We start from the raw sequence: 57,373 nt of genomic DNA, 5'->3' as shown, positions 1-57,373 counted from the left end.
CCGGCGGCTATGCCAATCCGCGGGTGGATGAGCTGTTCCTCGCGGCGCGCAGTGCCGCGGATGCGACGGAGCGGCAACGCGCCTTCACCGACGCCCAGAAGATCCTGGTCGAGGAGGTGCCGCAGATCTGGCTGACGGAGCTCGCCTTCCCGACCATCCACGACAAGAAGCTGAACAACGTCATCACCACCGGCGTCGGCGTGCATACAAGCTTCGACGATGTCTTCCTGGCCGGGTGACGATCGGCTTCCCAGCGATCCATGATCGGAAGGTACAGAACGTGATCACGACGGGCACCGGGGTGCACAAGAGCTTCGATGACGTGTTCATCGCCTGACCGATGGATCTGACGCGGTTGCCCGGCTTCCTGGCCGCCCGCCTGGCGAAGGCGGCGGTGGTCATCCTCGCCATTGTGGTCTGCAATTTCTTGTTGATCCACGCGGCACCCGGCGATCCCGCAAGCGTCATCGCCGGCCAGTCCGGCGCGGCGGACGAACGCTTCCTGGCCCAGCTCCGGGAGCAGTTTGGCCTCGACAGGCCGCTGCATGTGCAGCTCTGGATCTATCTCAAGGGCGTGCTGACCCTCGACCTCGGCTTCAGCCACCGCCAGCAGCTTCCGGTCTGGACGCTGATCCAGGCGCGGCTGCCGGCGACATTGCTGCTGACCGGCACGGCCTTCGTCTTCGCCATCGTGACCGGCGTCACGCTCGGCGCGCTGGCCGCGCGCCGCGTCGGGCGCTGGGCCGACAGCCTGATCACTGTGATCGCGCTCACCTTCTACGCGACGCCGCTGTTCTGGATCGGGCTGATGCTGGTGCTGGTCTTCAGCGTCTGGCTGGAATGGCTGCCTTCCTTCGGCATGTCCTCCGTCGGTGTCGAGCTGCACGGCATGGCGGTTGTTCTCGACGTCGCGCAGCACCTGCTGCTGCCGGCGCTGACGCTCGGCCTCTTCTACCTCGCCGTCTATGCGCGGCTGACCCGGGCGACGATGCTGGAGGTCGCCGACCAGGATTTCGTGAAGACGGCGCGCGCCAAGGGCGTACCGGAAGGGCGGGTGCTGCGGGCGCATGTGCTGCGCAACGCCATGTTGCCGGTCATCACCTTCGCCGGGATCCAGGCCGGCCAGCTCGTCGGCGGCGCGATCCTGGTGGAGACCGTCTTCGCCTGGCCTGGCATCGGGCGGCTCGCCTTCGATGCCCTGCTGGCACGGGACTATGCGGTGCTGCTTGGCGTCTTCTTCTGCACAAGCGTGATGGTGGTGGCATTCAACCTGGTGACGGATCTGCTCTATGCCGTGGTCGATCCGCGCGTGGAGGCGGTGGGATGATGGATTTCTGGCGGCGCTTCCGCCGCAACCGCGGCGCGGTGGTGGGGCTCTGCATCCTCGTGCTGGTACTGCTGCTCTCCGCCACGGCATCGCTGCTGTTTCCGGACAGCCCCTGGGACATGGCGGCCGCCCCCTTCATGCCACCCGGGGAGATGGGGATGCTGCTCGGCTCAGACAGCCTTGGGCGCGATGTCGCGGCGGGGATCGCGCATGGGGCGCGAATCTCGCTGCTGGTCGGCGCCGTCTCCACCGCTGCAGCGCTCTTGATTGGCGTCACCCTGGGCGCCATCGCGGGCTATGCGGGCGGCATCGTGGACGACGCCCTGATGCGCTTCACGGAGTTCTTCCAGACCATTCCCTCTTTCGTCTTCGCGATCCTGCTGGTCGCGATCTTCTCGCCCTCGATCGGCTCCATCGTCTTCGCCATCGCGGTGGTGTCCTGGCCGCCGGTGGCGCGCGTGGTGCGGGCGGAGGTCCTCTCGCTCCGGTCACGCGAATTCGTGCAGGCCGCTGAGGTCCTGGGCAAGGCGCCGCTCGCCATCCTACTGACCGATGTCCTGCCCAATGCGCTGTCACCGATCATCGTGCTGTCCTCCCTGATGGTCGCGACCGCGATCCTGACCGAGAGCGCCCTCTCCTTCCTCGGCCTCGGCGATCCCAACCTGATGACCTGGGGTTTCCTGATTGGCGCCGGACGCTCCGTGATCCGCATCGCCTGGTGGATGAGCGTCTTTCCCGGCCTCGCGATCTTCCTGACCGTGCTGGCGCTGAACCTGGTGGGCGAAGGCCTGTCCGACGCGCTGAACCCCCGCCTCGCGCGGCGGCGCGCCTGATGGCGGGAGGCGCGGCATGAGCCTGCTGTCGATCGAGGGCCTGACCGTTGCCCTGCCCCCCGGCGGTGACCGTCCCCACGCCATCGCGGATATCAGCCTGTCGGTCGATCCGGGCGAGATCCTCTGCGTCGTCGGGGAAAGCGGGTCGGGCAAGTCGATCACCGCCAATGCCATGATGGGGTTGCTGCCGAAGTCCCTGCCGGTGACCTCCGGCCGCATCCGGTTCGAAGGCACGGATCTTCTCGCCCTGGAGCCGGAAGCGATGCGCCGCCTGCGCGGGGCGCGCATCGCGATGATCTTCCAGGAACCGATGACGGCGCTGAATCCGGTCATGCGGGTGGGCGATCAGATCGCCGAAGCGCTCAGGGTCCATGGTGCAGGCCGGGATGCTGCGCGGCGCGTGCCGGAATTGCTGGCCGCGGTGAACCTTCCGGATCCGGAGGCCCTGGCGCGGAGCTATCCCTTCCGGCTGTCCGGCGGGCAGCGCCAGCGCGTGATGATCGCCATGGCGCTGGCGCTCGAGCCCGCCCTGCTGATCGCCGACGAACCGACCACCGCGCTCGACGTCACGACGCAGATGCAGATCCTGCGGCTGATCAAGGAGATCCAGTCGCGCCGCGGGACAGGCGTGATGTTCGTCACCCACGACTTCGGCGTGGTGGCGGAGATCGCCGACCGTGTCGCGGTGATGCAGCACGGCCGCATCGTGGAGACCGGACCGGCGAAGGAGGTGCTGAACCATCCGCAGCACCCCTATACAAGGGCGCTGATCGCGGCCGTTCCCGGCTTCCCGAGCGGCGAGCAGGCCACTGCCGCATCCGACGCCCGGGGTCCGATGGCGAAGGATGCGGTGCTGGTGACGCGCGGCGTCGAGAAGACCTATCGCCGCGGTGGCGGCTGGTTCGGCAAGCCCGTCACGCTGCGCGCCGTCCATGACGCGGACTTCACCCTGACGCGCGGGGAAACCCTGGGGCTGGTCGGCGAGAGCGGCAGCGGCAAGTCCACCCTCGCGCGCTGCATCGTGCGGCTCGTCGAGCCGGAGAAGGGCGAGATCGCCTTCCACGGCACCGATCTGCGGCCGCTCACCCGCATCGCCTGGAAGCCCTTCCGCCGGCGCATCCAGATGGTTTTCCAGGATCCCTTCGCCTCGCTCAATCCGCGCCGCACGGTGGGCGACATCATCACCGAAGGCCCGATGACGCACGGCGTGTCCCGCAGCGAGGCACTGGATCGCGCGCGGGACCTGCTGCGCCTGGTGCAGCTCGATCCCGGGGCGATGGGGCGCTACCCGCATGAGTTCAGCGGCGGCCAGCGCCAGCGCATCGGCATCGCGCGCGCGCTCGCCATGCGGCCGGAATTGCTGATCGCCGATGAGCCGGTCAGTGCGCTCGATGTCTCGGTGCAGGCGCAGGTGCTCGATCTGCTGGCCGATATCCGCAAGCGGCTGGGCCTGACCATGCTCTTCATCACTCATGACCTGCGTGTCGCGGCGCAGATCTGCGACCGCATCGCGGTGATGCAGCGCGGCGCCATCGTGGAACTCGGGAGCACCGCACAGGTCTTCGGCACACCGCAGCACGCCTATACCAAGCAACTGCTGGAGAGCATCCCGGGCCGGGGCTGGACCCCGCCTGATCTCAGCGGCACGGTCGCCGCCTGAAGCGGCACCGCCTCGCCACTGTCAGGCCGATGCCGTCACGCGGTTGTTGGCGGCGAATTCGCGCACGGCCCAGTCGAGAAATACCCGGACCCGCGGCGTGAGCTGCCGGTTGCGCGGGTAGAGCAGCGAGACCGGTGCCGGCGCCGGCGGGCAATCCGGCAGCAGATGGACGAGTGTGCCGCGCGCGAGATCCGCTTCCGCATGGAAGCGTGGCACCTGCGCGATGCCGAGCCCGAGGCGCGCGGATGGCAGGTAGCTCTCCGGCCCCGTCACCGACAGGGTGGCCGGCAGCGTGACCATGCGGGACACGCCGCCTTCGATGAATTCGAGCGGCCGCAGGATGCCGGTCGTCGATGAGCGCAGGCCGATCATGCGATGCCCATCCAACGCCGCGGGATCGGTTGGCATGCCGAAACGGTCGAGATAGGCCGGCGCCGCGCAAGTGAGCCGCTCCAGCAGCGCCACGCGACGCGCCACCATGTCGCTGTCCGGCAGGCTGCCATAGCGCAGCACGCAGTCGACGCCTTCGCGCACCACATCGATCCAGCGGTCGCCCTCGCTCATGATGAGCTCGATCTCCGGATAAGCGGCGAAGAAGCCAGGCAGGCCGGGCAGCAGGAAATGCCGCGCCAGCGTGCCCTGCACCTCGACGCGCAGCGGCCCCTTGGGCTTGGTGCCGGCGAAGGCGCCCTCGGCCTCCTCCAGATCGGCGAGCAGCACCAGGCAACGGCGGTAATAGGCCTCGCCATCCAGGGTGGGGCTGACATGCCGGGTCGTCCGCTGCAGCAGCCGGACGCCGAGCCGCGCTTCGAGCTGCTGCACGGCGTCGGTCACGGTGGACCGGGGCAGGCCGGCGTCCTGGGCGGCGAGGGTGAAGCTCCGCCGTTCCACCACACGCGTGAACACCCGCATTGCGTCGAGGCGATCCATCTTATTGTTCTAAATTACCGGATAGATCTCCCGAATCTTAGATGATTATCCGCTGAACAGAAAGGGTCATTCTCCACCCACCAGCCGAGGTGATCGGCACGAACGAAGGAGATCGACCCATGACCAGCGAAACCAGCAAGGTGGCCATCGTCACCGGCGCCTCCCGCGGCATCGGCGCCGCGATCGCCGAGCGCCTGGCCTGCGACGGCTTCACGGTTGTCGTCAACTATGCCGGCAGCCAGGCCCCCACCGAGGCGCTGGTGCGCAAGATCGAAGCCGCCGGCGGCCATGCCCTCGCCGCCCAGGCCGATGTCGCCGATGCCGAGGCCGTCGCCCGCATGTTCGACGCGGCCGAGGCCGCTTTCGGTGGCGTCGACGTTCTCGTGAACAATGCCGGCATCATGAAGCTGGCAACGCTCGCCGACAGCGACGATGCGCTCTTCGACAGCCAGATCGCGACCAACCTGAAAGGCAGCTTCAACACGCTTCGCCAGGCATCGCGGCGGCTGCGCAACGGCGGCCGCATCGTCAACTTCTCGACCAGCGTCGTCGGCACCAGGCTCGAGACCTATGGCGTCTATGCCGCGACCAAGGCGGCGGTCGAGGTCATGACCGGGATCCTGGCGAAGGAACTGCGCGGCCGCGCCATTACGGTGAACGCCGTGGCCCCGGGACCGGTCGGGACCGACCTGTTCCTGACCGGCAAGTCGCCGGAGGTGATCGAGCGGATGGCGAAGATGAACCCGCTGGAGCGGCTCGGCACGCCCGCGGACATCGCGGCCGTGGTCGCCTTCCTCGTCGGCCCGGATGGCGGCTGGGTCAACGGCCAGGTGCTGCGCGCCAATGGCGGCATGGTCTGAGCCTCGAACCCCCGTCCAGAAACACGCCTTTCGGAGATCGTGTCATGCAACAGGTCATCGTCGTCACCGGCGCCTCCAGCGGCTTCGGGGCGCTGACTGCCCGCGCCCTCGCGGATGCCGGCCATATCGTCTACGCCGGCATGCGCGAGACCGCCGGCCGCAACGCCCCGCAGGTCGCCAAGGCCGCCGCATACGCGGCCGAGCACAAGGCCGACCTGCGGACAGTCGAGCTCGATGTCGCGAGCGATGCCTCGGTCGAGGCCGGCATCGCTGCGATCATCGCCGAGGCCGGGCGGCTCGACGTCGTCATGCACAATGCCGGGCACATGTCCTTCGGCCCGGCAGAGGCCTTCACGCCGGAGCAGTTCGCGGCGCTCTACGACATCAACGTGCTGAGCACCCAGCGCGTGAACCGGGCGGCGCTGCCGCAGCTCCGCAGGCAGGGCCGCGGCCTGCTGGTCTGGGTATCGTCGAGCAGCGCGCGTGGCGGCACGCCGCCTTACCTGTCGCCCTATTTCGCGGCGAAGGCGGCGATGGACAGCCTCGCGGTCTCCTATGCCGGCGAGCTGACGCGCTGGGGCATCGAGACCTCGATCATCGTGCCGGGCGCCTTCACCAAGGGCACCAACCACTTCGCCCATTCCGGCACGCCGGCCGATCAGGCGCGGGCGGCCGAGTATGACGCGGGTCCTTATGCCGGGCTCGCGGAGCGGGCCCTCAAGGGCCTCGCGGCGCTGGAGCCCAGAGACGCCGATGCCGCCGAGGTGGCCCGGGCGATCGTGCAGGTCGTGGACATGCCCTTCGGCAAGCGCCCTTTCCGCGTCCATGTCGATCCGTCGCAGGACGGCGCCGAGATCGTGAACGGCGTCGCGGATCGGGTGCGCGCGGAGCTGCTCCGCCGCATCGGTCTCGAGGACATCCTGATGCCACGCATCAACGGCTGACCAAGGGACCCGAGCGCGCCGTCCGGCAGTGCCTTCCGCCATCGGCGCCGCCGGACGCTGGCTTAACGGCTCAGTAACGCGACAGGGATATGCATGGACGAGGCAAAAGATCCTCGTCAACCCCGGAGCAAAAGATGTCCAGCGCGGTCGCCCTCTCCCAGGTGTTTGAAGCTGGCCCTTGGATCCTGATGGCGATCAGCGTGGTCGCGCTCCTTGCGAGCGGGGCCAAGAACTAGGCCGTACGCGCCGCTGCCCTCCTGCTGGCCGCGCTCCAGAGACTTGCCCTCACGCATCCGCTTCCGGCGCTGTCTGCCCGGCGATTTCCGTCTTTGCTGCCTGGTGCCGCAAAGCGCTGGCGAGATTCGGCCGGTTCCTCCGGTTGGCCGCCCGGGACCCGGGTTTTGATCGATGACGAGGGCCCGCTCCATCAGTCCTCCGTGATGGCGCGGACGGCCGCTTTACGGATCATTTCGGAACCTAGAATACAACCGGCACGACTTCGCCTTGGAAATCAGACCGGGACCACCGGTCTGTCGCGCCCGCTCCGGACACGGTGATCGCGGGCGGGCCGGGACGCGGCGCGGGCTTTCGACATCCAAAGGACGGTTCCGGAACCCTCGCCATGCCAGACAACCCTTCAGCCCGCTGCGACCCCACCGGACAGCTGCCGGCGGACCGTCGATCCCTGCTGGCGGCCTGTGCCGGAGCGGCCGCGTTTACCCTTGGCGCCCGCCCTCGGCCGGCGCAGGCGCAGAGCGACGCAGCCGGCGCATCCCTGGCGCCGTCCTGGCGGGCCTACCGCGCACGCTTCCTCACCCCGGATGGCCGGGTGATCGACACCGGCAATCAGAACGTCTCGCATTCGGAGGGCCAGGGCTTCGGCATGATCTTTGCCGCACGGAGCGGCGATCGGGAGGCTTTCGAGCGCATCTGGAACTGGACCCGTCGTAGCCTTCGGCGTCCGCGCGACACGCTGCATGCCTGGCGCTATCGTCCTATGGCGCAGCCGCCCGTCGACGACTTGAACAACGCCACCGACGGCGATCTCTATATCGCCTGGGCACTGGCCATCGCGGCGGAACGCTGGAGCGTGGTGGTCTGGCGGCAGCAGGCGGCAAGCATCGCGCGTGAGATCCTGCGCAACTGCGTGCGGGATCTCCGCGGGCGGACGCTCCTGCTGCCGGGCGCGGATGGCTTCGATCACGCGGATCGAATCGTGATCAACCCGTCCTACTACGTCTTCCCGGCGCTTCGGCAATTGGCCGCCATCGCGCCCGACCCCTTGTGGCAGAGGCTGGAGGCGGACGGCCTGGCACTGCTGCGCGAGGCACGCTTCGGCCGCTGGGGGCTGACGCCGGATTGGCTGGAGCTGCCGAAATCCGCCGGCGAGGCCCGGATTGCTGCCGGCTGGCCACCACGCTTCTCTTTCGACGCGGTGCGCACGCCCCTGCTGCTTGCCTGGGCCGGCCAAGTCACCGCGCCTTCCGTGAGTGCAAGCCTGCGCTTCTGGCTCGACGGCACCCATGCGCGCGTCCCCGCCTGGGCCGATCTGCAGACCAATGCCGTGGCGGATTTCGCCGCGTCGAACGGCGTCATCGCGATCATGCGCCTACTGACGGCCGCGACCGGTGCGGCGCGGTCCGGGCTCGTCCTGCCGGCCCCGAGCAGGGAGGATGATTATTACGCATCCTCCCTGATTTTGCTCAGCCACGCGGCCGCAGCCGATCTCAATATGTGATCCCTGCAGCGCTTTTTGCGCCCAGGGTGTCCGATACCGTACTACCTCGTTCACGAGAGAGTCCGATCCAGGGATGTTGATTAAGTATTCCTGCTAGCTTTCGGTTCCGATTCGCCCGCGAACGACAGGGGACAGCGACAAGCCGGTGATACAGAAGAATTCCGACCTGGATGTCCGTCGCCTCGCGGTGCGGATGGGTGCCGCGCTGCCAGCCTACCGCTCCTTCCGGAACCGCCCGGCATGGACCCCGATGGCGCCCGCGGCAGAGCTGCCGGAAGCACCGACGCCATCCCCGCCGGCCGATGGAGAGCCGACCGCCGCCGCGCCGGTGGCTGCCGGCATGGCAAGTTTGCAAGCCCTGCTGACGGCCCCGACCTCGAACGCGCCGCCGCAACCGCCGTCGACCCCGAGCGCGCCGCCGCCCGGCGGCTTTCCGCTGATCGACGCCGCACTGGCGGCACGGCCGGCGATGCCGCCTGCGGGCGGGCCCGCCTTCGCAGCACTACGCGACCGCCTGACGGGCGCATCGCAACCGGTCGGACAGTGACGCTGTGCCAGTAATCTGCCTCGCCTCGCCGAAGGGTGGCGTCGGGAAGACGACGATGTCCGCAAATCTCGCGCATGCCCTGCAGCGCGCCGGCCGACGCGTGCTGGCCATCGATCTCGATCCGCAGAACGCCTTGCGGCTGCATTTTGGCGTCCCCCTTGAGGATACCGGCGGCTTCATGGCCAGACTGACGGCCGGCGTCGATCCGGGAGGCGCGCTGCGCGAGACCGCGTCCGGGGTTGCGCTGCTGCCGCATGGCGCGCTCGATATGGCGAGCAGCCTGGCTCTCGCTGTCGCCATAGAGCGGAATCCCGAGCAGATCACCGCGCCGCTGCGGCGGCTGATGGCCGATCCTGGGCTCGTCATCATCATCGATACACCACCCGGCCCGTCGCATGCGCTTGCGGCGGTGATCCCGCTGGTCGACACCTTCGTCGCCGTCCTGCTCGCCGATGCCGCCAGCACCGCCTTGCTTCCCCAGGTCGAGACCGGTGCCTTCCTCGGCCAGGGCACGCTTGCCTCGCTCTTCGCCTCGCGTCTCAGGATCATCATCAATCAGGTGGACCAGGCTTCCCGCCTCAGCTTCACCGCGGCGGAGGCGGTCGCACGGCATCTCGGGCCGAAGCTGCTCGGTGCCGTCGCGCGCGACGAAGCAATGAGCGAGGCGCTGGCCTACCAGCGACTGCTGCTCGACTTCGCGCCCGCCAGCCGGGCAGCCACGGATCTCGGCGCCATTGCCCAGGCTTTGGTCGCGCTGCTGCCGACACCCGTCGCCGCCTCTCAGCCAGCGGCCGGACCGCCGCCCCTGCTGGATCCGTCGCGCTGGGGACAGCGATCATGGTGACTGCCCTGCGGGTGCCGCTGCACGCTCGCCTGCTCATCCTGCTGGCCATACTGGCCGGCGCGACCCTGCTATATGCCTTCGTGACCACATCCGTGACGGCCACCGAGCAGGCCTGGATCGGGGCCGGCACCGTTCTGGCCTTCGTGCTGCTGAACAGGATCAAGGGCCGCCGGATCTCAGTGCTTCTGGCGGTTCTATCAGTCGCAGTCACGGCCCGCTATCTCACCTGGCGGCTGTTCGACACCATTGAATACGAAGGCTTCTGGCAGGGCTTCTTCATGACCGGCCTGGTGCTTGCCGAGATCTACGCGGGCATCGCGTTGCTGCTCGGCTATTTCCAGACGCTCTGGCCATTGCCGCGCCGGTCCGTGCCACTGCCGAAGGACCCGGCCGACTGGCCCAAGGTCGACATCTACATCCCGACCTACAATGAGAGCCTCGATGTGGTGAAGCCGACGGTGCTCGCTGCGCTCTCGCTCGACTGGCCGCCAGAAAAGCTCTCGGTCTACATCCTGGATGACGGCCGCCGCGCCGAATTCCGCGCCTTCGCCCAGGCCTGCGGCGCAGGCTACATCATCCGGCCGGACAACAAGGGCGCCAAGGCCGGCAACATCAATCACGCCACCCGCCTCACCGATGGCGAATTCATCGCGATCTTCGACTGCGACCATGTGCCGACGCGCGCCTTCCTGCAGTTCGGCATGGGCTGGCTGGTACGCGACCCGAAGCTCGCGATGGTGCAGACGCCGCATCATTTCTACTCGCCCGATCCCTTCGAGCGGAATCTCTCGGCCGGCCTCGATGTGCCGAACGAAGGGCTGATGTTCTACGGCGCCGTGCAGCCCGGCAACGATCTCTGGAATGCGACCTTCTTCTGCGGCTCCTGCGCGATCATCCGGCGCACGGCACTCATCGGCGCCGGCGGCGTACCGACCGAGACGGTGACGGAGGACTGCCACCTGTCGCTGCGCATGCAGCGGCAGGGATGGAGCACGGCCTATCTCAGGATGCCGCTCGCCGCCGGCCTCGCGACAGAGCGGCTGATCATGCATATCGGGCAGCGCATGCGCTGGGCCCGCGGCATGCTGCAGATCGCCCGCACCGAGAATCCGCTCTTCGTCTCCGGCCTCAGTCTGCCGCAGCGGCTCTGCTACTTCTCGGCGATGTTCTACTACGGCTTCGCGATCCCGCGCGTGGTGTTCCTGACCTCACCGCTCGCTTTCCTGCTGCTCGGGCATTCGGTCATCGCGGCCTCGCCGCTCGCGATCATCGCCTACGCGATGCCGCATATGATCCACGCAGTCGCGACCGCGAGCCGGATCTCCGGCAGCGTTCGGCATTCCTTCTGGAGCGAGATCTACGAGGTCGTGCTCGCGCTCTGGCTGGTGCCCATCACCATCGCCACCCTTTGGAACCCGAGGAAGGGCAAGTTCAACGTGACTGACAAGGGCGGCGTGCTGCAGGAAGGCTATTACGACTGGCAGGCCGTCTGGCCGAGCGTGGTGCTCGCCTCTTTCCTGCTCCTCGGCGTCGCGAGCGGGGTGCGCGGGCTCCTGGTCAATCCGGCCGGCAGCCTGGAGTTCCAGGCCTATGCGCTGAATGGCGCCTGGGCGCTGCTCTGTCTGGTGCCGGTGCTGGCCGGCATCGCGGTGGGACGAGAGCGGCGGCAGCGACGCAGCCGCGCCCGCCTCAACACCGCGATCCCCGCCACGATCATCCTGCCGAACGGGGAGAGGCTGCCGGGCGTGACGCGCGACCTCTCGCTCGGCGGCCTCGCGATCATGCTGGACGAGGCAGCCGGCCTCAATCCCATGACGCCGGTCAGGGTCGAGCTGGATGCGGGGTCGGAGTGGGTGTCGATCCCAGCCATGCTGCTCGACAATGACGGCCTCGAGGGGCATCTGCGCTTCGAGCCGGCGGACCTCGCGGACGAGGCCGAGATCGTGCGCGCGGTCATGGGCCGCGCCGATGCCTGGGTGGATTGGGACGAGCATCGGCACGACAAGCCGCTACGCTCCCTCGGTGAGGTGGTCCGCGGCGTCGGCGCCGTTTTCACCGGGGTCAGTCTGCGGGCATTGCGCGGGCGCCCGACCGGACAGCGCCGGCAGACGGTCGCGCAACCTGGCCGGCTGCCCAGCCGTACCGAGGTCATCCGTCCGCGTGCCACGACCCTCGGCATCCTCGCCGCCCTGCTGCTCGTCGGCGCCGCCGAGGCGCAGCCTCAGCCACGCCAGCAGCCCCCGCAGCAGCTCCGCCTTCAGTTGCCGCCGGCGCAGATGCCGGAACCGGATGTGCCGCTCCCCCAATTGCCCACCGCACCGGCGGTGGCCCCAGCCGCCGAAGCGCCGCCGCCACCCACCGGCAGCACCCGGGAACTCACCTTCACGCTGCGACAGGGTGGCGGGCTGCGCGGGCCGATGCAGCTTCGCGGCACCTCAGACCTGCAGGGCGTCGTCTTCGGCACCCGCGCGGACGAGGTCGTCACCAATGCCCGGCTGGTCGTGAGCGGTGCCACCTCCCCCGCCCTCATTCCCGAGCTCAGCCAGGTCGTGGTGACGCTCAACGACCAGTTCGTTGGCGTGGTGCAGCCGCAGCGCAACCGCCCCGCTTTCGGGCCGACCGAGTTCCCGCTCAATCCATTGGCCTTCTCCGACGTCAACCGGCTGAATTTTCGGTTCACCGGCCGCTATGCGCCGGAGTGCAACGACAGCCTGTCGGGACTGCTCTGGGCGACGGTCAGCGACCTGTCCACGATCCATCTCACCCTCGCGCGGCTGCCGATCCCGCCTGACCTGGCGCGACTGCCGGAGCCGTTCTTCGATCCTCGGCAGCTCCGCCTGCCTCTGACGCTGCCCTTCGTCGTGCAGGAATCCTCGCCGCCCGAGTTGCTGCGCGCCGCAGCCATCGCCGCATCCTGGTTCGCCGTGCGCGCCGGCTACCGCGGCGCCTCCTTCCCGGTTGCCGCCGGCGCGCCGCCGACCGGCCACGGGGTGGTGATCGCCACCAGCCAGACCGGCGTACCGGGCCTGGACCTGCCTCGCTTCAGCGGTCCGACCATCGCACTGATCCCCAATCCCAATGCCCCGGAGGGGCAGTTGCTGGTGATCGGCGGCCGCACTCCGGCCGAAGCGGGGCGCGCGGCGACCGCGCTGGCGGTCGGCCAGGCGGCCCTGACCGGCACCATCGTCGAGGTCGAAGCCGCGGAACCGGCGACGCGGGCGCCCTACGACGCACCGCGCTGGCTGCGCGCCGATCGGGCGATGCGCTTCGGCGAACTGGTCGACCCGAGCGATCTCCAGGCCTATGGCTATGCGCCTGGCACCATTGCGGTGCCGCTGCGCACCGCGCCCGATCTCTATACCGGGCGCAGCGGCCAATTGCCGGTCTCGCTCAGCTACCGCTCGCCGCCGGCATCGCTGCTGGATCTCGCGGCGGCGCGCCTCGATGTCGGGGTCTCGGACAGCTACGTGCGTTCGGTGACGCTCAGGGACCAGGACTTCACCTGGCCCTTCGATATCGTCGCGCGCTGGGCCGGGATCCAGCCGCGCGCTTCGCATGCGAGCGTCGGCATCCCGCCCTACCTGCTGTCCGGCGACAACGAGCTGCAGCTCCGCTTCGACATGCGCCCCTTGGCGCGCGGCGACTGCACGGCGGTGCCGGGCGATATCCGGGCCGCGATCGATCCGGAGAGCACCATCGACATCTCCGGCGCGCACCGCTTCACGCAACTGCCGAACCTCGGCTTCTTCGTGACCTCAGGCTTCCCCTTCACCCGCATGGCCGATCTCTCCGGGACTGCGGCGGTGCTGCCGGACCGCCCAACATCGGCGGAGGTCGCGGCCTTCCTGTCGGTGACCGGGCGCATGGCCGCACAGGTCGGCCTACCGGCAACCGGCCTCACCGTGATCCGCCCCGGCCAGGTGCAGACCACGCACGACAAGGACCTGCTGGTCTTCGGTGCCCTCAGCCGGCAGCCGGCCATCGCCGCGCTGATGAGCGATGGGCCGATCCGGATGGAGGCCAACCGGCTCACGGTCGCGATGCCGGACATGCTGGGCCAGTTCCGCCAGCTCTTCCTGCCGGCCACGCGCCGTGGCCAGCGCAGCCGCGCCTCGACCTTGCTCGCCGCATCGCCGGAGCAGGTGGGGACGATAATCGGGCTCGAGCATCCGGCTGCGCCCGGGCGCTCGGTCGTCATCATCTCCGGCGCCACACCCGGCGGCGTGGAGGCGATGGCGGCGGCGATGCGGAACCCGGCGCTCGGCGCGCGCATCCAGGGCGACCTCGCGGTGCTGAACGACAACCTGGTCGAGAGCTTCCAGGCCGGCGACACCTATACCGTCGGCAGCCTGCCCTTCTGGCTCTGGCCGCAATACTTGCTGGCCGGCCGCTGGGAGTTGCTGCTGCTCACGGCGCTTGGTGCGGCTTTGGTGCTGGCGCCGCCGATCCACTGGGCACTGCGGCGGCGAACTGCGCGCCGACTGCGCGGGAGAGCGTCATGAAGCCGAGCCTTCGCCTGCTCTGCGGCGTCGCGCTGCTTGTCTGCGGCGAAGCCGCTGCCCAAGGGGCGGGCCCAGCCGCCGATGGGGCGATCGCGGCGCTGCTCGCACAGGGCGATTACTGGCGGCAGCAGAACCGCCCCGAGCTGGCCCTGCCGCGGTATCAGCGCGTGCTGAGCGTGGATCCCAACAATGCCGCGGCGCTGGCGGGCGCCGCGCAGGTGCAGCTCGCGCTCGGCGACACCGCGGCGGCCGAGACCCTTACCTCCCGTTTGCGGCAGGTGACGACGCGGGATGATCCCCGGCTCACCGGCCTGGAAAGCGCAGCCCGCGCGACGGGTATCCGGCCGGAAGCGCTGGCCGAAGCCCGACGCCTCGCGCAAACCGGGCGGGGCCGCGAAGCGATCAGCCAGTACCGAACGCTGTTCGGCGGCGGCACGCCGCCGGACGAACTCGCCGTCGAATTTTATAGCACCCTCGCCGGCACCGAGGATGGCTACCGCGCCGGGGTCGCGGGCCTCGCGGGCGTCGCGCGTCGCACGCCCTCCGATGCCCGCGCCCAGCTCGCCTACGCCCAGGCGCTGACCTGGCAATCCGCGACGCGCGCCCAGGGGATCGAGCGGCTGCAGGCGCTCGCCCGGCTGCCGCAGGGCGCCGCGGCGGCACAGCAGGCCTGGCGGCAGGCGGTGCTCTGGTCCGGCCCGACCGAGGACGCGGTGCCGCAGCTCCAGGCCTATCTGGCGCAATACCCGGATGATGCCGCGGTGCGCAGCCGACTGGCCGAGGCGCAGGATCCGACGCGCCGCCTCGCCATGCAGGCCGGCGAGCAGCGGCAGCGCGGCTTCGCGCTGCTGGAGGCGAACCAGACCCGGGACGCGGCCCGCCAGTTCGAGGATGCGCTGGCCCGCAACCCATCGGATCCGGACGCGCTCGGCGGGCTCGGCATCGTGCGCCTGCGGGAAGGGCGGGCGGCCGAAGCCCAGGACCTGCTGCGCCGCGCGATCGCCGCCGCGCCGGAGCGCGCCGGGCAATGGCAGCAGGCGCTGGACGGCGCCGGCTATGGGCTCGACCTCGCCGAGGGCCGAAGGCTCGCCCAGCGCGGTGACACCGCCGGCGCCGAGGCCGTGTTCCGCCGCGCCGCCGCGCGCCAGGTGTCGGACCCCGCCGATGCGCAGATCGCGCTCGGCGACATGCTGCTCCGCCGCGGTGATGGCCGCGGCGCGGAGGAGGCCTATCGCGCCGTGCTGTCCCGGCGCCCCGATGCGCGCGAGGCCCTGGCCGGCCTGGCGCGCGCGCTGCGGCGCCAGGACCGCGTTGCGGAGGCCAGTGATATCGAGCGCCGGCTGCCACGCGGTGGCGAGGAACCGGGCAGCGCCAGCGCTAGCATCCGGCGACGGGCCGCGGCGGCATCCGATCCGGCGACCGCCACCGCCCTGCTGCGCAGCGCGGTCGCGGCAAACCCCAGCGATCCCTGGGCGCGGCTCGATCTGGCGCGCCTGCTCGCGCGCCAGGGCGAGGGTCTCGAAGGCCGCGCCATCGTCGAGGATCTGGCGCTGCGCGGCGGCGGCGCCGATGCCGCCTTTGCCGCGGCGCTCTTCGCCGAAAGCGAGGACCGGCTGGCCGACGCGGCCGCCTGGCTCGACCGCGTGCCGTTGCGCGGCCGCAGCCCGGAAATGGCGGCCCTCGCGGCCCGCGCCCGCGCCGCGGCGGAGGTGGAGGCCGCAGTGTCGGCCACCGCCGCGGGCCGCATGTTCGAAGGCCGCCAGCGCCTGCTCGCCATCGCCACCCGGCCGGACCCGACCGGCGCGCTGGTGGCGGCGGTCATCCGTGGCTTCGGCCGCCTGAACGACGTCCGCGGCGCCGAGGAAGCCGCGCGCATCGCCTCCCTCCCCGGCCGCGCGCAGACGCCCTCCGCGCGCCTGGTCATCGCAAGCGCGATGGTGGGTGCCGGCCTGGAACAGCAGGCCATCGCCATGGCGCGCGAGCTGGCCGGCGATCCGCGGCTCTCCGCCGATGAGCGCCGGCAGGTGGCGGCCTTGCAGACCAGCGCCGCGATCCGCACCGCCGATCGCTTGAACGAGCAGGGCAACCAGGCGGCGGCCTTCGAAGCGCTGCGCCCGGTGCTGACGCGCGACCCGATGGACCCAGCAGCCAATGCCGCACTGGCGCGCCTCTACCAGGGGGCTCAGCGCCCGCGCGAAGCGGCGGAGGTGGCGGAGACGCTGCTGGCGCGCGATCCGCGCAACCTCGATGCGCGGGGCACCGCGGTCGATGCCGCGATCGCGTCCCGCGATCTTCGCCGGGCCGAGGCGCTGATCGCGGAAGCCCGCGCCCTGGCGCCTTCCGATGCGCGCGTCTCGATCATGGATGCGCGCGTCGCGCGCGCCGCGGGCGATCCGCGCCGCGCGATGCGCAGCCTCGAGCTCGCCTCCGAGCAGCGCCGCTCCGCGACCGGCGGCGGGCTCGGCACACCGGTCAGGACGGCCGCCGTGTCCGATAACCCGTTCCGTTCCGGCTCGACCTTCGCGGCGTCGACCGTGGCGCCCTCCGATCCGCTCGCGGCCGAGATCGCGCGCGAGGCGCAGCGGCTGCGCGACGAGACGGCCTCGCAGATCGCCTTCGCACCGGGTGTGCGGACGCGGAGCGGCAGCAGCGGCCTCGACCGTCTGACCGAGATCGGGGCGAGCGCGGAAGCGCGCCTGCCGGCAGCAGGCGGTGCGGTGACGGTGCGCGCCACGCCGGTGACCATCGATGCCGGCGCCATCGACCGCGACGTGAACACCAACCGGCGCTATGGCACCAATGCGCTCGCCGGGACCACCGGCGGACCGGCGCCGCGCGACCCTTCGGCGAGCGGCGTCGGTTTCCAGCTTGTGTATCGCCGGGACAATTTCTCGGCCGACGTGGCGTCCTCGCCGGTCGGCTTCCGCAACACGACCATCCTCGGCGGCGTCGAAGTGGCGCCGGCGCTCGGGCCGAATCTCCGCCTGCGGGTGACCGGCGAGCGGCGATCGGTGACCGACAGCGTGCTGTCCTGGGCGGGCATGGAAGATCGACGGACCGGCACCCGCTGGGGCAATGTCACGCGCAGCGGCGGCCATGCGCAGCTCGAGCTCAGCGCCGGCGATGCGACCTTCTATGCCGGCGGCGGCTATTCGATCTTCGATGGCGACAATGTGCGCGACAACACGCGTTATGAGGTCGGCGCCGGCATGGCCTATCGCATCATCAACCGGCCGGAGGAGGAGCTGACCACCGGCTTCAACGTCACGCATTTCGGCTATCAGCGGAACCTGCGCTACTTCACGCTCGGTCATGGCGGCTATTTCAGCCCGCAGAGCTACACCGCCCTGACGGTGCCGATCGACTGGCGGGTGCGCCAGGGCGATCTGTCCTGGCGGCTCGGCGCCAGCATCGGCTTCGCGTCCTTCCGCGAGGATTCCGCGCCCTATTTCCCGAACGATGCCGGGCTGCAGGCGACGCTGGAAGGCCGAGCGGCCGGCGATCCGACGCTGCGCACCCGCTATGACGGGCAAAGCCAGAGCGGCGTCGTGGTCGGCCTGCGCGGCGACCTGGAATACCGGATCACCCAGCAGCTCCGGCTCGGCGGCTTGCTGAGCTTCGACCGCTCGGCCGACTACAACGAGGCGCGCGGCCTGCTCTACGCGCGCTACACCCTGGATTGAGCAGACTGAGAAGGCCCGAGATAATGTCAGCGGATCGGTCGATTGACCGATCCGAGGCCGCGAATGCGGCCCGCGCGTAGTCGCGCGAAGCCAAGCCGGCGGATGCCGGCGCCCGGCGTTTGAGGGGGCCTTGATCGGCTATTGATCAAGGCCACTAGCATAGGCCTGGGAGGATCAGCGCGGCGCCGGCCGCGCGGGCGCACTCCGGGAAGGGATCCGGTGGCAGCCGGTCGGTGACGATCGCCGCGATCCGGTCGAAGCCGTAGAGCGCGTAGCGATCGCCGCGGCCGAATTTCGACGCATCCGCCACCACTGCCAGGCGTCGCGCGCGGCGGCGCACGACCTCCGCCAGATCGAGATGGCCGGCGCTCGGCCCCATCACCCCATCCTCGGCATCGATGGCGCTGGCGCCGATGAGGGCCAGGTCGAAGCGCCGCGCCTCCAGGAAGCGCAGCGCCTCTGGCCCTTCGACCGTGCGCGTCGCCGGATCGAGGCGGCCACCGGCGAGATGCACCTCATGCCGATCACCCGTGGCCAGAAGCTGCGCGATGTCCGGCATGGTGGTCACGAAGCCGACCGAAGCCGGCAGCTCGCGCAGCCGCGCGGCGACCGCCAGCATGGTCGAGCCGCCGCCGAGGAAGACCAGCCCGCCGGGCGGCACCAGCCCGGGCACCAGCGCCGCCGCGCGGTCCTTCGCCTGCCGGTCGCGGTCGGCGCGGCGCAGCACCGGCGGCAGGTCCGGCGGCGTCGTGGCGATCGCCCCGCCGTGCTGCCGCTGGAGATGCCCCGCGCGCGCCAGCGCCGCGAGATCACGACGGATGGTCTTGGCCGAGCAGCCGAACTCGGCCGCGAGAGAGGAGACCTCGACCTCGCCGGCAGCGGCCAGGCGCTCGAGGATGCGTTGCCGGCGGCGGCCATCGAACATGGGCGCAGCCTGCTGTTCGGATGCGCCCGAATCAAAGGACAGTTCCGGGAAATCTGGCCTCTATCGGTCAGATTCGAACGCAATCAGTCACACCGGCATCGGGCAACGGTCACTGGGACGTCATGGCCCGCCCCTATGGTCCGGTGCCGACCTTATCGAGGAGACTTGCCATGGCGCTCCCTACCCCCACGCGCCGCCACCTGATCGGCGGTGCCGCCCTGTCCGTCGCCGCGGCGCAGTTCCCCGGTCGCGCCGCGGCCCAGGCGGCGGCATCCCGCCGCCTCACGATCGGCATGTCGGGCTTTCCGCAATCGCTGGAGCCGGTGCTGTCCAATCAGACCGCGACCCGCCGCGTGGTGCCGCAGATCTTCGACACGCTGATCGCCTTCGATCATACGCGCGGCATGGCACTGCGCCCGTCGCTCGCCACCCGCTGGGAGCGGCTGGATGCGCGCCGCCTGCGCCTCGCGCTACGTGAAGGCGTCGTGTTCCACGACGGCAGCCCTTTCACTGCCGAGGATGTCGCTTTCACCTTCAGCCCGGACCATCTGCTCGGGCCGGGCCGCGAAGGCCGCGTCGTCTCCATGCAGACGCTGGAGCGGATCGAACGGGCGGAGGTGGTCGGCCCGCACGAGGTCATCATCCACGCCAAGGGCGACGATGCGCTGCTGGAGCAGCGGTTGGCCGCCTGGGCCTCCGAGATCGTCAGCCGCCGCGCTTTCGAGGCGGCGGGCTCCTGGGAGCGCTGGATGGCGGCGCCGGTCGGCACCGGCCCCTATCGCCTGGTCGAGCAGCGGCTGGACCGCAATGTGTCGCTGGTCGCGCATGGGGCCTATTGGGGCGGCCGCCCGCCGCATGACGCGATCGAGTTCCGCATCATCCCCGAGCTTGCTTCCCGCGTGAACGCGCTGCTTGCCGGCGAGGTGGACCTCATCACCGACCTGGCGCCCGACCAGTTCGCCGATATCGAGCGGCGGCCGGAGCTGCAGGTCACCGGCGGCCCGGTGCAGAACATCCGCTACCTGATGCTCGACACCAACGACCCGGTGCTGCGCGATGCCCGCATCCGCCGTGCCCTCAGCCTCGCCCTCGACCGCCGGCTGCTGATCGAAGCGCTGTGGCAGAACCGGCTGCCGGTGCCGAACGGCTTCCAATTGCCGAGCTACGGCGCCGCCCATGTCGCGGAGTTCCCGGCACTCGATCATGATCCGGAGCAGGCGCGGGCGCTGCTGCGCGCTGCCGGCTATGCCGGGCAGCCGATCACCTACAAGCTGCTGGCCAACTACTATCCGAACCAGGTCTCGGGCGCGCAGGCGATGATCGAGATGTGGCGCGCGGCCGGGCTCAATGTCCGCATCGAGATGCAGGAGAATTTCTCCCAGATCTACCGCAAGCCGATCCACGCGATCTTCGACAGCTCCTCCACCGCCATCATGCCGGACCCGCTCGGCCATGCCTGGCGCGAGTTCGGGCCCGCCGGCACCGCGCCGCAGATGACCGGCACCTGGAGCAACACTGAGTACTTCGCGCTCGGCGCCCGGCTGCAGGACGCGACCGACGCGGCGGAACGCCGACGCATCCATCGCCGCATGCTGGAGATCATCACGGTGGAGGATCCGTCCTGTGTGGTGCTGCACACCTCCGGCCAGTTCTACGGGAAGCGGCGATCGCTGCGCTGGGCGCCGGGGCAGACGCTCGACCTCGATTTCGGCCCCTTCAACCCGGCCCTGGCGCAGGGTTGAACGGATGACCGCCGTGACTGTCGCAACGCGGCGCGACCGTGGCTGGCGCCCGGCGCCATCCTCCGTCATGGATGGCCGCGCCACGCCCTGGGGAGACCGGATGTGACCCGCACTGCCGACCGCATCGTGATGGTGGTGTTCGATGGGCTCAGGCCCGATGTCGTGACGCCGGACCGCATGCCGACGCTCTCTGCCTTCCTCGGCGAGGCGCGGCGCTTCACTCGCGCATCCTCGGTCTTTCCCTCCATCACCCGCGTCTGCGCCAGCTCGATCGGCACCGGCGCGCCGCCAGCGGTGCACGGCATCGTGCAGAATGCCTTCCCCGACCGCGCGGTGCGCGGCGACCGGCTGGTCGACACCGCCAATCCGGACGATCTGCGCGACGCCGTCGCGACGCATGGCCCGGGCTTCGTCGCAGCGCCGCGCTTCGCCGATGCGCTGGCGGCCGCCGGCAGGCGGCTCGCTATCGTGCACACCGGTTCCGCCGGCGGTGCCTTCCTGCTCGACCCGCGCGCCCGGGCCAATGGGTCCTGGGTCTTCTCGGTGCATGGCCGCGCCGCGACCGAGACGCCTGCCGCCTGGGACAGCGCCGTGGCACGGCTCGGCGCGCCGCCGGCGAAGAGCCTGCCGCAGGCTGGCATGATGGAGTACGGCGCGCGGGTGCTGACCGAGGTCGCCTTCCCCGAAGCGCAGCCCGATGTCGCGGTGCTCTGGCTGAACGAGCCGGACACCAGCTTCCACTATCTCGGCCTCGACGGGCCCGGCACCCGCGCCGCGCTGGCCGCGTCCGATGCCGCCTTCGCGCGCGTGCTGGACGCGGTGCGCTCGGCGCCGGATGGCGGAGCCCGCACCGCCGTCATCGCTGCCTCCGATCATGGCCATATCGCGGTGACCGAGCGGCTGCCGCTGGCCGAGCATCTCGCGGAGCTCGGCTTCGGCGCCGCGCTCGATGCGCTGCATGACGACCTCACGATCTATCCCGGCACTGCCTGCTGCTTCTGGCAACGCGAGCCCGATCCCGCACGGCTGCGCCGGCTGGCCGAAGCGGTGCGGGAGCAGCCCTGGTGCGGCCCGCTCTTCACCCTGGGCGGCAATGGCGTGGAGGGCACGACGCCGGGAGCATTCGACCTCGCGCTCCTCGGCACCGCGCATCCGCGGGCGCCGGCGCTGGTGGTGCAGCTTCGCTCCAGCGGGGCGACCGATCCCTACGGGCTGCCGGGCGTCTCGCTGATCGCCGGCAAGGACCTGCCGCTCGGCGGCGGCATGCATGGCGGCCTCAACCGCGCGGAGATGGTGAACCTGATCGCATTCCGTCTGCCCGACGAGACGGATGGGGAGACGGAGGACCGTCCGGTCAGCCTGATCGACCTGGCACCGACGATTCTCGGGTTGCTGGGCCTGCCGCCGTTGCCCAGCATGGTCGGCCGGGACATGCTGGGCCCGCCGGCGGCGCGGCCCGAACGGCTGTTGGAAACTGGCGCCGGCAGCTACCGCCAGATGCTGCACCTGTTCGGCGAAGGACCAGGTGCGGTGCTGCACCGCGCCTGGTGCCCCGCGTGACCCGTCGCTGAGCGTCGATTGGCGCTGTGTTTCCCGCCTTCGCGGGCCGGCTTGTTGCGCAACGCGACCAGGCAGCGGTAGGCGTCGGGCCTTCCGGACTGCTCCGGGGACACCCGCTTCCGTGACGGCCGCTCTTGCCTGCCCCACGGATGCCGTCTATCTGCGCAGATGTAGCGTGACCCGGAGCCCTCTACGGCCTTCTGCGGTATGGATCGCAGGTCAGCGTTTCGCCCGAACCAAAGCTCTCGTGACCATGAGCCTGAATATTGATCCCCGCGCATCGGCGGTGGACCCTGCGGCGACGCCCTCCGCCGAAGCGACCATCTGGCAGCATGCCGCGTTCTGCGAGATCGCCCTGCCTATTCGCGCCCCGAGGGGTGCCTGGCAGCGCGAGGTCGCGACCGTCGCCATCCAGATCGAGCCCGGCGCCACCGGCCACGCATTGCCGAGCGGGCCGCTCCTGCGACTCGCCATCCTGCATATCTGCGACCGGGCCTTCCGCACCGGCAGCGCCGTCGTCGATCTCGGCGAGAGCGACGCCGTGCTCGCGGCGCAGCTCGGCGTGGACGCCCGCGAGCTTGCGGAGCAGGTGGCGCGCATGCTGGCCGCGAAGATCACGGTGACGCTGGATGGCGGTCCCGCACTCACGATCTTCGACGCGCGGAGCAGGCCGCGCGCCGCCGGATCCGCCTGGCGGCCGAGCATCCGCCTCAATGGCGGCTTCTTCGCGAGCCTGGCCGACCATGTGGTGCCGCTCGAGCGTCGCATCGTGGAGCTGCTGCGGGATCAGCCGGCGGCGCTCGATGCCTATGCGTGGATCCGGCAGACCCTCCGGCGCCAGGCCGCAGGGCCGATCATCACGACATCCTGGGATGAGCTGCTGAAGCGATTCGGCACCAGTTCGCAGGACATGGCCGGATTCAGGCAGGGCTTCGAAGCGGCTCTGCGAGCGGTCTTCGATGCGGATCTCTCGATCTCGCTCGCGGTGGACGATGACGGCGTCAGCGTCGAGCACGCTGCGGCGCGGACCGAGGAAGCCCCTGCCGCCGGCGATCCGGATGCTGCGCCCCCGGCATCGAAGGCAGCGGAACCCGTGCCACCAGCCGTACCGGCTCCACCACCGCCATCCCCCAAGCCGGCCGCCGAGGCAGCCCCGCCGGCCGCCACCGCCGCGATCCCGAGCGCCGAGCCGAAGGCGCCGGAACCCGCCCAGCAAGCTGCAACCAGCCCGCCCCCGAACGGCGGCACGGCGCAGGATACGATCAGCCTGCGATCCCACATGACCGGCCTTACGCAGGTGATCTGGCTGCGGCGCGGGCACGGCCCGGACAGCCCGTTGGTCGGCGTTACCCCCGGCACGCGCTTCGATGCCGACAGGCTGACGGTGCTCGCCGTGGAGCCGATGGTCATGCAGATCAGCGGCGGGCTGAACAAGCAGGATTTCGACCTGGTTTCCGCCTGGGTGATGGTCAACCGGGACCTGATCGACGGTTTCTGGGAAGGCCTGATCACCTCCTTCGAGGAGGTCGGCAGGCGGGTCAGAAAGGTCCCTGCCCTGAGCGCGCGGTCGTAGCCGTCGCTGGAGCATGATGCGCTCGCCAGCGCTCACGCATCACATCACGCTCTATAGCTGCGATTCGATCGGCAGCCAGCGCAGCACCCGTGCCAGCGCCTGGCGCTTGACGGAGGCGTCGGGTTCGGTGGGGCCATACCGCACCGTCACGCCATCATCCCAGGCCAGCCGTCCTGCCGGGGTCAGCCGGACCCGCCAACTCCGCGCGCCACCGGTCAGCCGCCGGTGGTGCCAGCGGATGAGGCGCGCCAATGCCGGGTGCCGTACCAGCACGCCCATTTCCGTGTTGAGGTTCGCCGAGCGCGGATCGAGATTGAAGGAACCGACGAAGACCGGCCCGTCATCCACCACGATCGCCTTGGTGTGCAGGCTGGCGCCGCGCGAGCCGAAGACGCCGGCGGTCTTCTCTTCGCTGCGCTTCAGCTCGAAGATCTCGATACCGGCTGCGATCAGGCGTTCGCGATAGCGCGCATAGCCGCCATGAACAGCGACCACGTCCGTCGCCGCGAGGGAATTGGTGATGACCGCGATCCGTACCCCCGCCCGCGCCATGTCGACCAATCGGGCGGTGCCGGCTTCGCCCGGGACGAAATAGGGGGAGATCAGCAGCGCTTCCCGCCGCGCATTGGCGAGCAGGTCGGTCAACTCCGACATCACGGCGCTGCCGGCGCGCCCACGGGCCTTTTCGGGTGCATCGGAGAGGATGCGGATCGCCTCGTCCTCGACCGCCAGCCCATGCCGGTCCTCCGCCTGGACATCGCGGAGCCGGTCCAGGAAAGGCTGGGCCTCCGGCGATGCCGCCACGGCATCGAGAGCGGCGCGAAGGCGCTTCAGCGCACGCGCGTTGGACCGGATGCGGAGACGCTTGATCGATAGCGCCAGGCGGCTGCGCCAGTAGCTGTCAAAAACGCCGGTCGCCTCGGCCGCCGACCTGCCTTCGACGATCAGGTCTAGGTCGCGGAAATTGAAATCGCCGGAGGCATCGAAATAGCGGTCGCCAATGTTGCGCCCGCCGCAGATCACGAGCTGGCCGTCGGCGATCCAGGCCTTGTTGTGCATCCGTCGATTCAGGTGCCAATTGCCGAACAGCATCTCCACCAGCAGCCCGAGCCGTCCCCAGCGCCGCCAGCGCGCCGCATTGAAGCGCCGGAGCTGCATTCGCGGATGCGCACCGAGGGCGGTAAGATCGGATTCCCGCCCCAGCGCGTACATGTCATCGAGCAAGAGGCGCACGCGGACGCCGCGATCCGCCGCATGCAGCACCTCCCGCGCCAGGAGCTGGCCGGTCAGGTCGCTCTCCCACATGTAGTATTGCAGATCGAGGCTGCGGCGTGCCGCTCGCGCCGCGGCGGCCCGGGCAGCGAAGGCCTCATGCCCGTCGGAGAGCAGCGCGACGCGGCTGGAGGCCGCCGCCACCGGCAACGGCGCGGAACCCGGCTTCGGCAGGGTTCCGGCGTTGCTCATGCAGCCGTTGCCAGGGCCGCCTGGACCGCTTCATGCGCCGCCGCCAGATCGATCCGTGCGCGCAGCGGCAGATGGTCCGAAGCGACGCGCGCCAGGGCGCTGTCATGTACCTCGAGCTGCGAGACAAGGCCGCGCGGGTGGCCGAGGATCTGGTCCAGCGCCAGGAAGGGCAGGCGCGAGGGAAAGCTCGGCAGCGGCTGTCCGAAGGGCCCGAACAGCGGCTCCAGCACCGAGAGAGAGGAGCCGGCGCCGGTGCGCCACTCGTTGAGATCGCCGAGCAGCAGGGTCGGCATCGCCTCACCCTCCGCGATCGCCGTCAGGATGGCGGCCGCCTGCAGGATGCGGTGGCGGCGGAGCAGCCCGAGATGCGCCGCCACGACCCTGAGCGGACCGGTCGGAAATGAGAGTTCCACGATCAACGCGCCGCGCGGCTCCGCGCCGGGCAGGGTCAGGCGCCGGACATGGGTCGCGTGGGCACCGCGCACCAGCAGCGCATTGCCCCGCCAGCCATGCCCGCCGGGCGTCGACGATACCGGGACCAGGTGCAGCCCGGCCCGCCGTTCGACGGTGCCGAGATCCAGCAGCCCGGTCCGGCGGCCGAAGCGGCGATCGGCTTCCTGCAAGGCCAGGACATCGGCATCGAGCTCGGCAATGACGGCGGCGACGCGGCCGGGGTCGAAACGCTTATCGACGCCGATGCATTTGTGAACGTTGTAGGAGGCGGCGACGAGCCCTTCCGCCTTGCCCACGACACGCATCGCCGGCGACATCCCCTTGCGCGCCAGCGCCCCTTCGAGCAGCCGCAGCGCCCCGCGAACCTCGTCCGGAAAGCGCGCCCGACGGCCGGGGGATGGCTGGTCGGCTTTGGCCGCAGGCTGGTCGGATCTGGCTTGGAAGTGCCGGAGCATGGTCGGTCCCGATGAATGGCTTTCTGAACCCCAGCCGCAGACATAAGGCGCGACCGGGAGCCATCCAAGCTAACGTTCAAGCCTTGCCCATTCGACAAGGGTGCCATCCAGCAGATCCGCATCCGGGCCGCAACAGGTCGCGTAGCCCGAAGTCATCGTAACAAATCGGCGCGCTCCGATCGAGGGGCGGGGATCGCCCGCCGCCCGAAAGGGCCAGCGCCTACCAGCGATAGCTGAGCGTGGCGAGTACGGTGCGCGGCGCGCCGTAGCGGCAGCCGCCGGAATCGCCCGCGCAGGTGAAGTACTTCTCCCCGAACAGGTTATGGGCGTTGATCGTGATCGAGGTGCCGCGCAGGCTCGGTGCCAGATGATCGAGATCGTAGCGCACCATGGCGTCGGCCAGCACATAGCTCGGCGTGTCGCGGGAAAAGCCGGGGACGTTGGCCGCGCCCACGAAGCGCACGCCGCCGCCGATCTTCAGCCCCGGAAGGCCGATGCCGTCGAGCCGGACATCGCCCCAGAGCGCCGCGGTGTTGTAGGGCACCAGGGGCACGCGCTGGCCACGCTGCGCCGCGACGGTGGTCTCCGTCGTGCGCGCATCGGTATAGGAGTAGGAAGCGACGAAGCCGAAGGGGCCGATATCGCCCCGCGCCTCCAGCTCGAAGCCGCGTGAGCGCACCTCGCCAGCCTGGACCTGGTAGTTCGGATCGACGAGATCGGTAACCAGGGCGTCCTGCTGGGTGAGCTGATAGGCGGCGGCGGAAAACAGCAGGCTGGTTCCCGGCGGCTGGTAGCGCAGCCCCACCTCGTACTGCGTGCCGCGCGTCGGGCTGAAGGCGCCGCCGTTCCGGTCCGAGCCGATATTGGGCGCGAAGGACTGGCTGAAGCTGACATAGGGCGCGAAGCCGCTGTCGAAGAGATAGACGAGCCCGACGCGGCTGGTGAAGGCGCTGTCGTCCTGGCTGCTGCGCTGGCCGGTGCGGAAGATCTCCGTCTCGCGGCTCGACCAGTCGTAGCGGCCGCCGAGGGTCAGCACCAGGCGATCGAAGAGCCGGATCTGGTCCTGCGCATAGATCCCGACCTGATCGCCATTCACCCGGCTGCCGCGATCGGCCGCGCGGTTGACGATCGGCAGCCGGCCATAGACCGGGTTGTTGACGTTGATCGGATAGGCGGTGCCGGTGGTGTAGCGGTGCGAGTTGTAACGCGCGGTGAAATAGTCGACGCCGGCCAGCAAGGTGTGGGATGCCGGGCCGGTATCGAAGCGCAGCTCCAGCGAATTGTCGGCGACCAAGCCGGTGGAGCTCTCCTCCCGCTGGCTGAGGCCGCGCGAGAGGGTGCCGTTGGGTGCGAGCGACAGGAAGGTCAGGTAGTCCCAGCGACCGGTGGAGGTGAAATAGCGCGCGCTGCTGCGGAAGGCGACGCGATCGCTGAAGGCGTGTTCCAGCAGGTAGCCGGCGGTATAGGCGTCGACCTGGAAGCGGTCGAAGCCCGGCTCGCCGCTGAAGAAGTCACGCGGCACGGTGCCGCTGTTGAGTGCGGCGAAGGGCATCGGCGCGCTGAACTGCGTCTCGGTGCGCTGATAGCTCGCGAGCAGGGTGAGCGAGGTGTCCTGGGTCGGCCGCCAGGTGATGGCCGGCGCGATGTAGCGGCGGTTGTCCTCAGTGTGATCGATCCAGCTATCCGCATCGCGCCAGAGGCCGGTGAGGCGATAGGTCACCGTGCCGTCCTCGGTCAGCCGGTCGCCGAAATCGCCGGAAATGAAGCGGCGGTTGTAGCTGCCATAGCCGATGTTCAGCTCGTGCAGCGGCTCGTCGGTCGGCCGCTTGCTGACGGTGTTGACCAGCCCGCCCGGGGTGAGCTGGCCGTAGAGCACGGAGGCGGCGCCGCGCACCACCTCGACCCGTTCCAGGCCGTAGGGTTCCTGGACCGTGCCGTAGACATTGGGCCCGAGGCGCATGCCATCACGCAGGATGCCGCTATAGCCGTCGGCGACGTTGAAGCCGCGGATCATGAGATCATCCGCCATGCGGCTATAGGTCGATGCCTGCGCCGCCAGGCCCGGAGTATAGGCCAGTGCTTCCGTCACGCTGCTGCTGTCGGTCGCGCGGATCTGGTCGGCGGTGACGATCGAGACCGATTGCGGCGTTTCCAGCAGCGGCGTGTCGGTGCGGGTACCGGCGGCGCCGATCATGGCGGCGTAGCCCCTGACCGGGCTCCAGCTCCGGAGCCGTCCGGCGGTGACGTTGACCTCCGGCACCGCCAGGGCGCCGGACGGCGCGGGAGGACGGGTCAGCATCACGGTGCCGTCGCCCGTGACATGCCAAGTGACCCCGGTGCCGGCGAGCAGCCGGTGCAGCGCCTCCTCCGTGGTGAAGGTCCCGGAGACGGGCTGGGAGGACAGCCCCGCCACCACCCCGGCCTCGGCCGTGACCTGCAGCCCGGACTGGCGGCCATAGGCGTTCAGCGCGCTCGCCAGCGGTTGAGCCGGGATCTCGAAGGCACGCCCTGTCGGGCGGGTCGCGGCGGGCGCCGACCCTGGCCGCTGTGCGGCCGCAGGCAGGGACAGGGTGATGGCTGTGAGGGCCGTGCCGGCCAGCAGCCAGCCCGGCCGGCGGTGGAAGATACCCGTCATGTCGGAAGCGATGTCCTCGGGATGCCTGGGTGAAGCGAATGCGAGTCATTCGCGGTATGTCCCCAAGGACGCGGATCGCCCCGGCATTTTTCACGCCGAAGCGAGGCCATGATCAAAAAATCATGAATTCCCGGTCATAATGTACAGCAGTGGGGTCACTTCCCGCACCTGGCCGCCATGGGGCTGCACCAGGGCGCGGAGCGCGCGGCCGATATCGCGCAGGTCGTAGAGGCCGGTAACGCGCCGGGCGGCCAGCCTTTCATCCCGCAGCAGCACCCAGCCGGCATGGTAGCGGCGCAGCACCTCCACCACCTCGGCCACCGTCGTGTCCTGGACGAAGAGCACGCCATCCCGCCATCCCGCGACTTCGGCCGGCGGCAGCCATCCCCGTGTGGCCGCCCCGCCGCCGAGCGCCACGCGCATCCGCTCGCCGGCGGCGAGGTCGGCCTCCAGCGGCGGCGTCGCGCGATCGTAGACCAATCGTACGCGGCCGTGCTGCACCGCGACCTCCAACTGGTCGCCCGCCAGCCGCAGGTCGAAGGCGGTGCCGATCACCCGCACATCCAGCCCCTCGGCCGACGCGGTGAAGGGGCGATCGGGGGCAGGCGCCACCTCGAAGAAGGCCTCGCCCGCCAGCAAGACCACGCGGCGGGCCGCGGCGGTGTAGTGGGTCGCGATGGCGCTGCGCGGGGCCAGGTGGATGACAGTGCCATCCGCGAGCGTCACGCGGCGGCTCTCGCCGGTGCCGGTGGCCTCATCGGCGCGCAGCCGCAGCACCGCATCCGGCAGCACCGCAACCGCCAGGCAAGCCGCCGCGGTGCCGAAGGCCAGGCCCGCCAGCAAGCGGCGCCGCGGCGCTGCACGGCCATCCTGCCGTCGCGGTGCCGGGGCCGCCGGCAGGCCCCCACCAGCGGCGGTGCCGGCCGACCACTGCGCGACATGCGCCGGCGGCACCTCACCGACCAGCGCCCAGGCGCGCATGGCCCGGGCCCAGGCGCGGCCATGTGCGGCGTCACGCCCGGCCCAGCTCTCGCAGGCCGCTGCCAGGGCGGCGTCTCCCGGCGACGCCTGAAGCCGCACCAACCAGTCCATTGCCTCTTCCAGCAGAGGATCGGATGGATGCTCGATACTCATGCCGCCCCGCTTCCCACCCCATGCATCGCCGCGATGCCGGCACCATCCGGTCCGCGTCTCCCCATGACGCGGCAGGCCGGTTTCCTTTTCATGTCGCTCACGGCTGCCCCTCATCCTGATCGAGGGCGATGGCGACGCGCAGCAGGGCATCGCGCGCGAGGCGGTGGGCCGTCGGCACGGAGACGCCAAGCCGCGCCGCTATTTCCGCCAGGGTGTGGCCACCGAAGCGCTGCATCTCGAGCGCGATCCTGGCCTTCTCCGGCAGGCCGGCGAGGATACCGGCAACCCTTGCGACGGTCTGCCGGTGGATCGCGTCCTCCTCCGGCGTGCGCGGCGCGGCGGGACGCATCCAGAAGGCCGGTTCCTGTTCGCGGCGCCGCTCGCCGCCATGCCGGCGAAGCTGGTCCCAGGCCAGGTTGCGGACGACGCGGTAGAGATAGGCTGCGGGGTTGAGGATCGCCGCATCCCCTGACCGGCCGTCCGGGACGAAACGCAGGAAGGCCTCCTGAACCAGATCCTCGGCGTGCCCGCGGTCGCCCAGCAGAGCGGCCGCGTACTCGACCAGCGCCGGCCTGTGGGCGAAGTAGAGCTCCAGTTTGCTGTCATTCGGCAAGGGCGAGCGGTTCCAGAGGGGCAGCGCGCGTCCCGGCGTCTTCCTCCGGCGCATCCTGGCCCGGCGCGGGCGAGACAGCCCATAGCGTGGATGAGAATGACTATCAATTGGCTGAGGCAGCCTCGGCTGCGCGAGGGAGGCTCCGTCGACGCCGCGGTCGCGCCGAAGCATGATCGTCTCGGCTGGGCCCGTGGAGGAACGACGATGCAGACCCTGGTGAAGCGGATGAACGCGATCTGCGATGCGCAGCCGTTCCGGACAAGCTGGTTCCTGAAGGATCTGACCACCGGCCAGGACGCGGATCGCGACGGCGCGGTTCCCGTGCCGTCGGCCAGCACGCGCAAGACCTCGATCCTGATGGCGGCGCTGAAGGCCGTGCATGAAGGCCGGATCGAGCTGATGGCGCCGGTCACCATCGAGGCGCGGCATCAGAAGGATGTCGCGTCCGGCACCTATCGCTACATGACGCCGGGCTGCGTCATCCCGTTCCGCGACGCACTGGTGAACATGATCATCACCAGCGACAATGTCTGCACCCAGATCGTGCTGGAACGCCTGGGCGAAGGCACCATGGATGCCTATTGCCGGTCCATCGGCATGGTGGCGACGCGGCATCGCGGCCTGATCCCGCCGCTCGGCCTTGCCTGGGATCACCCGATCGAGGCCACGACCGCGACCACGCCGGCCGACCAGGTGCTGCTGCTCGACCTGATCCTGCGCGGCACCACGGACGCCGCGGCGGCGGCGGCGCTCGGCTGCAGCACCGCGCTCTGCGCTCTCGGGCTCGATATCCTGAGCTGGCAATTGCTGCGGAACCTGATCCCGTCGCAACTGCCCTACGGAACCAAGGTCGCGCACAAGACCGGCCGTGGCCGTCGCGGCCGGATGGATGCCGGCATCGTCTTCCGCGACGGGCGGCCGCTGTTCATCCTGGCAGCGACGACCGATTCCGTACCGGACACGCTGCCGGATGGGACGCCCGGTTATGTCACATCCTTCGCGACCATCGGCGGCATCGCGCGGGCCTGCTGGGAAGAGATCGGGTAGTTTCGGTCCGGCACGCACCTATCGCTGGGGAGCGGCTTCCAACTGGCGCAGGCACCCGCGGACGATCGGGGCGCAGACACCGTCCCGCCCATCCACATCGTCGCTGTCGCCGGTATAGGCGAGCCCGGCCACGCGGCCCTGCGCGACGCGGAACAGCGCGTGACAATAGGAGCCACTGCCCGCCAGACGGAATCCGCCTGCCATCGGTATGCTGACGTTCAGACCGCCGACATTCTCATTCTGCTGCTCATAGGAGAACAGCTCGGATCCGTCGCCCAAGCGAAGGGTCCGCGTCGGGATGCCGGCGCAGGATCGCAGATCATCGGCATCCATGCCGATGAGGCGCTGTCTTGCTTCGGCGGCGACTTCCGCCCCGCGCGGCGCGCAGGCAGTCAGCAGGAGAAGGAATGGAAGCAACAGGATTGAAGGCATGCAGGCTCAGCCGTCGACTCTGTGGCGCCAGGAGAGGCCACGGGATCTTCGGTGGCGCGCGGGCATCGCGCAACCCGCACCAGTGCAACTGCCCGTGTCCGGATCACCGGAGTCCCCGTGCTACAGCCAGCGCGCCCGCTTGAAGCGCAGGTAGAGCGTGGCGCAGAGCCCGACGATCACCGCGATGACGACGTAATAGCCATATTCGGTCTTCAGCTCCGGCATGTTCTCGAAATTCATGCCGTAGATCCCGGCGATCGCCGTCGGGACCGCCAGGATCGCCGCCCAGGCGGCGAGCTGACGGGTGATGGTGCCCTGGCGCCGCTGCTCCAGCAGCAGGCTGGCCTCGAAGACCGAGGTCAGGACCTCGCGCAGCCCGTCCACCAGGGCCTGCACCCGCCGGACATGGTCGAGGACGTCGCTGAAATAGGGGCGGGCCTCGGGATCGATGCAGGGCATGTCGAGACGGACCAGCTTGCTGCAGACCTCCCCCATCGGGCCGACGATGCGCTGGAACCGGGTGAGCTGCCGGCGGAGCTGGAAGATCCGTGTCACCTGGTCCCGGTCGAGGAAGGCGTCGAGCGCCTGCTGCTCCATCGCCAGCACCTCCTCCTCGATCGCCTCCATCATCGGCAGGTAGCCGTCGACGATGAAATCGAGCACCGCGTGGAGGACGTAATCCACCCCATGCGCAAGCAGCTTGGGCGCCGCCTCGAGCTGCTTGCGGAGCGCGCTGTGCGTGCGTGCCGATTCATGGCGCACGGTGATGACGTGGTTGGGGCCGACAAAGATCGCCGTCTCGCCATAGGCGACCTGACCATCGTGAAGATGCGCCGTGCGGGCGACCACGAAGAGCTGATCGCCATAGACGTCGACCTTGGGGAGCTGATGCGCCTTCAGCGCATCCTCGACCGCCAGCGGGTGCAGATCATACTGCTCCTGCAGGGTACGAAGCTCGTCCTCGGTCGGCTCCATCAAGCCAATCCAGACGAATTTCGACTTGTCGGCGCCGCAGGGGCTCGGCTCGTCGATGGCGACGGCCCGGGTCCGGTGGCCGTTCTCGTACAGAAAGGCGGCGACGACGCTCATGCGATATCCCTCGGGTAGTCCTGTCCTTCGAGGGCCGCTCTAGCACATGGCGTCAGGCGGAGCGCCTGGTATCCTTCCACGCTGGGATCAGACCCCCAGCAGCTCCGCGGCGTTGTCGCCGACCAGGCGGCGGATGGCCGCCTTCGGCATCTGCAGGTCGAGCAGGGTGCCGACGACGCCTCGGAACCCATCCACCGGCCGCGGCGAGCCTTGCAGGCCGAGATCGGAGGAGAGGATGGTGTGCTCCACCCCCGCCACCTCAATGAGATGCGCGAGCTTGTCCGGCTCGTATTTCTTCGCGCGGCCATCCACGAACATACAGATCGAATGCTCGATATAGGCGCCGAGCTCGACCAGGGCGCGGATGTCGCCGTCGTCACAGCCGACGATATAGGTCGGGTGGTTGACCAGCAGCTTGCGGACGCCGCGGCGGCGCGCCTCGGCGAAGAGCACCAGCATCTCGCTGACATGCAGATGGCCGCCGGCCAGGATGATGTCCGCCTCCGCCACCAGGTCCAGCACCTGGAGCGTCGCGTCGGTCAGCCTGCCATCACCGTCCGTGCAGCGCAGCGGGATCGGGTCCAGCATCTTCTGCGCGGTCTTCGGGAAGGTCTTCGCCTGGCCCGAGGCCTGCTCGATGTGGTTGGCGGCGGAGAGGGTCGGCATCCAGACGATCCTGGCGCCGAGCTTCGCCGCATGGTCCACCGCATGCGGGTTGATGCCGCCGCTCGCGTTGTTCAGCGCGATGCCCGAGAAGAGCTTCACGCCCAGCTCCGGAAAGAGCTTTTCCAATATCACGGCGTGCGCGGTGCCCAGATAGAAATGGTCCTTGTAGAGCAGCGCACGGAACCGCGCCGCCGCGGCGTCCAGCAGCGCCTCGTGATGATCGAGGATGCGCGGCATCGCGGCCGGGCCGCTATGGCAATGCAGGTCGACAGCGCCGACGAGAAGCTCGGCGACCTCTTCGGCGCGCTGGGGCGCAGGGATGGCGTCGGTCATGGTGGATCTCACTCTTGCGGCATCGGATAATCGGCGGCGTTCAGCACCCAACCTGGCTTGGACGCGAAATCCATCCGTGGCGGACAGAAGATGTCGACAAGCTGGTTGAGACCCGGCCCGATGGCTCGCGTCGTGTGGATCGCCGGTGGCGGGATGACGGCGAGAGAGGGTGCTGGGCAGCGCGCATGCTCATCCTCCCGCCATTCGTTCATGTTGGTGGTCCAGGGCCAGCGGAGGTCGTGGATGAAGTCGCCCTCCAGCGCCAGTGACCCTTGCTCGAAGTCATCATGGTGATGCGGGGAAAGCTTGGTCACGTCACGCGGCCCATGACGCGGATCGAGGTAGTTCACCATGAAGGTCGTGCCGCGGAAGATGCGGCCGAAGCGCCCGGGCTCCACCGCGACATCCAGGCTATGGGCGCGCAGCCGGCAGCCACCCTCCGGCGTCGGCCAGGGCACGAAGGCTGGGATGTTTGGATGCGGTGCCGCGTAGGAGGCGGCATTGATGCAGCGCGTAGCCAGGTCCTCGGCGCTCGCTGTGAACAGCCGCACGATCCGCCCACCCTGCGGCAGCACGATCCGGCTCGGTCCCGGCGGGACGAAGACGATGGCGCTGCCCGTGCTCGTCACGCGCTCGGCACCGGCCTCGATGGTGGCTGATGTCCCGGCATCCGGCAGCAGCACCACGGATTCGTGCCATTCCGCCTCCCGCGCCAGCACGGCGCCGGGTGTGGCCTCGGTATAGGCGAGGACGAAGTTCTGGCCGCGCGCCAGCCAGGTGCGGCCGGCCGCGTCTGCGATCTGCGGCGGGCCCTCATGGAAGCGTGCATACTCTGCCCCGGCGAAGTGGGTGGCCGAGGGCTTACCGGGCTTGGCGGCAAGCGCGGCGCGCGGGTCGGAGGCGTCGTACATCCCGGATGTCTCCTCAGGCCGTGGTGAAATCGCGTAGCGCATCTGCAGCGGCGCGGCGCAGGAAGCCCTGGTCGGACGCGACGATGAAGGCGCTGGCGCCCAGCGCTGCGAAGGGTGCGGCCTCGGTCGCCGCATTCACCATCACGCAGACCGGCTTGCCGGCACGCCGCGCGGCCGCGCAGATATGCTCGACCGCCTGTTGCACCGGCGCCGCGGTGTTGGAGGCGGCGCCGAGTGCCACGGTGAGGTCGCCGCGGCCGATGAACAGCGCGTCGATCGACTCCACGGCGCAGATCGCGTCGATCTGGTCCAGCGCCGCCGCGTCCTCGATCATGGCGATCACGGTGGTTTCGGCATCGGCCCTGTCGATATAGGCCCAGAGGCCACCGGCGCCGTAGGAGGCGGCGCGGTGACTGCCGGAATAGCCGCGCCTGCCGCCGCGGTAGCGCGCCGCCGCGCCGATGTCGCGCGCGGTGGTGGCTGAAGCGACATGCGGGACCAGCACGCCGGTCGCCCCGCAATCCAGCACAGAGAGGATGGCGGCAGCACTCGGCTCCGCCACCCGCACCAGACCGGCGGTGCCGCTGGCGCGCGCGGCGAGCAGCATCATGTCAATGGCGGCGCGGTCGAGGGGCGCGTGCTCGGCATCGATCACCACGAAATCGAAGCCGAGCGCGCCGAGAATCTCGGTCGCGTGGGTGGTCGGCGTCTTGATGAAGCTGCCGACCAGCCGCTCCCGCGCCGCGAGGCGCTGGCGGAAGCGGGCTGGATCGTGGCGTGACGTCTCGGCCGGCATGCGGCGCCTTCCTCCTGCTGTTGCGGCAGGCTAGGCGCGGCGATGGCGCCGCCCGAACGCGAAGGCGTTGTGTTTCGCGATGCGGAACGCCCGGAGGGGGAGCTATTCGGCGGCCGGGCGCAGCGCCAGCAAGGATTGCTCGGTACCCTGCGCCGCCGCCCGCAGCGCCGGCAGCAGCCGATCCATCAGCACCGCATGCGGCACGGCGGAGCGGTAGAAGCCGATCCCGATCGTTGCCAGCACGCGCCCTTCCGCCCGGATCGGCAGAGCCAGCGTGTTGGAGTTGCGCGGCTCCACGCCCGGATCGCGCTCCGCATAGCCCAGGCGATGCACGGTACGCAGCACGCCGCGCACCACGGCGGCGAGATTGGGCGGGTTGTCCTCGCCTTCGGGAAGCTTGGCCAGCATGCGCAGCAGGATCTCCCGCTCCGCGGCCGGGCACCAGGCGAGATAGGCGCGGCCGAGACCGCGCGCCACCAGACTGAGCCGCATGCCGACCGGTGCGTGGAACGGTGAGACGTTGCTGTCGGGCACCGTGCTGAACCGCACCACCATCGTGCAGCCCTCCAGCACCGCGACGGAAACCGGCCAGCGCAGACGCCGCGTCAGATCCAGCGCGAAGGGGCGCGCCGCCTCCACCACCAGCGGGCTGCCGTGGAAGCCGGCGCTGAGCTTCGCGACCTCCGAGGTCACCTGATATCCGCCGAGCCGATCACCGCTGCAGGCATATCCCGCGAAGACCAGCGTCTCCAACAGCCGCACCAAAGTGGGCTTCGGCAGGCCGGTGGCGCGGTGCAGCTCGGCGATGCTGGTGGTGCCGTGTCGGTTCAGCTCCTCCAGCACGTCGAGGGCGCGCAGCACGGATTGGACGGGCGGGTAGGACGGCATGCGGGAATGTTGCATGTGGCACCTGCGTTTCACAAAGCGAAATACCAAGACGCCGCGCAGCCCCCGACCCGCCGGCTCGGCGTAGCCTCGCGCAGGTCCGCGATCGGCGGCGCCGGGAGGAACCGAATGTCCATCGTCACGCGGCGCCACGCCGGGCGCGCGATCCTTGGCGGCCTCACCGCCGCATCGCTGGTCCGCGACGCGCATGCGCAGGCTTGGCCAAGCCGGCCGATCACGCTGATCGTCCCCTTCCCGCCCGGCGGATCGAGCGATGTGGTCGCCCGCGCGCTGGGGCGCTCCCTCGGAGAGGCGCTAGGCCAGCCGGTGGTCGTCGACAACCGCTCCGGCGCCACCGGCAATATCGGCGCGCAGGCGGTGGCCCGCGCCCGGCCGGATGGGCATACCCTGATGCTGGCGACCAGCGGCCCCGGCGCGACCAACCGGTTGCTGTTCCGCAACCTCCCCTTCGACCCGCTGCGCGACTTCACCCCGATCGCGCTGATCGCCGAGGTGCCGCTGGTCATCATCGCCGGTCCGCGGCTCGAGGCGCGAACCCTGCCGGACCTGGTGGCGCTGGCGCGGGCAAGGCCCGGCGTAGTGGACTACGGCACGCCGGGTGCCGGTGCGATGGGGCATCTGGCCGCAGCGCGTCTGGAATTCCTCACGCGCATCCGGATGAACCATGTGCCCTATCGCGGCAGCGCGCCGCTGAACACCGATCTGCTGGGCGGCACGCTCGCCCTCGGCTTCGATTTCGTCGCGAGCTACGTCGACCAGATCCGCAGCGGCACCTTGCGGGCGCTCGCCGTCACTTCGGCAGAGCGGTTGTCAGCCCTGCCGGATGTGCCGACGGCAGTGGAGCAGGGCATCGCGGACTATGTCGCGACCTCCTGGTTCGCGCTGCTGGGCCCGTCCGGCATGCCGGACGGGGTGACGGAGCGGCTGAATGCCGCGACCAACGCCTTTGTGGCCAATGCGGAGGCGCGCACGCTGCTGACCGGGCTGGGGGCGACGCCACGCGGCGGCACGCCGGAAGCGATGGGCGCACGGATCGCCGCAGAGCTGGCAACCTGGGAGCCGATCATCCGCGAGGCCTCGATCAGCCTCGAGTAGAGCAGCCCTGGGCGGAATCACCATTCAGCGCCGGGAGGCGCCTGGCGAGGGATTTTTTGTGCTGGCCAGGCGCGCGGCGCCGCCGATACGGATGTATCGGCAAGCCGTGCAACGCCGCCAGCGCGGAAAAGACCCGCCAGGCGACCCCGAAGGCTGGGTGGCGATCCGCCCTAGTCCAGCCGGAGCGCTACGCCTCCGCCCGCAGGGCGGTGAGGATCGCCTCCGCGATGCGGTCGATCTCCGCCGGCGTGATGATCAATGGCGGCGACAGCACGATCGTGTCGCCCGCCCCGCGCACCAGCACGCCATCGGCGAAGCAACGATCAGCGACCGCGGTGCCGCGCGCCCCTGGCGCACCGGCGCGGGGCGTGAGCTCGATCGCGGCGAGCAGGCCGATGGTGCGGATATCGGCGACATCAGGCGCATCGCGCAGCGCATGCAGCGCCGCTTCCCAATGCGGCGCGACGGCGGCGGCCTGCGCGAAGATCCCCTCGTTCTGATAAGCGTCGAGCGCCGCGAGGCCGGCGGCGCAGGCGAGCGGATGGCCGGAATAGGTATAGCCGTGGAAGAGCTGCACCACGTCCGGCGGTCCCGCCATGAAAGCCTCGTAGATCTTGCCGGAGGCGATGGTGGCGCCCATCGGCACGCTGCCGTTGGTCAGCCCCTTGGCGCAGGTCAGGATGTCCGGCGTGACGCCGAAGGCCTGCGCCGCGAAGCAGGTGCCCATGCGGCCGAAGCCGGTGATCACCTCATCGAAGATCAGCAGGATGCCGTGCCTGTCGCAGATGGCGCGCAGCCGCTCGAGATAGCCCTTCGGCGGTGCGTAGACGCCACCCGAGCCGGTGATCGGCTCGACGATCACGGCGGCGACCGTCGCCGGGTCCTGCACCGCGAGCAGCGCCTCCAGCGCATCGGCATATTCGGCGCCGATCGCGGGCTGGCCGCGGGAGAAGCCCATGCGCCCGGGGTCATGCGGCAGCGGCAGGTGGTAGACCTCCGGCAGCAGCGGCCCGAAATCCCGCTTGTGGCGCGCGATGCCGCCGACCGAGAGGCCGCCGAACCCAACCCCGTGATAGGATTTGGCGCGGCCGATCAGCTTGGTGCGCCGGCCATCGCCGCGCGCCTGGTGATAGGCGCGCGCGATCTTCAGCGCGCTGTCCACCGCCTCCGACCCGGAATTCGAGAAGAAGACGTGGTCGAGCCCGTCCGGCGCCGCGGCGGCCAGGCGTTCGGCGAAGGTGAAGGCCGCCGGATGGCTCATCCGGAAGGAGGAAACGAAGTCGAGTTGTCCGGCCGCCGTGCGGATCGCCTCCACGATGCGCGGGTGCGCATGGCCGGCATTGACGCACCAGAGGCCGGCCATGCCGTCCAGCACGCGCCGGCCGCCGGCCTCGATGTAATGCATGCCCTCCGCGCCCACGAACAGCATCGGTTGTTCGCGGAAGCCGCGGGCGGCGGTGAAGGGCATCCAGAATGCCTCGGTCAGCGCATTGGGACGCGGGTCGATGGTCATGCGGGCCTCTTCGGGCAGGTGATCGTGAGGGGTGCATCGGGCGGCGTCATGCCGCACCGCGGAGCCGCGCCAGCTCGTCGCCGAGCGCCGCCGCGTCGCGCAGATGCCGCGCCAGCGCGTCCGAGGCGGCAAGCGCATCGCCCGCCTCCAGCGCATCGAGGATCGCGAGATGCTCGCGCGCGTTCTGGTGCACGCGGGCCTCGCCGAGATGCCAGTCATAGTTCATCAGCCGCCGCAGCCGGTTGTGCTGCTCGGTCGCCTGCAGGAAGAAGCGGTTGCCGGAGGCGGCGACGATGCCGTGATGGAAGGCGGCGTTCAGCTCGAAGAACTCGATGGCACGGGCATTGTGCCAGGGCTCCTCCAGGAAGATGCGGTGGCCGGCGCGCATCTCGGCCGCGAAGCCGTCCGGCAGGGCATAGCCCGGCTCCAGCAGCGCCGCGGGTTCGACGACGATGCGGAAGCGATAGGCGCTGGCGCGCTCTTCCGGCGTGGCGAGGCCGGGCGTGAAGCGCCAGCCATGGCCGCGATTGCGGGTGACGATGCCAAGTTCCTCCAGCCGCCGCAGCGCCCGGGAGAGATCGCCGCGCGCGGCGTCGGTGTGGCGCTGCAGATCGGCTTCGGAGACGGATTCCGCGATCCTGCCGGCGACGCGGTCGCGGGCGATGCGCACCATCAGCGCAGCGACCGGATCCTCACCGGGTGCCGTTGGAACCGGTGCCTGCAGGTCGCGCAGCACCAGGGCGCGGCCACGCGCCTCCACCGTGCCGGCCGCCGCCAGCACGGCCAGCGCGCCGCGGATCGGCGTCCGCGAAACCCCGAGGCGCTCGGCCAGCGCGTCCTGACGGAGCGGGGTGCCGGGGGCGGCGCCGTCCTGCGCCAGCAGATCCAGCACCGCACGGGCGAGGTCGTGGTGCAGGGCAGTGGCGTGTTCGGGTTTCAAGGCCGGTCCGATTTCACTTGCGCGCCGTCATCCTGTCGCCATACCGTATTTTACGCAATCAAAATCCAAACGGAGCCCTCCCTTTGGCCACACCCGCGCCCCTCATCGAGGTCTCCGGCCCGTCGCGCGAACGCGGCCGGCAATACGGGGAGCAGGCCGCCGAGCGGATCCGGCGCGGCATCGAGCACTATGCCGAGCAGCTTGGCCGCGACGGGCTGAACTGGGCGGGGATTGCCGGCCTCGCTGCGCGCTTCGAGCCGGAGATCGCCCGCTTCGATGCCGGCTTCCCTGAGGAGATGCGCGGCATCGCCGAAGGCGCCGGCGTCGATTTCGCGGCGATCATGCTGCTGAACGCACGCACCGAGATCCTGAAGCTCGCCAAGCAGCGGAAGGACACCGACCCCGATGGCTGCACCGGCCTCGTCGCGATGCCGGGCGCGACTGCGGATGGCCGGCTGATCCATGCGCAGAACTGGGACTGGAAACAGGAATGCGCCGAGACCGCGGTGGTGCTGAAGATCCATCGCGAGGACGGACCGGACATCCTGACCTTCACCGAAGCCGGCGGCCTGGCCCGCTCCGGCTTCAACGCGGCCGGCATCGCGATCACCGCGAACTACCTGGAAAGCGACCGCGACTATCGCCAGACCGGCGTGCCGCTGGCGCTGATCCGGCGCAAGGTGCTGGAGACGCCGATCCTCGCGCTCGCGATGCACGCCGTCTACACCACGCCCAAATCCGCTTCGAACAACATGATCGTCAGCCAGGCGGACGGCGTCGCGATCGATTTCGAATGCGCGCCGGATGAGAGCTTCCAGGTGCATCCGGATCAGGGGCTGCTGGTGCATGCCAATCACTGGGTGAGCCCGGTGGCGCTGTCCAAGCTGCGCGACACCGGCATCCTCGCGACCCCGGACAGCCTCTATCGCGACATCCGGGTGCGCGACCTGCTGGCCCCGCAGCGCGGCCGCATCACCGTGGATGCGGTGAAGGCAGCGCTGTTCGACGATTTCCAGACGCCCTGGTCGGTCTGCCGTCCGCCGCGGCGCGGATTGACGAACAACCTCTCCGCCACAGTCGCACAGATCATCATGGTGCCCGCCACCGGCGTGATGGAGGTGGCGATGCTGCCGGCGCTCGACCGGAGCTTCACCACCTACACCCTGGCGATGGACCAGGTTTCCGGGAGGGCTGCGGCATGATCCTCCGTCGCGCGGCACTCGCGCTTTGCGGACTGCTTCTCGCGCTGCCGGCGGCAGCGCAGGAAGCCACCCTGCGTGCCCGGATGAACGCCGATATCCGGTCGACCGATCCCGGCACCAACCGTGACGCCAATACCGACACGGTGGTGCTGCACATGGTGGAAGGGCTGGTCGCCTTCCGCGAGGACACCTCGATCGGCCCGCTGCTCGCCGAGCGCGTCGACACCTCGGAAGACGGGCTGACCTATACCTTTACGCTGCGCGAGGGCGTGCGTTTCCACAATGGCGCCGTGCTGACCTCGGCCGATGTGAAGTTCGCCTGGGACCGCTACCTGCGGCGCGAGACCAATTGGCGCTGCCTGCCGGAATTCGACGGCCGCGGCGCGACCCGGGTCGCCGCGATCGAGACGCCCGATCCGCGTACCGTGGTGTTCCGCATCGAACGCCCATCCGCGCTGTTCCTGACCAATATGGCGCGCCCGGATTGCGGCGGGTCCGGCATCTACCATCGGGATTCCCTGAATGCCGACGGCAGTTGGCGCGCCCCGATCGGCACCGGCCCCTTCCGGATGGGCGAATGGCGCCGCAACCAGTTCATCGAGCTGACCCGCTTCCCTGGCTACGCCGCCCTGCCGGGGCAGCCCGACGGCCACACCGGCAACAAGACCGCGCTGGTCGACCGGGTGCGCTGGATCATCATCCCGGATTCCGCCGCTGCCAAGGCGGCGCTGCTCTCGGGCGCCATCGACATCGACCACGATATCGCGTCCCAGGATGTCCAGGAGATGCGGGCCCGCAGCGACATCCGGCTGGCGCCGGTCCAGAGCATGGGCATGGCGGGGTTGCTGTTCCAGACCAACGACCCGCTGCTCCGCGACGTGCGGATCCGCCGCGCGATCGCGCTCTCCCTCGATGCGCCGGAACTGGTGCGCGCGGTGTCAGACGGGCTCGTCACCTACAATCCCTCCGTCATCCCGAGCGCCAGCCCCTTCCACGGCGCGGTGCAGCGCGAGGGCTACACGCGCGACATCCCTGAGGCGCAGCGTCTGCTGCGGCAGGCCGGCTATCGCGGCCAGACGATCCGCATGCTCGCCACCCGCCGCTACAACGCGATCCTGGACATGGCCGTGCTGATCCAGGCCCAGGCGGCGGAGGCCGGCATCACCCTGGAATTCGAGGTGATCGACTGGGCGACCCAGCTCGATCGCTACACGCGCGGCGACTACGCGATGATGCCTTTCCTCTATTCGGCGCGCCTCGACCCGTCGCTCTCCTACGAGATGGTGTCCGGCCCCAAGGCCAGCCAGCCGCGGAAGGTCTGGGACAATCCGGAGGTGGAGGCGCTGCTGCGCGAGAGTATGGTCACCCGCGACACCGGGCGGCGCCAGGCGATCTTCGACCAGTTGCATCGCCGCATGCTGGCCGATGTGCCGATGGTCGTCCTCTACAACGACGCCGCGGTCGGCGCCTATCGCACCAATGTCCAGGGCTACCGCGCCTGGTCCACCGGGCAGCCACGCTACTGGGGCGTGCGGATCAACTGAGATGATCGGCTATGCCGCGCGCCGCCTCGTCGCGGCGATCCCGACTCTGCTGCTGGTGGCGGCCTCCGTCTTCCTGCTGATGCGGTTGATCCCGGGCGATCCGGCGCAGCTCATGCTCGGCGACGCCGCGACGCCTGAGGAGGTGGAGGCGCTGCGGCGCTCCATGGGATTGGGCGAGGCATTACCGCTGCAGTTCGCCCATTGGGCGGGCGCGGCGTTGACGGGCGACCTCGGCCGCTCCATCACCAATGGCCTGCCGGTGCTGCCGCTGATCCTGGAGCGCTTCGGCGTCACCGCCCTGATCGTGCTGGTCGCCGTCGGCCTCGCCGTCCTCATCGCGGTCCCGCTCGGCATGCTCGCCGCCTGGAAGCAGAACCGCCCCGCCGATCTCGCGGTGGTCGGCTTCGCGACCTTGATGCTCTCCATCCCCTCCTTCTGGCTCGGGCTGATCCTGCTGCTGGTCTTCGGCGTCTGGCTGCGTTGGCTGCCGGTGGTGGGCTTCGTGCCCTTCTCCGAGGATATCGGGGCCGCCCTCGCCTATGTGGTACTGCCGATCACGACACTGGTGCTGATCGAGATTGGCGCGCTGACCCGCATGGCGCGCGCTGCCACCATCGACGTGCTGCGGCTCGACTACATCAGCCATGCCCGCGCCAAGGGGCTGTCGGAATTCACCGTGCTGCGGCGCCATGCGCTGCCCAATGCCTTCGCGCCGACGCTGACCTTGATCGGGCTGGTGCTCGGCAACCTGCTCGGCGGCATCGCGGTGATCGAGACGGTCTTCACCCTGCCCGGGCTCGGGCGGTTGCTGGTGGAGGCGATCTTTCAGCGCGACTACCCGGTGGTGCAGGGCGTGATGCTGTTCGTCGCCGCGATCTATGTCGCCGTGAACCTGTTCGTCGATCTCGCCTATCCCGTCTTCGATCCCCGGGTGACCGCCGAATGACGCTCCGCCTCAACCTCGTGCTCGGTGGCCTGCTGCTGGCTGCCGTGGCCGGCACGGCCGCAACCGCCAGCGTCTGGACGCCCTTCAACCCGGTCGCGGTCAATCTGCGGCGGCGCCTGGCGGCACCGACCGATCCCTATTGGCTCGGCACCGACGAATTCGGGCGCGACGTGCTATCGCGCCTGATGGTCGGCGCCTCGACCGGCCTGACGGTCGCCTTGGTCACCGTGCTGGTCGCCATGGCGCTCGGCATCACGATCGGCCTGCTCGCTGGCTTCTTCCGTGGCTGGACGGACCGCGCGCTGATGGCGCTGAACGACGCGCTGCTTGCCTTCCCGGGCATTCTCTTCGCGCTTGGCCTGCTGACGGTGATCGGGCCGTCCAAATGGGGGATCGTGCTGGCGCTCGGCCTCGCCTATGCGCCGGCGGTGGCGCGCGTGGTGCGCGGCAGCGTGCTGTCGCTGCGCGAGCGCGAATTCGTGGAAGCCTCCCGCGCACTCGGCAATTCGGAGGCCTATACGCTCTGGCGGCATGTGGCGCCGAACTGCGTGTCGCCACTCACGGTCCTCGCCACCTCGATGTTCGGCTGGGTGATCCTGTCGGAGAGCGCACTCTCCTTCCTCGGCCTCGGCGTGCCGCCGCCGGCGCCGACCTGGGGCAATATGCTCGCCGCCGCGCGTCCCTATCTGGAGACCGCGACCTGGCTCTCCATCGCACCGGGGGTGATGATCGCGCTCAGCCTGCTCGGCACCAACCTGCTCGGCGACGCGCTGCGCGACATCCTGGACCCGCGGACATGATCGCCCCACTGCTGGCCGTCTCCGACCTCCGCGTCGGGGCGAAGCCCGACATCCGCGCGGTGGACGGCGTCTCCTTCAGCATGGCGCCGGGCGAGATCCTGGCGCTGGTCGGCGAATCCGGCTCCGGCAAGACGGCGACGGCGCGGGCGGTGATCGGGCTGCTGCCGCCCGGCCTCGCCGTCACCGGCGGCCGCATCGCCTTCGCCGGCGCGCCGCTGACGCCCGCCACCCTGCGCCCGCTGCGCGGCCCCGGCATCGGCATGGTGTTCCAGGAGCCGATGACCTCCCTGAATCCGGCACTGCCGATCGGGGTGCAGATGGCGGAAGGGCTTGCCCTGCACACCAGGTTGCGCGGCGCCGAGATCGCCGCCGCCTGCCGCGCCATGCTGGACCGCGTCGGCATCGCCGACCCCACCGCCTGCCTGCGTGCCTTCCCGCACGAGTTCTCGGGCGGCATGCGCCAGCGCATCATGCTGGCTTCGGTCATGCTGCTGCGCCCGCGCCTGCTGATCGCCGACGAGCCCACCACCGCGCTGGACACCCTGACCCAGGCGGAGGTCCTTGACCTGATGGTCGGGCTGACGCGGGAGCAGGGCAGCGCGGTGCTGCTGATCACCCACAATCTCGGCCTGGTCGCGCGCTACGCCGACCGCGCGCTGGTGATGCGGCGCGGTCGGGTGATCGAGGAAGGCGCCGCCCGCGCGCTGCTCGCCGCACCGCGGGAGCCCTATACTCGTGCGCTGGTCGATGCGCTGCCGCGGCGCGGGCCGCCGGCGATACCGCGGCCGCCATCGGAGCCGCTGCTGCGCGCCGAGGCGCTGGCGGTCGATTTCGCCGGGCGCCGCCGCTTCTTCGCACGCGGCCGTGCGGTGCAGGCAGTGCGCGGTGTCGACCTTGCGGTGCATGCGGGGGAATCGGTGGCGCTGGTCGGCGGCTCCGGCTCCGGCAAGACCACGCTGGGGCGGGCCATGCTGCGCCTGGTGCCCGCCAGCGGCGGGCGCGTCCTGTTCCGTGGCCAGGACATCACCGCAGTACGCGGCGCGGCGCTGCTGCCCTTCCGCCTGGCCTGCCAGATCGTGTTCCAGGATCCCTATTCCTCGCTCGATCCGCGCATGCGCATCGCTGAGATCGTCGACGAGCCGCTGCGCCTGGTGCCGGGGCTCGGCGCCGCGGAGCGGGCGCGCCGCACCGATGCCATGCTGGATGCGGTGGGCCTCGCGGAGTTCGGGCGCCGGCACCCGCATGAACTCTCCGGCGGGCAGCGGCAGCGCGTCGCGATCGCCCGCGCCCTGGTGCGGGAGCCGGCCTTCGTCATGGCCGACGAGCCGGTCTCCGCGCTCGACATGACGATCCAGAAGCAGATCCTGACCTTGCTGCGCGACCTGCAGCGGGCGCGGGGCTTCGCCTGCCTCTTCATCTCCCACGACCTCGCGGCGGTCGGCGAGATCGCCGACCGCGTGGTGGTGATGCAGGAAGGCCGCATCGTCGAGGAAGGCTCCCGCGACGCGGTGTTCGACGCGCCACGCCACGCCTATACCCGCGCCCTGCTCGATGCCGCGCCACGGCTGGAGGCACTGGTCGCCTGAAGACCGGCCCGGGCCGTCAGACGTAGACGGCAGCCATGCCCGCGGCCGGATAGCGGGTGCCGGAGGCGGCACCAGGCGGGATCGCGGCCGAAAGCGCGGCGATCTCCTCGGCACTGAGGGTCACCCGCAGCGCGCCCAGATTCTCCTCCAGCCGCGGCAGGTAGCGGGTACCGGGGATGGTGACGACGTCCTCGCCCTGGGCCAGCAGCCAGGCCAGCGTGATCTGCGCCGGCGTGCAGCCCTTCCGCTTGGCCATGGCCTCGACTGGCTCCACCAGGCGGCGATTGGCGGCGAAGTTCTCGGCCTGGAAGCGCGGATGCGCCGCCCGCCTTCCATCGACCTCCTCCAGCGAGCGGATCGCCCCGGTCAGGAAGCCCCGCCCGAGCGGCGCATAGGCGACGAAGCTGATGCCGAGTTCCCGGGTGGTCAGGCGGGTCTCCTCCGCCTCCTGCCGGTACAGCAGGGAATACTCGGTCTGCACGGCGGCGATCGGGTGCACGGCATGGGCGCGCCGGATGGTGTCGGGGCGCGCTTCGGACAGGCCGAGGAAGCGGATCTTGCCCTGCTCCACCAGCCGCGCCATGGCGCCGACCGTCTCCTCGATCGATACCGAAGGGTCCACCCGGTGCTGGTAATAGAGGTCGATCACCTCGACGCCGAGCCGGGCCAGGCTCGCCTCGCAGGCCGCAGCCACGTATTCGGGCCGGCCGTCGACACCGTTCGGGCCGGTTTCCCGGCGGGTCTGGCCGAACTTGGTCGCCAGCACGATCTCCGACCGCCGTGCGCGGAGCGCGCGGCCGAGGACGGTCTCGTTGTGGCCCCAGCCATACATGTCCGAGGAATCGAAGTGGTTCACGCCGCGATCGATGGCGTCCTGGATCAGCACTTCCGACGCCGCGTCGTCGGCCGCGCCGTAGACGCCGGAGAGCGACATGCAGCCAAGGCCGACCGGCACGACCGCGAGGGTGCTGCCGCCCAGCCGACGCCGCGCAAGACCGGTTCCTGCCGCCATCCCGGATCCTCCTGTCATGTCCTTGTCGCAGGCGGGACCCTGCGGCCGCGCATCCGATGGCCTGCCTGACTACCCGTCCGGCGCCAGATGGGCTCTCCCCGCGGTCCGGCAAGGCCTGACGGGAGTCCCGGGCAGCCGGCGCGTGCTATCTCTTGGCGGCATCGCGATCCCTGCGTATGTCTTCTCTTCATGACCTTCGACCCTGCCGCCCACACCGTCGACGATCGCCGCAGCCGCGCCACGACCAGCGCCGCGGAATTCGCCTTCCAGCATGTCTGGCGCGCCATCAGCCATGGCGCCATCGCGCCGGGCAGCACCGTGACCGAGGAAGGGCTGGCCGCCGGCATCTTCGTCAGCCGCACCCCGCTGCGCGACGCGATCCGGCGCCTTGAGACGCTGGGGCTGCTGATCCGCGAACCCTCCCGCGGGCTCCGGGTCGCGCAGCTCACGATGCGCGACATGCTGGACCTCTCGGCCACGCGGGAAGCGCTGGAAGCGCTCTTCGCGGCTTCCGCGGCGCGGCGCGTCGCCGCCGGCGAGGTCGACCTCACGCGATTGCGATCGATCCATGAAAGGCTGCGGGCGGTCCATGCGATCGGCGACGCCGACCTCGCGCTGGCCGTCGGCATCGATTTCCACGAGGAGCTGCGCAGCTTGGCCGACAACCGGCCGGCGCGGCTACTGCACGAGCAGGTGCTGCTCGCCTTCGAGCGCTATCGCTACCTGGCCCGCCAGGCGCCGGCCCGGCCCGAAGGCGTGCTCCATGAGCACACCGCGATCCTGGAGGCGCTGGCGGCCGGCGACGCCGAGGGCGCCGAGACGCGCATGCGCCGCCATATCGCCGCCGGCCGCGCCCTCTATGCGGAGGTCCTGAGCGGCCTCCTGTAAGGCAGCCGGGGCCAGGCGATGGACCACGGGCATTCGATCCGCTATCTCCCATGACATATGACGAGGCCGGGAGACAGCACGATGCGCCGCCGCTTCTTCACAACCATCGCCGGAGCCGCCCTCCTGGCGCTTGGGGCCGCCATCCCCGCCCGTGCCCAGGACACCCTGACCGTCTTCGCCGCCGCCAGCCTGACGGACGCCATGCGCGATTTCGCGCAAGCCTGGCAGGCCCGCGGCAACCCGGCGCCGCGCCTGTCCTTCGCCGCCTCCTCCGCCCTCGCCCGGCAGATCGAACAGGGCGCGCCGGCCGACCTGTTCATGAGCGCCGACGAGCCCTGGATGGACTATGTCCAGCAACGCGACCTCGTCGTGAACGCCACCCGCGTCAGTCCCATCGGCAATGCCCTGGTGCTGGTGGCGCCCGCCGACCAGGCGCGGCCGGTGGCGCTCGCGCGCGATACCGACCTGGCGGCGCTGCTCGGGCCGCAGGATCGCATCGCGACCGGCGATCCCGCGCACGTGCCGGTCGGGCGCTATGCCCAGGCGGCGCTGACCTGGATGGGGCAGTGGGATGCGGTCTCCCCGCGCCTCGCCCGCGCCGACAATGTGCGCTCGGCGCTGCTGCTGGTCGAGCGGGGCGAGGCGCCCTACGGCATCGTCTATTCGACTGATGCCGCTGCCTCCCGCGGCGTGCGTGTGGTTGGCACCTTCCCGGCCGAGAGCCATCCCCCGATCACCTATCCCTTCGCCCTGATGCGCCGGGCGCAGGGCAATGCCCAGGCCCGTGCCTTCCTGGCCTTCCTGACCGGCCCCGACAGCGCCGGGACCTGGCGCCGCTTCGGCTTCGCCCTCGCGCGGTGAACCCCGGCTGGCTGAGCGCGGAGGAATGGCAGGCCGTCCGCCTCAGTCTTGAGGTGGCGTCGCGCTCGGTGCTGGTGTCGCTGCTGCCGGCGGTGCTGGTGGCCTGGCTGCTGGTGCGCGGGCGCTTTCCCGGGCGGGTGCTGCTGGATGCGGTGGTGCACCTGCCGCTGGTGGTGCCGCCGGTCGTGGTCGGTTGGGGCCTGCTGATGCTGTTCGGCATCCGCGGCCCGATCGGCGCGCCCCTGAACGAGTGGTTCGGCGTGCGCCTGGTCTTCACCTCCGAAGCGGCGGCGCTGGCGACCGCGGTGATGTCCTTCCCGCTGATCGTGCGCGCCGTGCGCCTCGGCCTCGAGAGCGTGGACCCGGGGCTGGAGGCGGCGGCGCGGACGCTCGGCGCCGGGCCCTTCGACCGCTTCCTGACAGTGACCCTGCCGCTGATGTCGCCCGGCATCCTGGCCGGCACGGTCACTGCCTTCGCGGCCGGACTCGGCGAGTTCGGCGCGGTCATCACCTTCGCCTCCAACATCCCGGGCGAGACCCAGACCCTGCCGCTCGCGATCTACAGCGCCACCCAGACACCGGGCGGCGAAGCCGCGGCGGGGCGGCTCGCGCTGATCTCCTTCGCGCTCGCGATCGGTGGGCTGCTGCTGGCGGAATTCGTCGCACGGCGCATGCATCGCCTGCTCGGCCGCGCCTGATGCTGGAGGTCGCGCTGCGGCATCGCTTCGCGGCGGACGGGTTCTCGCTCGACGCCGGCTTCACGGCGGATGGCGCCGGCGTCACCGCGCTGTTCGGCCCATCCGGCTGCGGCAAGAGCACGATCCTCGCCGCCGTCGCGGGCCTGCTGCGGCCGCAGGCCGGGCGCGTGGTCCTGGACGGCCAGGCGCTGCTCGACACCGCGACCGGCATCTTCCTGCCGCCGGAGCGCCGGCGCTTCGGCGTGGTCTTCCAGGAAGCGCGACTGTTCCCGCATCTCAGCGTCGAGACCAATCTCCGCTACGGCGAGCGCCGCGCCCCACGCGGTGCGACCGGGCCTGGCTTCGAGGAGGTCGTGGCACTGCTCGGCATCGGCCACCTGCTGGCACGCCGCCCGGCCGGCCTCTCCGGCGGGGAACGGCAGCGCGTCGCGCTCGGCCGCGCCCTGCTGGCGCGCCCGCGCCTGCTGCTGATGGATGAGCCGCTGGCGGCGCTCGACACCACCCGGCGCGCGGAGGTGCTGCCCTTCCTGGCGCGGCTGCGCGATGCGGCGCGGCTGCCGATCCTCTATGTCACCCATGCGCTGGACGAGGTGGATGCCCTGGCCGACCGCCTGGTGCTGCTGGAGGCCGGGCGCGTGCTGGCGGAAGGCGGCGTCGAGGCGCTGACCGCCCGCACCGACCTGCCGCTGGCGGCACGGCGCGATGCCGGCGTGCTGGTCGGCTGCACGGTGCTGGCGCATGACGCGGCGCGCGGCCTGACCCGGCTCGGCTTCGGCGGCGGCGAGCTGCTGGTGCCGCTGCGGCCGGAACCGCCAGGCAGCCGGCTGCGCCTCAGGCTACGGGCCCGCGATGTCGCGGTCGCGACCGAGGCGCCGCGCAGCCTGTCCATGCAGAACGTCTTGCCCGCGACGCTGGAAGCGATCGCCCCCACCGGCACGCCGCATGAGCTGTTCCTGCGCCTCGCCGTGGGGCCGACCCCTCTCCTGGCGCGCGTGACCCGCGACAGCGCCGAACGGCTGGGGCTGTTGCCGGGGCAGATGCTCTGGGCCCTGGTCAAATCCGTAGCCTTCGGGCTGCCGGCACCGGCGTCATCCCGGGACGGGCCGCCATCCTGAAGTTCTCCGCCAGGCATCCTGCCCGGCGCCGTCACCGCGGTGACGCGACGATCACCGACGAGGCGATGGAGGAGCTCGGCCTCGCACCCCTGCCCGATCGGCAGGGTCTGGTGTTAGGCTCGTGGCATGAATCGCCCGCCCCGTGCCGCGCCGCCGCCGACCGGATTGCTCAGCCTGCGCATCGACCTGCCGCAGGGCCGCATCGGGCCTGGGAAGATCGCACTCCTGGAAGCGATCGACCGCGAGGGGTCGATCTCGGCCGCCGGGCGCGCCCTCGGCATGAGCTACAAGCGCGCCTGGGACCTGGTCGATGCGTTGAAGACGCTGCTCGGCACCGCCGCGGTGGAAGCGAGCCCCGGCGGCTATCGCGGCGGCGGCGCGCTGCTGACCGATGCGGGCCGGAACCTCGTCGCGGATTATCGCGCGATCGAGCGCGCGGCCCAGCGCGCGGCGGAGAAGCGGCTTGCCACCCTCGCGAGCCGGGCCAAGGGTTGACATCATTCGGGAAGGATCCCTGCCATGTCCGCTGAAGCGCTTCCGCTGCTGCCCACCACCGTGGTCGGCAGCTATCCGCAGCCGGCCTGGCTGGTCGACCAACAGGCGCTCCGCACCCGCATGGTGCCGCGTGTCAGGGCGCCGGAGATCTGGCGCATCGCCGAACCACTGCTGCAGGAAGCCCAGAACGACGCGACGCTGCTCGCGATCCGCGACATGGAGCGGGCGGGCATCGACATCATCACCGATGGCGAGATCCGGCGGGAGAGCTACTCCAACCACTTCGCCTCCGCCCTCGAAGGCGTCGATCCCGTCACCCCTGCCGAGGTCATCGGCCGCACCGGCAAGCCGACCTTGGTGCCACGCGTCACCGGCCGGGTGCGGCGGACGCGGCCGGTAGAGGTCGCGGACATCGCCTTCGCGCGCGCCAATACCGACCGCAAGCTGAAAATCACCCTGCCCGGCCCCTTCACCATGACACGCCAGGCGAAGAACGAGTTCTACGATGACGAGGCGGAGCTCGCGATGGACTACGCGATCGCGCTCAATGAGGAGATCCTCGACCTCAAGCGCGCCGGGGTCGACGTCATCCAGCTCGACGAGCCCTGGATGCAGGCCTTCCCGGACGAGGCGCGCCGCTTCGCGGTCCCTTGCATCAACCGCGCCTTCCAGGGCGTGACCGGCACCACCGTCGTGCATCTCTGCTTCGGCTATGCGGCGATGGTCGATCAGAAGCCGAGCGGCTACTCCTTCCTGCCGGAGCTCGCCGGCAGCATCGCCGAGCAGATCTCTATCGAAGCCGCGCAGCCGAAGCTCGACCTCGCGATCCTGCGGGAGTTGCCGGGCAAGACGGTGATGGTCGGCGTGCTGGACCTCGGCTCGGCCGAGGTGGAGACGCCGGAGATCGTCGCGGGCCGGATCCGCCAGGCGCTCAAGGTGCTGCCGCCGGAGCGCATCGTCGTGGCGCCCGATTGCGGCATGAAATACCTGCCGCGCGATCGCGCCTTCGGAAAGCTGAAAGCCATGGCCGACGGTGCCGCGATGGTGCGCCAGGAGATCTGAGGGATCGTCAGAGCTGCGCCAACTCTTCGCGCAGCCACATCAGGAAGGGCGCGACCAGGTCCCGCACGCCGTATCCATTCGGATGGACGAAGGTATAGGTCGCGCCGGGCACAGCGATCCCCGGCCAGCGTTCCGACAGCCGCCCCGACTTCACATCCGCCGCGGTGATGAGCGAGGGCGCCACCAGCAGCCCCTCGCCGGCCAGCGCCGCCTCATAGGCGATGTAGAAATGCGCGAAGCTCCGGCGCGGCAGCCCCAGGCGTTCGACGCCGGCGGCAGCCAGCCAGCGGTCGAGATCGCCTGGGCGCGACCGGCTCTCGAGCAAGGGCACGGTTTCGGGCGATGCCTGCACGGTGTCGAGCTGGGGTGCGGCCACCGCCGTGAGCTGTTCGCGGAGCAAGGGTTCCGCGGCGTAGCCGGCCGGCACGAAGCCGTCGCGGCGGATCGCCGCGTCATGCGGCAGAGGCAGCCAATCCTCCCCGGTATGGGTCGGCCGCACGCTGACGCGGAAACGCGGCTGCAACCGCTCCAGCCGGTGCAGGCGCGGCATCAGCCAGTTCATCGCGAAGGTCGCCGGCGCCAGGATGCGCAGTTCCACCGCCTCGGTGCGGGGCGAGATCTGCTCGAGCCCGGCCAGGATCGTGTCCATGCCGGCGGTCGCCGCCTGCGCAAACTGCCGGCCGGCCAGCGTCATGGCGGGATCACGGGCATCGCCTTCGAACAGCGGCACACCCACCCATTGCTCCAGCGCGCGAAGCTGCTTGCCGACGGCGCCGAGCGTCACGTTCAGCTCGGCCGCCGCCGCGCTGCGCGAGCCAAGGCGGGCCAGCGCCTCGAAAGTCGCGATCATGCGGAGCGGCGGCAGCCGGCGGCGCGCTTCCGGCTTCATGGTTGAGGTTCCGCGTCACGGATATGTCCGTTGCGTGACAACCGGAAAAGGCATCGCCCCGATCGGGAAGCGAAGTCGTTTCCGCCACCACGTCCCATGCCGCTACAGACCGTGACGACGTCTCGACGGGACATAGGCATTTGACCCTGCTGCAGCATCCGCGATCCGAAGGCCCTGGGACCGGGAGCGGTTCTCTGTCCCCCCGATCCGAGGTGGCCGTCAATGGCCGCCGCTATCGCATCCCGACCCGTCCGGTGGCGATCCTTTGCCTCGATGGCTGCGACCCGGCCTATCTCGAAGCGGGCCTCGCATCGAACGACCTGCCCGCCTTTGCCCGCTTCGCCCGGGAGGGCTTCTTCGGCGAAGCGCTGGCCGCCATGCCGACCTTCACCAACCCGAACAACGTCTCGCTCGTCACCGGCGTGCCGCCGGCGCGGCATGGCGTCTCCGGCAATTTCTACCTCGACCGGCAGACCGGCGAGACGGTGATGGTCACCGGCGATGCCGAGCTGCGCGTGCCGACCATCCTGGCCGCGATGGCGAATGCCGGGGTGCCGACGGCCATGGTGACCGCCAAGGACAAGCTGCGCGCCGCGCTGGGGAAAGGCCTGCCTATCGGGCCGGATGCCCTGGCCGTCTCGGCCGAGCGCGCGGACGCGGCGCAGGCCGAAACCCATGGCATCGGCGGCTTGACCGCGCTGGTCGGGCGCGCGGCGCCTGACCAGTATTCGGCGGACCTCTCCCTCTTCGTGCTGGATGCCGGGCTGCGGCTGTTGGAGACCGGGCGTGCGCGGCTGCTCTATCTGTCGCTCTCCGACTATGTGCAGCACCGCCACGCGCCGGAGAGCCCGGAGGCAAGGGACTTCATGCGCGCGCTCGACGCCAGGCTCGGCGCGCTGGCCGATGCCGGCTGCCTGGTCGCGGCGACCGCCGATCACGGGATGACCGACATGGCCCTGCCGGACGGGCGGCCGCATGTGGTCTTCGTGGGCGATCTGCTCGATGCCCGCTTCGGCGCCGGGGCCGCGCGCGTGATCTGCCCGATCACCGATCCCTTCGTCCGGCACCATGGGGCGCTGGGCGGCTTCGTGCGGGTGCATCTGTCGCCCGGCGGGCCTTCCGTCGCTGATGTCATCGCTTTCCTGGCAACGATCCCGGAACTCGAGGTCGTCCTGTCCGGCGAAGAGGCCTGCGCGCGCTTCGACCTGGCGCCGGCGATGGAAGGCGACGTCACCGTCATCGGCGCGCGTGGCGTGGCGCTCGGTGCCCGGGCGGCGGAGCATGACCTGTCGCAGCTCGCGGGCGAGCGCCTGCGCTCGCATGGCGGACTCGCTGAGCAGCGCGTGCCCTTCCTGCTCTCCGAGCCGCTCGATCCCCATTGGCGGGAGGCCCATCCCATGCTGCGCAACTACGATATCTTCGACGCCGCGCTGAACGGCACGGCGGTCGCGCCATGACCCGCCGCGTCATCGTCACCGTGCTGGACGGGCTGCGCCGCGACCTGCTGGGCCCCGAGGCGACACCTGCGCTGCACAGCTTCGCAGAGGCCGCGACCAACTTCGCGGCGCATCGCTCGGTCTTCCCCTCCGCGACGCGGGTCGTCTCGGCCTGTTTCGCGACCGGCTGCTTCCCCGCCCAGCATGGGCTGCAGGGCAATTCGGTGGCGCTGATGGAAGACGGGCAACTGGTCCCGCACGATGTCGGCCGCCCAGATTTCATGGACCACAAGCGCCGCGTCACCGGCCACAGCCTTGCCGTGCCGACCCTCGCGGAACGGCTGGCGCGCGCCGGGCGGGAAGCGATGGTGTTCAGCAATGTCTCCCCCGGCGCCGCGCGCGCGCATGACCCGGACGGGCATGGCTGGGTCTTCCATCGCGCCTGCTCCTTCGCGCCCGGGCTGCGGCCGCTGACAGGCGCTGAAGCCGTCGCGGACATCACGCTCGACACCGCGGGCGACGCCCGGTTGACGACCCGCTTCCTTGACGATGCCGTCGCGGGCCGGCGAGCGGCGCTGGCCGTGCTCTGGCTCGGCGAGCCCGACCATATGCAGCATGAAAGCCCGCTCGGCTCGCCCGCCTGCCTGGCCGCCATCGCCGGCTCGGACGCCGCCTTCGCCCGGGTGCGGGAAGCCGTCGCAGCCCGCCGCGCGGCGGGCGAGGAGATCCTGCTGATCGCCTGTTCCGACCATGGCCACCAGACGGTGACCGAGGTGGTCGACATCGAGGCCGTGCTGATCGCGGCGGGGCTGAAGCGGGACGCGGCCGATAACAGCCTGCTCTCGGTCGCCAATGGCACCGGCGCGCTGATCTATCTGCACCCCGATCGCGCCGCGGAAGCGCCGGCCGTCCTCGGCCTGCTGCGCATCCAGCCCTGGGCCGATCGGGTGCTGGCTGGCGCGGAGCTCGCGGAGATCGGCCACGCCGCTACCGGCGGCCTGCTCTGCGCCATCGCGATGCGGAGCGATGCGACGCCGAACACCCATGGCGTGCCGGGCTCCAGCGCCGCCGCGCTGCCGGCCCAGGGCAAGCCCGACCGCCTCGGCTGCGGCCAGCATGGCGGGCTCGGCCGCTACGAGCAGATGCCCTTCCTGATGATCGAGGGCGACGGCTTCCCCGCCGGCGCGGTGGTGACCGAGCCGAGCATCATCACCGACCTCGCGCCCACCATCCTCCGCCATCTCGGCCTGGCTTTCGACGGGCTGGATGGCCGCCCCCTGCACCGCCTGCCGCCGGAGAACCCCGCCCGATGACGATGCTTCCGCCCCTCGGCCGCCGTGCCGCGCTCGCCGGCGCCGCCGGCCTCGGCTTCGCGTCCTTCGCGCAGGCGCAGCAGGCGGAGACGCCGCGCCGTGGCGGCACGCTGCGCATCGCGACGCTCGGCCTCGACACTGCCGACCCGCATCGGCACACCGGCTCCATCGCCGTGCAGCAGGCCTATGTCGAGGCGCTGACCTCGATCGCCGCCAATGGCACGGTCGAGCCCTTCCTGGCCGAGGCCTTCGAAGTCTCCGCCGATGGCCGCGTCCACAGCTTCCGCCTGCGGGAGGGCGTGCGCTTCCACGATGGCAGCGCGCTGACCTCGGCCGAGGTGATCGCCAATCTGGAACGCGTGAAGAACCGGGTGCGCGGCGGCTGGCTGGTCAGTGCCATGCGGTTGGCCGAGAGCTTCGAGGCACCGGATGCGCGCACCGTCGTCATCCGCATGCGGGAGCCCTATGCGCCGCTGCTGAACCTGCTCTCCGAACTCTGGATCCTGTCGCCGAACTCGCCGGGCTGGGACGACACCATCACCCGCCCGATCGGCACTGGCCCCTTCACCTTCGGCGACTGGCGGCCGAAGGCACGCTTCGTGGCGCCGGCCTTCTCCGGCTATTGGCAGCCGGGCCGGCCCTATTTGGCCGCGGTCGAGTTCGACCTGCGCGACGATGCCGACTTCTCGCTCGCGCTGCGCGCCGGTGACCTGCATGTCGCGAGCGTCGGCCGGGACAAGCTGGCCGCGCTGTCCCGCGATCCCGCGATCCGGCTCGGCAAGCTCAAGGACACCAACTGGTTCTTCGTCTCCTTCAACAACCGCTCCCCGCGCGCGCCCTTCGACGATCTCCGCGTGCGTCAGGCCATCGCCTATTCGCTCGACAAGCGTGCCTTCATGAACTTCACCGCCGGGCAGGACGGCATCGTGACCAACCAGATGGTCATCCCCGGCAATGTCCATTTCGACCGGGCGATGCACGATGCCGATGCGCATGTGCGGCCCGACCCCGATCGCGCCCGCGCCCTGCTGCGCGAGGCGGGGGTGACGCCCGCGCAGCGGCGGATCGAGCTCGTCTCCTGGCAGGAAAGCTACGCGCAGGTCGCGGCGCAGATGGTCACCCGCCTCGGCTTCCCGGTGAACCATGTGGCGCTGGACGATCTCGGCGCGCAGCGCCGCCTCGGCCAGTATGATTGGGACCTCGCGGTCTTCTCCTCGGGGCCGCGTGCCGATCTGTTCCTCCGCTATGTCCGCATGATGAGCGACGGGCCGAACCCGGTGCTCTGGGGCGGGGTGCAGGACCCGGAATTCGATGCCCTGGTCAATGCCGCGGTGCGCGAGCCCGACCAGGCCCGCCGCGCCGTCGCCTACAACCGC

Annotated in this window: 47 protein-coding genes (2 of these 47 only partly in view); 30 read left to right on the top strand and 17 right to left on the bottom strand. The window is 70.4% G+C overall.

Annotated features, from left to right (window positions below; all coding sequences use genetic code 11):
* The 4 genes from GXW71_RS00670 to GXW71_RS00655 all read left to right on the top strand — a co-directional run.
* Nucleotides 1-239, top strand: the 3' portion of a protein-coding gene (locus tag GXW71_RS00670; RefSeq protein ID WP_246526168.1) for an ABC transporter substrate-binding protein. It extends 1,348 nt beyond the left edge of the window; 239 of the gene's 1,587 nt are visible here — the last part of the coding sequence; the start codon falls outside the window, past its left edge; its stop codon occupies nucleotides 237-239.
* Between the two features lie 101 nt (nucleotides 240-340).
* The gene (locus GXW71_RS00665) at nucleotides 341-1,327 is read left to right on the top strand and encodes an ABC transporter permease (protein ID WP_211850343.1); all 987 of its coding nucleotides are present in this window, start codon (nucleotides 341-343) and stop codon (nucleotides 1,325-1,327) included.
* Nucleotides 1,324-2,160 carry an ABC transporter permease gene (locus GXW71_RS00660; protein WP_211850342.1) on the top strand — a complete coding sequence of 279 codons (837 nt, stop codon included), beginning with the start codon at nucleotides 1,324-1,326 and terminating at the stop codon, nucleotides 2,158-2,160. The genes GXW71_RS00665 and GXW71_RS00660 overlap by 4 nt, the downstream gene beginning before the upstream one ends.
* A gap of 16 nt (nucleotides 2,161-2,176) precedes the next feature.
* The gene (locus GXW71_RS00655; RefSeq protein ID WP_211850341.1) at nucleotides 2,177-3,820 is read left to right on the top strand and encodes an ABC transporter ATP-binding protein; all 1,644 of its coding nucleotides are present in this window, start codon (nucleotides 2,177-2,179) and stop codon (nucleotides 3,818-3,820) included.
* Nucleotides 3,821-3,841: 21 nt separating this feature from the next.
* On the opposite strand, the gene GXW71_RS00650 is transcribed toward GXW71_RS00655, so the two are convergent.
* Entirely contained in the window at nucleotides 3,842-4,750 is a 909-nt protein-coding gene (locus GXW71_RS00650; protein WP_211850340.1) for a LysR family transcriptional regulator, read from the bottom strand.
* 119 nt (nucleotides 4,751-4,869) lie between these two features.
* On the opposite strand from GXW71_RS00650, the gene GXW71_RS00645 reads away from it, so the two are divergent.
* From GXW71_RS00645 to GXW71_RS00615, 7 genes are all read left to right on the top strand, one after another.
* Nucleotides 4,870-5,610: an SDR family oxidoreductase gene (locus tag GXW71_RS00645; protein ID WP_211850339.1), complete on the top strand. Its 741-nt coding sequence runs from the start codon at nucleotides 4,870-4,872 to the stop codon at nucleotides 5,608-5,610.
* Nucleotides 5,611-5,654: 44 nt separating this feature from the next.
* Complete coding sequence (locus tag GXW71_RS00640) at nucleotides 5,655-6,554, top strand: SDR family oxidoreductase (protein ID WP_211850338.1); 900 nt, start codon at nucleotides 5,655-5,657, stop codon at nucleotides 6,552-6,554.
* Nucleotides 6,555-7,176: 622 nt separating this feature from the next.
* A complete protein-coding gene (locus GXW71_RS00635; RefSeq protein ID WP_211850337.1) occupies nucleotides 7,177-8,292 on the top strand; it encodes a glycosyl hydrolase family 8 in 1,116 nt (371 codons plus the stop codon).
* 145 nt (nucleotides 8,293-8,437) lie between these two features.
* Entirely contained in the window at nucleotides 8,438-8,839 is a 402-nt protein-coding gene (locus GXW71_RS00630; RefSeq protein WP_211850336.1) for a hypothetical protein, read from the top strand.
* Nucleotides 8,840-8,843: 4 nt separating this feature from the next.
* On the top strand, nucleotides 8,844-9,683 hold the full coding sequence (gene bcsQ, locus GXW71_RS00625; protein ID WP_211850335.1) for a cellulose biosynthesis protein BcsQ: 840 nt from the start codon (nucleotides 8,844-8,846) through the stop codon (nucleotides 9,681-9,683).
* Nucleotides 9,677-14,185 carry a UDP-forming cellulose synthase catalytic subunit gene (bcsA, locus tag GXW71_RS00620; protein ID WP_211850334.1) on the top strand — a complete coding sequence of 1,503 codons (4,509 nt, stop codon included), beginning with the start codon at nucleotides 9,677-9,679 and terminating at the stop codon, nucleotides 14,183-14,185. Before bcsQ ends, bcsA begins: the two co-directional genes overlap by 7 nt.
* Complete coding sequence (locus GXW71_RS00615) at nucleotides 14,182-17,868, top strand: cellulose biosynthesis protein BcsC (RefSeq protein WP_211850333.1); 3,687 nt, start codon at nucleotides 14,182-14,184, stop codon at nucleotides 17,866-17,868. Before bcsA ends, GXW71_RS00615 begins: the two co-directional genes overlap by 4 nt.
* Before the next feature lie 154 nt (nucleotides 17,869-18,022).
* On the opposite strand, the gene GXW71_RS00610 is transcribed toward GXW71_RS00615, so the two are convergent.
* On the bottom strand, nucleotides 18,023-18,793 hold the full coding sequence (locus GXW71_RS00610; protein WP_211850332.1) for a DeoR/GlpR family DNA-binding transcription regulator: 771 nt from the start codon (nucleotides 18,791-18,793) through the stop codon (nucleotides 18,023-18,025).
* Nucleotides 18,794-18,963: 170 nt separating this feature from the next.
* Between GXW71_RS00610 and GXW71_RS00605 the strand changes: the two genes are divergently transcribed.
* The 3 genes from GXW71_RS00605 to GXW71_RS00595 all read left to right on the top strand — a co-directional run bounded on the left by GXW71_RS00605 (nucleotide 18,964) and on the right by GXW71_RS00595 (nucleotide 23,668).
* Complete coding sequence (locus GXW71_RS00605) at nucleotides 18,964-20,535, top strand: ABC transporter substrate-binding protein (RefSeq protein ID WP_211850331.1); 1,572 nt, start codon at nucleotides 18,964-18,966, stop codon at nucleotides 20,533-20,535.
* A gap of 102 nt (nucleotides 20,536-20,637) precedes the next feature.
* Nucleotides 20,638-22,095, top strand: a complete 1,458-nt coding sequence (locus GXW71_RS00600; RefSeq protein WP_211850330.1) for an alkaline phosphatase family protein — start codon at nucleotides 20,638-20,640, stop codon at nucleotides 22,093-22,095.
* A 121-nt stretch (nucleotides 22,096-22,216) separates the two neighbouring features.
* Nucleotides 22,217-23,668: a replication protein RepA gene (locus GXW71_RS00595; protein ID WP_211850329.1), complete on the top strand. Its 1,452-nt coding sequence runs from the start codon at nucleotides 22,217-22,219 to the stop codon at nucleotides 23,666-23,668.
* A gap of 51 nt (nucleotides 23,669-23,719) precedes the next feature.
* Here the strand turns inward: GXW71_RS00595 and GXW71_RS00590 are convergent, their stop codons facing one another.
* From GXW71_RS00590 to GXW71_RS00570, 5 genes are all read right to left on the bottom strand, one after another.
* Nucleotides 23,720-25,132, bottom strand: coding sequence for a phospholipase D family protein (locus GXW71_RS00590; RefSeq protein ID WP_211850328.1), 1,413 nt, complete (start codon nucleotides 25,130-25,132; stop codon nucleotides 23,720-23,722).
* Nucleotides 25,129-26,040: an endonuclease/exonuclease/phosphatase family protein gene (locus tag GXW71_RS00585; RefSeq protein WP_246526166.1), complete on the bottom strand. Its 912-nt coding sequence runs from the start codon at nucleotides 26,038-26,040 to the stop codon at nucleotides 25,129-25,131. The genes GXW71_RS00590 and GXW71_RS00585 overlap by 4 nt, the downstream gene beginning before the upstream one ends.
* A 220-nt stretch (nucleotides 26,041-26,260) precedes the next feature.
* Complete coding sequence (locus GXW71_RS00580) at nucleotides 26,261-28,675, bottom strand: TonB-dependent siderophore receptor (RefSeq protein ID WP_211850327.1); 2,415 nt, start codon at nucleotides 28,673-28,675, stop codon at nucleotides 26,261-26,263.
* Between the two features lie 120 nt (nucleotides 28,676-28,795).
* Entirely contained in the window at nucleotides 28,796-29,809 is a 1,014-nt protein-coding gene (locus GXW71_RS00575) for a FecR family protein (RefSeq protein WP_211850326.1), read from the bottom strand.
* A gap of 97 nt (nucleotides 29,810-29,906) precedes the next feature.
* On the bottom strand, nucleotides 29,907-30,422 hold the full coding sequence (locus tag GXW71_RS00570; protein ID WP_246526165.1) for an RNA polymerase sigma factor: 516 nt from the start codon (nucleotides 30,420-30,422) through the stop codon (nucleotides 29,907-29,909).
* A 204-nt stretch (nucleotides 30,423-30,626) separates the two neighbouring features.
* On the opposite strand from GXW71_RS00570, the gene GXW71_RS00565 reads away from it, so the two are divergent.
* Entirely contained in the window at nucleotides 30,627-31,469 is an 843-nt protein-coding gene (locus tag GXW71_RS00565; protein WP_211850324.1) for a serine hydrolase, read from the top strand.
* 18 nt (nucleotides 31,470-31,487) lie between these two features.
* On the opposite strand, the gene GXW71_RS00560 is transcribed toward GXW71_RS00565, so the two are convergent.
* From GXW71_RS00560 to GXW71_RS00535, 6 genes are all read right to left on the bottom strand, one after another.
* The gene (locus GXW71_RS00560; RefSeq protein WP_211850323.1) at nucleotides 31,488-31,748 is read right to left on the bottom strand and encodes a hypothetical protein; all 261 of its coding nucleotides are present in this window, start codon (nucleotides 31,746-31,748) and stop codon (nucleotides 31,488-31,490) included.
* 273 nt (nucleotides 31,749-32,021) lie between these two features.
* Nucleotides 32,022-32,990 carry a magnesium/cobalt transporter CorA gene (gene corA / locus GXW71_RS00555; protein ID WP_211850322.1) on the bottom strand — a complete coding sequence of 323 codons (969 nt, stop codon included), beginning with the start codon at nucleotides 32,988-32,990 and terminating at the stop codon, nucleotides 32,022-32,024.
* 87 nt (nucleotides 32,991-33,077) lie between these two features.
* On the bottom strand, nucleotides 33,078-33,989 hold the full coding sequence (locus GXW71_RS00550) for a DUF6282 family protein (RefSeq protein ID WP_211850321.1): 912 nt from the start codon (nucleotides 33,987-33,989) through the stop codon (nucleotides 33,078-33,080).
* An 8-nt stretch (nucleotides 33,990-33,997) separates the two neighbouring features.
* Nucleotides 33,998-34,900 carry a cupin domain-containing protein gene (locus GXW71_RS00545; RefSeq protein WP_211850320.1) on the bottom strand — a complete coding sequence of 301 codons (903 nt, stop codon included), beginning with the start codon at nucleotides 34,898-34,900 and terminating at the stop codon, nucleotides 33,998-34,000.
* Between the two features lie 13 nt (nucleotides 34,901-34,913).
* Nucleotides 34,914-35,696, bottom strand: a complete 783-nt coding sequence (locus tag GXW71_RS00540; RefSeq protein ID WP_211850319.1) for an HpcH/HpaI aldolase family protein — start codon at nucleotides 35,694-35,696, stop codon at nucleotides 34,914-34,916.
* A gap of 102 nt (nucleotides 35,697-35,798) precedes the next feature.
* Complete coding sequence (locus GXW71_RS00535; RefSeq protein ID WP_211850318.1) at nucleotides 35,799-36,599, bottom strand: helix-turn-helix domain-containing protein; 801 nt, start codon at nucleotides 36,597-36,599, stop codon at nucleotides 35,799-35,801.
* A 111-nt stretch (nucleotides 36,600-36,710) separates the two neighbouring features.
* On the opposite strand from GXW71_RS00535, the gene GXW71_RS00530 reads away from it, so the two are divergent.
* Nucleotides 36,711-37,697 carry a Bug family tripartite tricarboxylate transporter substrate binding protein gene (locus GXW71_RS00530; protein WP_211850317.1) on the top strand — a complete coding sequence of 329 codons (987 nt, stop codon included), beginning with the start codon at nucleotides 36,711-36,713 and terminating at the stop codon, nucleotides 37,695-37,697.
* Nucleotides 37,698-37,884: 187 nt separating this feature from the next.
* On the opposite strand, the gene GXW71_RS00525 is transcribed toward GXW71_RS00530, so the two are convergent.
* Nucleotides 37,885-39,210, bottom strand: coding sequence for an aminotransferase class III-fold pyridoxal phosphate-dependent enzyme (locus GXW71_RS00525; RefSeq protein WP_211850316.1), 1,326 nt, complete (start codon nucleotides 39,208-39,210; stop codon nucleotides 37,885-37,887).
* Nucleotides 39,211-39,256: 46 nt separating this feature from the next.
* Entirely contained in the window at nucleotides 39,257-40,150 is an 894-nt protein-coding gene (locus GXW71_RS00520) for a GntR family transcriptional regulator (RefSeq protein ID WP_211850315.1), read from the bottom strand.
* Between the two features lie 83 nt (nucleotides 40,151-40,233).
* On the opposite strand from GXW71_RS00520, the gene GXW71_RS00515 reads away from it, so the two are divergent.
* Genes GXW71_RS00515 through GXW71_RS00495 form a run of 5 tightly spaced genes read left to right on the top strand, consistent with a single transcriptional unit; the run spans nucleotide 40,234 to nucleotide 46,228 of the window.
* Complete coding sequence (locus GXW71_RS00515; RefSeq protein WP_211850314.1) at nucleotides 40,234-41,352, top strand: C45 family autoproteolytic acyltransferase/hydolase; 1,119 nt, start codon at nucleotides 40,234-40,236, stop codon at nucleotides 41,350-41,352.
* A complete protein-coding gene (locus GXW71_RS00510; RefSeq protein WP_211850313.1) occupies nucleotides 41,349-42,896 on the top strand; it encodes an ABC transporter substrate-binding protein in 1,548 nt (515 codons plus the stop codon). Before GXW71_RS00515 ends, GXW71_RS00510 begins: the two co-directional genes overlap by 4 nt.
* 1 nt (nucleotide 42,897) lies before the next feature.
* Entirely contained in the window at nucleotides 42,898-43,842 is a 945-nt protein-coding gene (locus GXW71_RS00505; RefSeq protein ID WP_211850312.1) for an ABC transporter permease, read from the top strand.
* A complete protein-coding gene (locus GXW71_RS00500) occupies nucleotides 43,839-44,642 on the top strand; it encodes an ABC transporter permease (RefSeq protein WP_211850311.1) in 804 nt (267 codons plus the stop codon). The genes GXW71_RS00505 and GXW71_RS00500 overlap by 4 nt, the downstream gene beginning before the upstream one ends.
* Nucleotides 44,639-46,228, top strand: coding sequence for a dipeptide ABC transporter ATP-binding protein (locus GXW71_RS00495; RefSeq protein ID WP_211850310.1), 1,590 nt, complete (start codon nucleotides 44,639-44,641; stop codon nucleotides 46,226-46,228). Before GXW71_RS00500 ends, GXW71_RS00495 begins: the two co-directional genes overlap by 4 nt.
* Nucleotides 46,229-46,244: 16 nt before the next feature.
* Here the strand turns inward: GXW71_RS00495 and GXW71_RS00490 are convergent, their stop codons facing one another.
* Nucleotides 46,245-47,240, bottom strand: coding sequence for an aldo/keto reductase (locus GXW71_RS00490; RefSeq protein ID WP_211850309.1), 996 nt, complete (start codon nucleotides 47,238-47,240; stop codon nucleotides 46,245-46,247).
* 189 nt (nucleotides 47,241-47,429) lie between these two features.
* On the opposite strand from GXW71_RS00490, the gene GXW71_RS00485 reads away from it, so the two are divergent.
* The 6 genes from GXW71_RS00485 (at nucleotide 47,430) to GXW71_RS00460 (ending at nucleotide 52,359) form a co-directional block, all read left to right on the top strand.
* On the top strand, nucleotides 47,430-48,128 hold the full coding sequence (locus GXW71_RS00485; protein ID WP_211850308.1) for a GntR family transcriptional regulator: 699 nt from the start codon (nucleotides 47,430-47,432) through the stop codon (nucleotides 48,126-48,128).
* 81 nt (nucleotides 48,129-48,209) lie between these two features.
* Entirely contained in the window at nucleotides 48,210-48,989 is a 780-nt protein-coding gene (modA, locus tag GXW71_RS00480) for a molybdate ABC transporter substrate-binding protein (protein WP_211850307.1), read from the top strand.
* Nucleotides 48,986-49,687, top strand: a complete 702-nt coding sequence (gene modB / locus GXW71_RS00475; RefSeq protein WP_211850306.1) for a molybdate ABC transporter permease subunit — start codon at nucleotides 48,986-48,988, stop codon at nucleotides 49,685-49,687. Before modA ends, modB begins: the two co-directional genes overlap by 4 nt.
* A complete protein-coding gene (gene modC, locus GXW71_RS00470) occupies nucleotides 49,687-50,802 on the top strand; it encodes a molybdenum ABC transporter ATP-binding protein (protein WP_211850305.1) in 1,116 nt (371 codons plus the stop codon). Before modB ends, modC begins: the two co-directional genes overlap by 1 nt.
* 126 nt (nucleotides 50,803-50,928) lie before the next feature.
* Nucleotides 50,929-51,297 carry a winged helix-turn-helix domain-containing protein gene (locus GXW71_RS00465; RefSeq protein WP_211850304.1) on the top strand — a complete coding sequence of 123 codons (369 nt, stop codon included), beginning with the start codon at nucleotides 50,929-50,931 and terminating at the stop codon, nucleotides 51,295-51,297.
* A 24-nt stretch (nucleotides 51,298-51,321) separates the two neighbouring features.
* Nucleotides 51,322-52,359, top strand: a complete 1,038-nt coding sequence (locus tag GXW71_RS00460) for a cobalamin-independent methionine synthase II family protein (protein WP_211850303.1) — start codon at nucleotides 51,322-51,324, stop codon at nucleotides 52,357-52,359.
* Nucleotides 52,360-52,366: 7 nt separating this feature from the next.
* On the opposite strand, the gene GXW71_RS00455 is transcribed toward GXW71_RS00460, so the two are convergent.
* Complete coding sequence (locus GXW71_RS00455; protein WP_211850302.1) at nucleotides 52,367-53,248, bottom strand: LysR substrate-binding domain-containing protein; 882 nt, start codon at nucleotides 53,246-53,248, stop codon at nucleotides 52,367-52,369.
* Nucleotides 53,249-53,460: 212 nt separating this feature from the next.
* On the opposite strand from GXW71_RS00455, the gene phnA reads away from it, so the two are divergent.
* The 3 genes in view from phnA to GXW71_RS00440 are tightly spaced (each overlapping or abutting the next) and all read left to right on the top strand, a layout consistent with a single transcriptional unit that may run on beyond the window.
* A complete protein-coding gene (gene phnA / locus GXW71_RS00450) occupies nucleotides 53,461-54,705 on the top strand; it encodes a phosphonoacetate hydrolase (protein WP_367617230.1) in 1,245 nt (414 codons plus the stop codon).
* Nucleotides 54,702-55,997, top strand: coding sequence for an alkaline phosphatase family protein (locus tag GXW71_RS00445; protein ID WP_211850301.1), 1,296 nt, complete (start codon nucleotides 54,702-54,704; stop codon nucleotides 55,995-55,997). Before phnA ends, GXW71_RS00445 begins: the two co-directional genes overlap by 4 nt.
* On the top strand, nucleotides 55,994-57,373 hold the 5' portion of the coding sequence (locus GXW71_RS00440; RefSeq protein ID WP_246526164.1) for an ABC transporter substrate-binding protein. Its footprint extends 180 nt past the window's final position; only the first 1,380 of its 1,560 coding nucleotides appear in the window; its start codon is at nucleotides 55,994-55,996; its stop codon lies off the right edge, out of view. Before GXW71_RS00445 ends, GXW71_RS00440 begins: the two co-directional genes overlap by 4 nt.

Source organism: Plastoroseomonas hellenica, from assembly GCF_018129085.1.
GTDB classification, from domain to species: Bacteria; Pseudomonadota; Alphaproteobacteria; order Acetobacterales; family Acetobacteraceae; genus Plastoroseomonas; species Plastoroseomonas hellenica.
Note: the sequence above shows the minus strand (reverse complement) of the source record. Positions and strands in the feature narration are given on the sequence as shown.

What these genes read in the sequence shown, in the direction of transcription:
- modA (WP_211850307.1), top strand. Translation starts at nt 48,210, where the DNA reads ATGCGCCGCCGCTTCTTCACAACCATCGCCGGAGCCGCCCTCCTGGCG.
- bcsA (WP_211850334.1), top strand. Translation starts at nt 9,677, where the DNA reads ATGGTGACTGCCCTGCGGGTGCCGCTGCACGCTCGCCTGCTCATCCTG.
- GXW71_RS00540 (WP_211850319.1), bottom strand. Translation starts at nt 35,696, where the DNA reads ATGCCGGCCGAGACGTCACGCCACGATCCAGCCCGCTTCCGCCAGCGC.
- GXW71_RS00500 (WP_211850311.1), top strand. Translation starts at nt 43,839, where the DNA reads ATGACGCTCCGCCTCAACCTCGTGCTCGGTGGCCTGCTGCTGGCTGCC.
- GXW71_RS00505 (WP_211850312.1), top strand. Translation starts at nt 42,898, where the DNA reads ATGATCGGCTATGCCGCGCGCCGCCTCGTCGCGGCGATCCCGACTCTG.
- GXW71_RS00445 (WP_211850301.1), top strand. Translation starts at nt 54,702, where the DNA reads ATGACCCGCCGCGTCATCGTCACCGTGCTGGACGGGCTGCGCCGCGAC.
- GXW71_RS00615 (WP_211850333.1), top strand. Translation starts at nt 14,182, where the DNA reads ATGAAGCCGAGCCTTCGCCTGCTCTGCGGCGTCGCGCTGCTTGTCTGC.
- GXW71_RS00510 (WP_211850313.1), top strand. Translation starts at nt 41,349, where the DNA reads ATGATCCTCCGTCGCGCGGCACTCGCGCTTTGCGGACTGCTTCTCGCG.
- GXW71_RS00640 (WP_211850338.1), top strand. Translation starts at nt 5,655, where the DNA reads ATGCAACAGGTCATCGTCGTCACCGGCGCCTCCAGCGGCTTCGGGGCG.
- GXW71_RS00485 (WP_211850308.1), top strand. Translation starts at nt 47,430, where the DNA reads ATGACCTTCGACCCTGCCGCCCACACCGTCGACGATCGCCGCAGCCGC.
- GXW71_RS00535 (WP_211850318.1), bottom strand. Translation starts at nt 36,599, where the DNA reads ATGCAACATTCCCGCATGCCGTCCTACCCGCCCGTCCAATCCGTGCTG.
- GXW71_RS00530 (WP_211850317.1), top strand. Translation starts at nt 36,711, where the DNA reads ATGTCCATCGTCACGCGGCGCCACGCCGGGCGCGCGATCCTTGGCGGC.
- GXW71_RS00590 (WP_211850328.1), bottom strand. Translation starts at nt 25,132, where the DNA reads ATGAGCAACGCCGGAACCCTGCCGAAGCCGGGTTCCGCGCCGTTGCCG.
- GXW71_RS00465 (WP_211850304.1), top strand. Translation starts at nt 50,929, where the DNA reads ATGAATCGCCCGCCCCGTGCCGCGCCGCCGCCGACCGGATTGCTCAGC.
- GXW71_RS00495 (WP_211850310.1), top strand. Translation starts at nt 44,639, where the DNA reads ATGATCGCCCCACTGCTGGCCGTCTCCGACCTCCGCGTCGGGGCGAAG.
- GXW71_RS00545 (WP_211850320.1), bottom strand. Translation starts at nt 34,900, where the DNA reads ATGTACGACGCCTCCGACCCGCGCGCCGCGCTTGCCGCCAAGCCCGGT.
- GXW71_RS00460 (WP_211850303.1), top strand. Translation starts at nt 51,322, where the DNA reads ATGTCCGCTGAAGCGCTTCCGCTGCTGCCCACCACCGTGGTCGGCAGC.
- GXW71_RS00525 (WP_211850316.1), bottom strand. Translation starts at nt 39,210, where the DNA reads ATGACCATCGACCCGCGTCCCAATGCGCTGACCGAGGCATTCTGGATG.
- GXW71_RS00565 (WP_211850324.1), top strand. Translation starts at nt 30,627, where the DNA reads ATGCAGACCCTGGTGAAGCGGATGAACGCGATCTGCGATGCGCAGCCG.
- GXW71_RS00575 (WP_211850326.1), bottom strand. Translation starts at nt 29,809, where the DNA reads ATGAGTATCGAGCATCCATCCGATCCTCTGCTGGAAGAGGCAATGGAC.
- GXW71_RS00610 (WP_211850332.1), bottom strand. Translation starts at nt 18,793, where the DNA reads ATGTTCGATGGCCGCCGCCGGCAACGCATCCTCGAGCGCCTGGCCGCT.
- GXW71_RS00665 (WP_211850343.1), top strand. Translation starts at nt 341, where the DNA reads ATGGATCTGACGCGGTTGCCCGGCTTCCTGGCCGCCCGCCTGGCGAAG.
- GXW71_RS00650 (WP_211850340.1), bottom strand. Translation starts at nt 4,750, where the DNA reads ATGGATCGCCTCGACGCAATGCGGGTGTTCACGCGTGTGGTGGAACGG.
- GXW71_RS00580 (WP_211850327.1), bottom strand. Translation starts at nt 28,675, where the DNA reads ATGACGGGTATCTTCCACCGCCGGCCGGGCTGGCTGCTGGCCGGCACG.
- corA (WP_211850322.1), bottom strand. Translation starts at nt 32,990, where the DNA reads ATGAGCGTCGTCGCCGCCTTTCTGTACGAGAACGGCCACCGGACCCGG.
- GXW71_RS00455 (WP_211850302.1), bottom strand. Translation starts at nt 53,248, where the DNA reads ATGAAGCCGGAAGCGCGCCGCCGGCTGCCGCCGCTCCGCATGATCGCG.
- GXW71_RS00635 (WP_211850337.1), top strand. Translation starts at nt 7,177, where the DNA reads ATGCCAGACAACCCTTCAGCCCGCTGCGACCCCACCGGACAGCTGCCG.
- GXW71_RS00550 (WP_211850321.1), bottom strand. Translation starts at nt 33,989, where the DNA reads ATGACCGACGCCATCCCTGCGCCCCAGCGCGCCGAAGAGGTCGCCGAG.
- modC (WP_211850305.1), top strand. Translation starts at nt 49,687, where the DNA reads ATGCTGGAGGTCGCGCTGCGGCATCGCTTCGCGGCGGACGGGTTCTCG.
- GXW71_RS00490 (WP_211850309.1), bottom strand. Translation starts at nt 47,240, where the DNA reads ATGGCGGCAGGAACCGGTCTTGCGCGGCGTCGGCTGGGCGGCAGCACC.
- GXW71_RS00605 (WP_211850331.1), top strand. Translation starts at nt 18,964, where the DNA reads ATGGCGCTCCCTACCCCCACGCGCCGCCACCTGATCGGCGGTGCCGCC.
- GXW71_RS00645 (WP_211850339.1), top strand. Translation starts at nt 4,870, where the DNA reads ATGACCAGCGAAACCAGCAAGGTGGCCATCGTCACCGGCGCCTCCCGC.
- GXW71_RS00660 (WP_211850342.1), top strand. Translation starts at nt 1,324, where the DNA reads ATGATGGATTTCTGGCGGCGCTTCCGCCGCAACCGCGGCGCGGTGGTG.
- GXW71_RS00585 (WP_246526166.1), bottom strand. Translation starts at nt 26,040, where the DNA reads ATGCTCCGGCACTTCCAAGCCAGATCCGACCAGCCTGCGGCCAAAGCC.
- GXW71_RS00655 (WP_211850341.1), top strand. Translation starts at nt 2,177, where the DNA reads ATGAGCCTGCTGTCGATCGAGGGCCTGACCGTTGCCCTGCCCCCCGGC.